This window comes from Paraburkholderia panacisoli (assembly GCF_008369935.1).
In the GTDB taxonomy this organism is placed as follows: Bacteria; Pseudomonadota; Gammaproteobacteria; order Burkholderiales; family Burkholderiaceae; genus Paraburkholderia; species Paraburkholderia panacisoli.
In genome coordinates, this window is the sequence record NZ_VTUZ01000042.1 from 1 (window position 1) to 57,671 (window position 57,671).

Genomic DNA, 57,671 nt, shown 5'->3' on the forward strand with positions numbered 1-57,671 from the left:
AAGTGAACCCGGCAGTTGCGGGGCTGACGCGATGACAACCGCGCCTCTGCTCGCCTGTCACGAGTGCGACCTGTTGCAGCGGGAGGCGCCGTTGCCGCACAACGGCGTGCTGCGCTGTTGCCGCTGGTCGATGCTCGACATCTACGTCATCACGATGCTCGTCGCGCTTGTCCAGTTCAAAGCGCTGGCGACGATCCAGGCCGGTCCGGCAGCGATTGCCTTTGGCTCGGTCGTCGTTCTTACCATGTTTGCCGCGATGTCGTTTGACCCGCGTCTGATCTGGGATCTGGCGGGAAAAAATCATGTCCAGGCCGCCCGGTAATATTCCGCCCGACATCCCCGAGGCCGTTGTCGCGCCGCGCAAGCGCTGGCGCGTCCAGCTGATCTGGCTGGTGCCGCTCATCGCCGTGCTGATCGGCGGGTGGCTTGCCGTCAAGGCGGTCCTTGACAAGGGGCCGACGATCACGATCACCTTTGCAACCGGCGAAGGGCTCGAGGCAGGCAAGACCAAGATCAAATTCAAGAACGTCGACATCGGTACTGTGACGAGCGTGGTGCTGTCGCCGGACCACAGCCACGTGATTGCGCGTGCAGATCTCGCCAAGGACGCTGCGAGCCTGCTGGTCGACGACACGCGTTTCTGGGTGGTGCGCCCGCGCATTTCCGGCGGCACCGTATCGGGCATTGGCACGCTGTTGTCCGGTTCCTTCATCGGCATGGATGTGGGCACCGGGAATGGGTCGCACCGTGACTATGTCGGGCTTGAGACGCCGCCTGTCATTGCCACCGGTGTGCCTGGGCGGGAATTCGTATTGAAGGGTGAGGACATGGGCTCACTCGATGTGGGCTCTCCCATCTTTTTCAGGCGTCTGCAGGTCGGACAGGTCACGTCGTATGCGCTGGATGGAGATGGCAAAGGGGTGACGATGGGCGTGTTCGTCAACGCGCCCTATGACAAGTATGTCAAGGATGATTCCCGCTTCTGGCAGGCTAGCGGCATTGACGTGTCGCTTGATACAAATGGCGTCAAGGTCAACACCCAGTCGCTCGTGGCCATTCTGATCGGCGGGCTCGCATTCCAGACGCCCGAGGAGAATGCGGAAAAGAGCGAGGCCGCCGCCGGTACTGTGTTCGCGCTATTCCGTGACCGCACGGAGGCCATGAAGCGCCATGACCGCATCGTCGATACCTATGTATTTAACTTTACCGAGTCAGTTCGCGGGCTGTCGGTCGGCGCGCCGGTCGACTTCCGCGGGATCACCGTGGGCGAGGTGACGGCGATCTATACCCGCTTCGATCCGGTCACGAAACAGTTCAGCATTCCGGTCGAGATCCACCTTTATCCGGAGCGCTTCACTTCGCGCTACGAGTCGGGCGCAGCAGGAGGCGGCAGACTCGCAAAGGACGTAAGCGACCGCCGGGCGCTCTCGACCCTGCTCGTCGACCGTGGACTGCGGGCGCAGTTGCGAACAGGAAGTCTGATTACCGGGCAGTTATACGTCGCGCTCGAATTTTTCCCCCACGCCGCGAAGGCCTCGATGAATTGGGACAAGACCCCGCCTGAATTTCCGACCACGCCGGGCAATCTGCAATCGCTGCAGGACTCGTTGACGAGTCTGATGACCAAAATGAACAAGATCCCGTTCGACGCGATCGGCAAGAACGCGCAACAGACGCTGGTCGAGGCGAACACATTGCTCAAACGGCTCGATACCGAGGTTACGCCACAGGCTCGCGAAACGCTCATCGCGGCGCATAAGGCGCTTGACTCGGCGAACAACGCGTTGCTGCCCAACTCGCCGTTGCAGCAGGGTGCAGGGGACGCATTGAGCGAGCTGGCGCGCACGGCGGCTGCCTTCCGGACGCTCGCGGACTACCTGGAGCGACATCCGGAAGCGCTGCTTCGAGGCAAACCGGAGGACCAGAAATGATGCGTCCGATTCTGTTCCTGCTTGCTGCGCTCGCGGTCGGGACGCTCGGGGCCTGCAGTTCGCCGAGGGCGGCCTTCTACACCCTAAGCTCCGATACCACGCTCGAGCGCAGCGGCCCCGCCGTGCCGATCAGCATCGTGGTCGGTCCGGTGACAGTGCCTGAACTCGTTGACCGTCCGCAGATGGTGACGCGAGTCTCAGACAATCAGGTCGCGCTGAACGAATTCGCGCGCTGGGGCGAATCGCTCAAGAGCAATATTCCGCAGGTGATCGCGGGCAATCTCGTGCAGTTGCTGGGTACCGGCAATGTGTCCGTTTTTCCGCAAGGGGGGGAGGTGGGGGGCTACCAGGTTAGCGTCGCCATCCTGCGCTTCGAGTCGGTACCCGGCGATTCGGTCACCATCGATGCGTTGTGGACCGTGCATGCTCCTAAACAAGCCTCGTCGGTAACCGGTCATACCGTCGCGCACGAACCGGTGACGGGACCGGGCTACATCGCCATCGCGGCGGCCCACAGCCGCGCACTGGCTGCGGTGAGCCGAGACATTGCCGCAGCCATACGCCAAACGCTACCGGGATGAATCTTAAGCGGCTCAGCGCACAAGCCGGGTCTCTGTCGGCCCCGATCACATCCACTCGCCGGTTCCGACTAGCACATTCGCGAACTGCCGAGATGGCTTCACCCACTTTGCTCAATGGTTGCAGGGTCGCCGTCGGCTGCCCGCATTGATGAGGCAGCCGTTTCGGAGTTCCTTGACGTTTGGTTCTTGATATCGTCAGACGACATGGCCGGGCAATGCGGGGCCGACCGCATCCGCCTGCGCGAACCGGTCTTCGGCAGGGGATCACCCTACGATGGTGTGCAGGTCCCGTACAGCACGAACACGTCGTCGCGGTTGACGAGGGTCATGGATATGCTGCCCGACTTCGTGTCGAGCGCTGCGACGACCCGACGATCGTCTTCTTCGCGAAGGTGGGTCGCGCCGCGACATCCCGCAGGTTGCGTGCTTCGACACCATGTGTCATAACATGTGGACGGACGCGTCGAAGGCGCTCTACCAAAGAAAGTCTGCCCGGTTTGCCGGGGATGTCGAGCGTCATGAGCGCGCACGCCGTTTCCTGCTGGTCTGCCGGGACCCGTTCTGCTGCGGGGCTGAAAGATTTTCGGGCTGATCTCCGGCCAAACGGTGCATCGCGCGCCGCTGCCCGAGCTGGTCGAAATCTTGGATGTGGGCTACACCTGCGCATTTCCGGCCATACCGTCCGCACGACGGTTTCCGGGTCCACGCGTTGCATAGCGACCGCAGGCAGAAGATCATCGCGTAGGCTGATAGTCGAGGAGCAATCATCATGGCTGAACTGCTGCTTGGAAACGTGGAAGAAAGCGTCACCGATGAAGAAATCGGCGAGTTCCTGATACGGTATGGATTTCCCCAGTTCAGCGAGATCCGGCGTGTGCCGGGCGCGGGCTCCCGGCCCGCGGCGCTGGTGATCTTCAACGACGTGACCGCGGACGGATTGCGCATACTGCAATCGCGCATCCATAACCTGTTCTGGAAGGACCGCACGATTAGCGCGCTGCTGCTTCCGACCCGCGATGAATCCTAGATCGCCAGGAGCCGCGTATGGGCCTGCTGTCGTGGTGGTTTGGGAAAAACCGCGCATCTGAAGAAGGCGATCTCCAGCAGGCGAAGGAAATCGTCGAGCGGATCGTCAGGCTCGGTCCGCAATTGCGTCTTGCGCGCGATTGCGAGGCGCGCATGGCGCCCGCCGTGCACCGGTCGATCGACTTTCTGCGTGAGCTCGTCGCGGACATGCAGGCGCCGCGGGAGGCCAGCGCGGCGGCGTGGGCAACGGACCCGTACATTCATGCTTTTTTTGCCACGCCGGACGATGTCTGTCCGGTCTTCAGCCACTCGGAGGCGTTACGCGCCTACTTCGACGATCATCCCGGCGCGGACGAAGCCGTCGCCGTACTGGGGATGAACATCAACGAGCGGAAGACTCTCGGTGCCGCGCAATTTGGTGCAACGACGCGTACCGATGTCGTGCAGACGACCGTCGGCTTCAGCGATCACCAGGTGCGCCTGTGCGCCGGGTCGGAAGCGGCGCTTCGGCAGGAAATCATTCTGCGAGTGGTCGATCAGCTTGCGCTCGAAGCACTCGGGAAAATTGCGGAGGACACGAAGCGGCGCGATTCGCTGGAGCACGAGCGGGCGCTGCTGAGGACGCGCTTGAGGATGCTCGAGCGGCAGGGGACAGGGGCACGGTCGCTACTGGGAAGCGACGCGTCGTGCAGCTTCGCGGAAGTGGCGCAATTGCAGACGCAAATCGATGAGAACGATCAGGCGCTGACGAATCTGGGCCTGAAAACCGAGGCGCTCGAACGGCACCTGGAGATGGTGTGCAGCGTGCTGTCGTCGCCGGATGCACATTTCCATGTGCAGAAAAAAAAGTTTCTGCTGGATCGGTTGAACGTCGTCGTCGACGATGGGGGCACCCGGCCGGCGCACGAATTGGAACTTCAATTGGCCCGTCTGCCAGCGAGTTCCGATGCGATGCGCGCCTTTGCAATGGTGCGCTTCAGGCGAGCCGATCTTCTGCCCGCGCGCGACATGCTGGCGGAAGCCCGGCGATTGCTGATTTGACGAAAGGCGATTCGCACTCTGGGGAGGACATGGCGTGAGCATCATCGTACGTGAGAATACGGTGGACACGACGCTCATTCGACTTGGCCGTCCGTTCTTCGACCGCGAAAACGCACTGTGCTTTTCCGCCTACGCGTTCGGTTGGGGATATTGCGCCTTTTCGCTGGATGCCGTCGTCGCCCATCAAGTGCTCGGCAGCATTGACGAGTCGCCCCGACAGATCCTGCTGGCATTCGCTATCGGACAAGCCAGAATCCGCAAGGCCGTGCACCGGGCCGCACGTCAACACGGAGAGCGCATCAGGCTCACGCCGGGCGATTTTCCGTGAGCCGCGAAGGTCGCTTCGTTGCTTCAGGAGAGCGCGTGTTCTCGAATCATTCACTCCGGTGCGAGTCGATGTCGGCCGGACCGGCGGAGTGGCCTTGCGCCGCCGACCCGTTCGGCTGGTCGATCCACGCCAGAAGCAGATGGTAAGTGACGGCCAGGATGACCGGGCCGATGAAAAGACCGACGGCTCCTATTGCGATCAAACCACCCAGCACGCCCGAGAGGATGAGCACCATCGGCAGCGCAACCGCCCGGCGGATGAGTACCGGCCGCAGGACGTTGTCGAGCGCCGAGACGCCGATGGCCCAGACTAGCAGCACGCTGGCCGTCAATCGCGCATCATGCATGAATAGCCAGATCACGCAGCCGAGCAGCGGCACTAGCGGCCCCAATTGCACGAGGCACATGACGAGCATCAATGCGCTGAGCACGCCTGCGAACGGAATGCCCGCGACCCAGACGCCGGCCGCGCCGAGCGACGCCTGGACAAGCGCCGTTACCACGACACCGAGTGCGATCGCGCGGATTGACTGACCCGTCAGGTGCACGATGTTGGCGCCGTTGCCCGGCGCCACGCGCAAGGCCAATGCCGTAACGAGACCGACCGCGCCTTCGCCGTGCCCATAGAGCAGTCCGCACACGATCAGCATCAGTATCAGATGCACGGCAAACGAGCCGACGAGACCCATCTGCACCAGAAGCCATTTCGCGACCACGGCGGCATAGGGTTCCACCTTGGCGAGGATGCCCCCTGGGCCCGCATCGGACAGTTTCTGCCACTCGTCGGTTGCATGGTCCATCAACGGCACGCTGCGCAGCCAGCCCGGGGGCGATGGAAGCGCATAGTCAGGCAGCTGTTCGACGAAGGTCATGATGTCGGCCGTATGGCCGGCAAGCGTGGACACCGCGGCGTAGGTCGGGATGCATATCACCACGATTTCCAGCAACAGCATGACGGTGACGGCGAGCCAGCGCCGTCCGCCGAGCCGCCGCTGGATTCCGAGCATGAGCGGCCATGTCGTGACGACGATCGTGCTGCCCCAGATCAACGCGGGCACGAACGGATGCACGATGTAGAGGCTGCCGCCGATGAGCAGGACAAGTGCGGCGACAGCCAGCACGATCCGGGCAAGATCGACGGTGGGACGAATGGTCTGGCGCTGCGGCTCCGGACTCGGGATGGGGTGGGCCATATCGTCCATCGTCTGTTCGGCTCCGGTTGGACTGCGCAACCAGCTCATGCGCATGGGCTTCGCCAGAACGAGTGTGCCGACCGCGAGGTTGGTCCGGACGGCCGCCCAACTCGATCGGACGCAACCACCGAAGAAGAACAGGGCGAGCGGCAGTCAACCGGTACATGCGCCGCCGGGAGCGATGATCGGCCGTGCGATCCGCACGGCACCTGCGCGGCTATTTGGCTTTGGCTTCGACGGAAATTGCGATGGCCTCGGTGTAGACGACTTCCAAATGATCTCCTTTCTTGATCAGCTTCAGCTGCTCGGGATCCTGCACGATAAGGTCCAGCGAATTGCCTTGCGGACCTTTCAAGGTCACAGCGCCGGTCTGATGGTTGACGGCGGTGACAGCGGCCATGACGGTCACTTCCCTGCTAGCCGTGCCGCCAGGTTTAGCGCCCATCGGCGCGCGTTCCAAAGTCGCATTTTCGCTGGCGCCAAGCGGCGCGCCTCCCTTTTTGAGCGTGATGGTCATGGCCTGCGAATACTCCGCCGCGACCACGTCGCCGATCTTGAGCTGGTCGAAGTTGCGGGCCTCCTCACCCACCACGACCTGCACGACCTTTCCCTTGGCGTCCTTCAGCCAGACGGTTCGCGTGGCCGGTTCGATACCGACGACAGTCGAGGTCGTCTTGACCGTGCCTGTCATGGATACTTTGCCGGGCGCGCTGTTGACCGCCACTTGCGGTTCCGTCTGCGCGTAAGCCGCAGTCGCCAGAGACACGAGCGCCGCCGCGATGATGAGTTTGCTGTTTCTCATGCTGCTCTCCTTGAACGCCTGCTCGCACGTTGTCGCGCGGCGAGGCTGGCGGCCGGTCTTGCAATATGGAAGTACGTTGCCGCGCTTACACGCTGCAGTTCATTTGATTGTGTAGCCTTTCCCTTCCATGCACGCGGCATAGGCACGATTGAAGGTGTCCATTGCGCCCTGCGTCTGTTGCTGCGACGATGCCGTGGCCGCGCGCCGGTTCTGCCGCGCGCGCGATCCGCCGACCATCGTTCCCGCCGTGGCGCCAACCGCCGCGCCTTTTCCCGCGTCACCCGTTATCGCTCCGATGACGGCTCCGCCGGCTGCGCCGCGCGCGGCGCCCTGAACGCGCTCACCACCGCCCACCGCAGGTCCCGAAGGCGGGGGCGGGGCATTGGCCAGCGCGGCGGGGTCCACGCCGGTATTGCTCTTGGCCCATGAATAACATGCGCCGTCATCCTGCTGCTGCTTTTGCTGGCTTTGTCCTTTCGCGGGGTAGGCAATGGGTTTGCTTTGCGCAATACCATCGAGTGACATCGAGCCTGCCAGGGCGGCGAGAAGGAAGTACTTTGTCAATGTAGTCACGACGACTCCTTGCGTGAGCCCACGCCAATGCGGACCGCCGGCTGCCTGTTCGGGCGGGCTTGAAATTGAAACCGGCATGGGTCGTCGCGGTCCTGTCGGGATCGGGCGCCTGGCGGTGTGCGTGCAGCAATGGCAGTTTCGCTTCCATCATTGCGCCGAGCCGCGCAGTGCGCAATCGGACCAAGGTCGTATTTGCAATACGGCACGTCCTCGGTCCAAACTGTATCTGTACGGCAGGTTTGCGTATCGTCTCATTGCTTCGGATAACTGTCTTTCAAAGATCGCAACCCGAGTCGCATGGTGAAGAGTGAGGGGACGCATCAATGGACCGCGTTACGCGTGCTTCGGAACGGATCATCCCGATTGAGTCGGCGCTCGACGGGTGCGGGCGAACGGTTGCCTTTCAGAAGCCCGGGCTTGCCCGCGTTGCGGTCCGTGCGCTCGTTGCCGCCATGCTGGCGGTTGGCGCGACGTCATCCGTCACGTTCTCGTTTGCGCAGGCTCCCGCCGCGGATACCGGCGCTGCGGCCCCCGTTCCTGCCGCGACCCTCGACAAACTCGTCGGGCCCATTGCGCTATATCCGGACGATCTCATCGCCATCATTCTTCCCGCCGCGACTTACCCGGTGGAGATCGTGCAGGCAGATCGCTTCCTCGATCAACGCAAGAGTGACAAGTCGCTCAAAGTCAACGAGAGCTGGCACGAACCCGTAAAGGCGTTGCTGAATTACCCTGACATCGTCAAGAGAATGAGTACCGATCTCGACTGGACAATCAGTATCGGCGAAGCCGTCGTCGCCGATCAGGGCGCGGTGCTCGAGGCCGTTCAGCGTTTCCGGCGTCAAACGCAGGCGGCGGGTCAACTCAAATCCGATGACAAGCAGGTCGTGGTGGTGGAAAAAGAGGTGATCAAGATTGCCCCAGCCGATCCGCAAGTGATTTACGTGCCGCAGTACAACCCGACGACCGTCGTGGTAGCCGGCGCACCTCCGACCTATGGCTACCTGCCTGCGCCTTATCCGGCCTACTACTATCCCTACGCGCCAGGAGCGGCGCTCGCGACGGGCCTGATCTGGGGGGCGGCGATGGGCGCGGCCTGGAGCGGCAACCACTACGAAGCTCATTACGGTGGCGGCGGCAATAACAACATCAACATCAACCGGGAAAGGAACGTCGAGCGAGGCGACAGGGAAAGGAACGTCGAGCGAGGCGATAGGAACGTCGAGCGAGGCAATATCAACACGGGCGATGTCAACCGCTCGCGAGGCCAGGGCGGGCAGTCGACCGCATGGCGATCCGAAAAGAAGCCCGGCCAGGTCAGCGGCACGACAGGCCGCACCGGTGGCATGCAACGGGTCGGCGACGCCCCGGCCCGCGGCGCCGCGGGAGGCGGCAACCTGGCTTCAGGCGGACGGCAGCAAGCGGCTCAACGTCCCGCTGCGCCGGCCACGAGGGACCAGGGCGCTCAGCGCTCCGCTTCGCCAGCCACAAGGGACCAGGGCGCGCGGGCCTCGCAGGGGCGCGGGGGCGATGCGTTTAGCGGCTACGGGTCGGCGCGCGACACGCAGGCGAACAGTTCAAGAGGCGCGGCGAGTCGTCAGTCCATGTCCGAGACGCGCGGCCGGTCTCCCCAGGCTTCCGCCCGCACCGGCGGCGGATTTTCATCGGGTGGCGGACGCAGCGGCGGCGGTGGCGGTGGCGGGTTCTCACGTAGCGGCGGCGGTGGCGGTCGCGGTGGTGGACGGCGATAGGGGGATGACAATGACTGACCGGAGCACGACCGGCAAGAACCCACGCGCGCACTCGCGGCCCCGACTCGCTTCATGGTGCGGGTTGTACGCCCTGGTTCTCGCCCTATTGGTTCCGTTCGGAGCCCTCGCCGCAGGGCAACGGACGTTCGCCACGCCGGAGGACGCGGTCAGCGCTTTGTCCGCGGCGTTGAAGTCCGGCGATGAAGCGACGCTGGTCGCCATTTTCGGCGAGGCGCACAAGAGCCTCGTGGTCTCGCCGGATCAGGCGGAGAACGAGGCGAATTGGGCCAAGGCTAGCTCGGAACTGGATGCCTTTCACGTCCTCGATGAAGCGGGACCGGATCGCCGGATTCTGCTGGTCGGCGACGAGGCATGGCCAATGCCTATCCCCATCGTGAAGGAGAACGGCAGCTGGCGGTTCGCCACGGAAATCGGCGAGGACGAAATGCTGAATCGCCGTATCGGCGCCAACGAACGCGAGGCGATCAACGTGCTGCGCGCCTATCTCGACGCGCAGCGGGAATACGCGTCACGTGATCGAGACAACGATGGTCTGCTGCAATACGCGCAAAAACTTGCCAGTACGCCGGGCAAGCATGATGGGCTTTACTGGCACACGGATGAGAGCAGCGGTGAAGAAGCCAGTCCGTTTGGACCGCTGATCGCCGTCAGCTCGGAGTATCTGAAGGGCCACAAGGCGGGCGACGCTTACCGGGGCTATCACTTCCGTATTTTGACGAGGCAAGGCAAGGACGCCGCTGGCGGCGCCTTTAGCTACATCATCAACGGGCATATGATCGCCGGTTTCGCGATGGTCGCCTATCCAGCCATCTATGGCACGAGCGGCGTGATGACTTTCGTGGTCAACAACAACGGCGTGATCTACCAGAAGAATCGTGGCGCGAACGCGCCGCCTGTCACCGAGTTCAACCCGGATCACACATGGCAGCGCGTTAAGGATCCGTTCTGAACCGATCGCCTGTTGCGGGCTGCTGGCCGGCGCTTGCGGTGCAGGCGTGTGCGCAAGCATCCAGGACCAAGGTCCGATGTGGATCGCGCGCGCCACTGGCTACACTTGAAAAACGGAACGGGCCGCTCGCGGGGCGTCATGCGCTGGATCATCGAAGCGGGTGCGCCCGTGTTTCTATCGAGTCTGCTTCCGTACGCGAGGCGCTACGTTGACCAACGAATCCAGTGCCACCGATCCGGTGGCCGCCGACCTGCCCGTGCGCGGGTGGCGCAGCGCGTTTCCCCCCGTGCAGTGGCTGCGAGTCTATAAGCCTCGATGGCTCGTGAACGACGCGATAGCGGGTGCGACGCTCGCGGCCTACGGGATTCCGGTTTCGCTCGCATACGCATCGCTTGCCGGCTTGCCGCCGCAATACGGCATCTACGGTTATCTCGTCGGGGGACTGTTCTACGCACTGTTCGGCTCGTCGCGCCAGCTTGCGATCGGTCCGACTTCGGCGATCTCGATGCTGGTGGGCGTCACGGTAGCGGCGATGGCCGAGGGCGATCCCGCGCGCTGGGCCTCGATAGCGGCGCTCACGGCCGTGCTGATCGCCGGCATGTGTGTCGTGGCCTGGCTGCTGCGCTTGAGTTCACTCGTCAATTTCATCAGCGAGACGATACTGCTCGGTTTCAAAGCGGGCGCCGCGCTGACTATCGCGATGACCCAACTGCCGAAACTCTTCGGGGTCAAGGGCGGCGGGGAGTTTTTCTTCGAACGGATTGCGGTGCTCGGCGGCCAGCTTGCGCAGACCAATCTCGCCGTGCTCGCTTTCGGTCTGGTCTGCATCGCCTTACTGCTACTCGGCGAGAAATTTCTGCCGGGGCGTCCCGTTGCGCTCGCCGTCGTGGTTGCTTCGATCGTCGTGTTGTCCGTCACACCGCTGGCCGGTTTGGGATTCAAGCTCGTAGGGGCGCTGCCGCGAGGCTTGCCCGACTTCCGCCTGCCGGGACTGCGCATACGTGATGTCGATGGAGTCATTCCGCTCGCCTTTGCGTGCCTGTTGCTGGCGTATGTCGAGAGCGTGTCGGCGGCGCGCGCACTCGCTCAGGCAAACGGATACGAGATCGACGCGCGTCAGGAACTGCTCGGTCTCGGCGCCGCGAATCTGGCTGCGGGATTGTTCCAGGCGTACCCGGTCGCAGGCGGCCTGTCTCAATCGTCGGTGAACGACAAAGCCGGCGCGAAGACCCCGCTTGCACTCGTGTTCGCGTCGATTGCCATCGGCCTGTGTCTGATGTTCCTGACGGGCTTGATCGCCAATTTGCCCAATGTCGTTCTGGCGGCCATTGTGCTGGTGGCCGTGAAAGGGCTGGTCGATATCGGTGAGTTACGGCATGTCTGGCGGGTAAGCCGCTTTGAATTCACCATCTCCATGGTCGCGTTTGCGGCGGTGCTGATGTTGGGCATTCTGAAAGGGGTGATTGTCGCGGTCCTGATTTCGATGCTCCTGCTGATCCGGCGTGCCGCGCATCCTCATGTGGCGATTCTTGCGCGCATCCCCGGCACGCGGATTTTTTCGGACATCGAGCGGCACGCCGAGAACGAGGCGATTCCACATGTGCTGGCAGTGCGCGTCGAGGCATCTCTGGTTTACTTCAATGTCGAGCACGTGCGCGAGACGATCTTGTGGAAGATCCGCTCGGCGTCCGAGCCGGTGGCATTGCTGATCTGCGACCTGTCCGCGTCGCCGGTTGTCGACCTGGCGGGCGCGCGGATGCTGAAGGCATTGCACGAAGCGCTTCAGGCCTGCGGCACGGCGATGAAAGTGGTGGCCGCACACGCGGACGTGCGGGACATGCTGCGCGCCGAAGGTCTCGAAGATCGTTTGGGCCACATCGGCCGGCGCGACTCGGTGGCCGACGTGGTGGACGAATTCCAGTCGCATCGGGGCGTCGTCGACGGCCCCGATGTGGCGCCACGGGCCACGACATAGCCTGTGGCCGAACCCGCTATCGATGGAGATGATCTATGCGAGCCCAATCCCATATGACCGTATACCTGTTGCCGCGCTGCATCGTGGGCGCTGCGCTGCTGGTCGGCGCGACGTTCGGCCATGCGACCAACCTGAATTTCCTGAAGGACACGCCGGTGAGCTACATGAGGGACGCTGACCGTAAGGCACTCAACAGTGCGGCACAAGTGGCGCTCGATACCAAGAAGGATGGCGAATCGCTGGAATGGAGCAATGCGGGCACCGGCAACTCCGTTTCTATCACAGGCACAGTGACGCCGCAGACTACAACGAAGGAAGGCGATAGAACCTGTCGGACCGCGACGCTCGTCGCGATGGCCAAAGGCCAGACTCAAAGCTGGACGCCGAAAGTCTGCAAACAGGGCAGCGGACCCTGGAAGATCATCAGGCAATGAGTGCTCGTGCGAGGCGCCTCGCGGCGGTTTGATCGCATTGGCATGCCTTGTCGACGGCAAAGCACTGCAATGAACTGTCTACTGCCGGAACGCGGTGGCGGCTTACCCTTTGCGCCCATACGTGAGACCAAGGTCGTATTGTCCATGACCGTGAGAAGAATCATTGTAGTAACGGCGACAGAACGGTTCGAGAGATTGGCAAATTTCTCGCTGGAGACGGCCGGTCATGATTCATTGAAAACACACCCATTCGCACATGTGTATCACAGGGTAAACCGCAGACGAGGGCTACGATGGCATGGCTAACCGGAACATTACAACGCTATCCCGAGATAGCTATATTCCTGTCACTTGCAATCGGTTATTGGGTCGGCGGAAAGAGTTTCAAAGGCTTCAGTCTGGGCGCCGTTACGGCAACGTTGTTGGCTGCGATTGCGATTGGGCAGCTTCATATCACCGTATCGCCCAACGTCAAGTCGGTGTTCTTCCTGATGTTCCTGTTTGCCGTGGGCTACGGGGTGGGGCCGCAGTTCGTGCGCGGCATCGCGAAGGACGGCTTGCCGCAGGCACTCTTTTCAGTCGTGCAATGCGTACTGTCTTTGGCCGCCGCGGTTGTTGCTGCGAAAGTGGCGGGTTACGACCTCGGTTCCGCGGCCGGACTCTTTGCCGGATCGCAGACCATCTCGGCTTCGATGGGACTGGCGACGGATGCCATCAACCGGCTGGGCTTGCCGCCCGATCAGACCAAAGTCATGCTCGACGCGATGCCGACCGCCTACGCCATCTCATACATTTTCGGCACGATCGGTTCCGCGGTGATTCTCGCGACGCTCGGGCCGAAGCTGCTGCGCATCGACCTCGTCGCGGCATGCAAGGAATATGAGGCGAGTCTCGGTGGAACCACGGAACTGGGTGGCGCCGGCCAGGCCTGGCACCGGTACGAGTTGCGTGCTTTTCGGGTCGTGCCGGACAGCGTCGTGTGCGGCAAAACGGTCAGTCAGGTTGAAGCGCTGCAGCCTGAAAATACGCGCTTGTTCATCGAACGCGTGAGGCGCGGGAGCACGGTCCAGGAGGCGACCCTCGATCTGGTTCTGCAGGCTGACGATGTCGTCGCGATAGCGGGTCCCCGCGACCAGCTGCTCTCTGTGCTCGGGGCCGCCGGCGCGACTGGACAGGACGCGGACGATCAGGCCGTTGCGGTTCGCAGAGCGCGGGCAGTGGAAGTGGACGATCCCGAACTGCTCGCAGTACCTGCCGAAGGCGTGGACGTCTACATCACGAGCAAGGCGGTGGATGGCAAGACCTTGCAGGAGCTGGCTGGCTTGCCGCTAGCGCGCGGCGTCTATCTCCGGAAGATTAAACGGGGCCCCACGGAAACGCAGATCCCGGTGCTGCCCAGCACCAAGCTGCATCGCGGCGACACGATAACGATCGTCGGACGGACCCAGGACACGAGTGCCGCCGCCAAAGTTCTCGGCGTGCTGGACCGGCCGACCAACATGACGGATGTGGCTTTCGTGACCCTCGCGATCACCGTCGGCGCGCTGGTGGGGGCGATCGTCATCAATGTCGCGGGCATTCCGATCACGCTGTCGACAGCGGGCGGGGCGCTGATCGCCGGTCTCGTGTTCGGCTGGCTGCGCGCGATCCACCCAACCTTCGGGCGGATTCCGGAACCCACGGTGTGGTTCATGAACTCGGTCGGTCTGAATGTGTTCATCGCCGTGATCGGTCTAACGGCGGGGCCGGGATTTGTCGCCGGGCTGCAGAACCTCGGCCTCGGTCTGTTCCTGTGGGGGATCATGGCCACCGCGGTTCCGCTGATTCTCGGCATGTTTATCGCGCGCTACGTCTTTCATTTTCATCCAGCCATCCTGCTCGGCGTGTGTGCCGGTGCAAGAACCACGACCGCGGCGCTGGGGATGATCTGTGACGCAGCGAAAAGCCAGATTCCGGGACTGGGCTACACCGTCACCTACGCGGTGGGCAACACGCTCCTGACGATCTGGGGGATGGTCATCGTGATGATTCTGTCTTGAGCCGGAGAGGGCGTCGCGACGGGCGACACCGATCGGGCAAACTTCGTTCTGGAGAGCGCAAATGAGCAAGCGGGAAAAGCAGGATGCCGGGAAGGCGGCGAGGCTGGCCGCACTCAGTCCGTTTGAACTGAAAGACGAATTGATCAAGGCGGCGGGAGGCGGTGCGGTCGAACGAGCCGCGAACCTTGCGATGCTCAACGCCGGGCGCGGCAATCCGAATTTTCTCGCGACAATCCCGCGCCACGGCTTCTGGCAACTCGGCCTCTTCGCGATGCGCGAGTCGGAGCGGTCGTTTGCGTACATGCCGGAGGGCATCGGTGGCTTTCCGAGGCGCGACGGACTCGTCGAGCGGTTCGAACTGTTCCTGCGCGGCAACAAGGGCGTGCCCGGCATCGACTTCCTCGCGAGTGCCGTGTCGTACGTTCGCGATCAACTCGGGCTGTCCGACGGCGACTTCCTGTACGAGATGTGCGAAGGCATTCTCGCGTCGAACTATCCGGTGCCCGACCGGATGCTGAGGCTGTCGGAGGTCATCGTCGGCCAGTATCTGCGCCGCGAGATGATCGGCGACCATCCGTTCATCGGCGAGTTCGATATCTTCGCGGTGGAAGGCGGCACGGCCGCGATGACCTACATCTTCAACACGATGCGCGAGAACCGGCTGATCAGACCCGGCGATACGATCGCACTCGGCATGCCTATTTTTACGCCCTACATCGAGATTCCGCATCTGAACGACTATCAGCTGAAGGTTGTCGATGTCAATGCAGATGTGGAAAAAAACTGGCAATACTCGAAGAAGGAACTCGACAAACTGCGCGACCCGAAGGTGAAGGCGTTCTTCCTCGTGAATCCGAGCAACCCGCCGTCGGTGCGGATCAGCGACGACAGTCTTCAGTACATTGCCGACATCGTCAAGGAACGGCCGGACCTGATCCTGTTGACCGACGATGTATACGGCACCTTCGCCGACGGCTTCGTTTCGCTGTTCGCGCTCGCGCCGAAGAACACCATCCTCGTGTATTCGTACTCCAAGTATTTCGGCGCGACCGGCTGGCGTCTCGGCACGATCGCGACGCATCGCGACAACGTGCTCGACAAACTGATCGCTGAACTGCCCGAGGACGCCAGGAAGGAACTGCACAAGCGCTACGAATCGATCACGACCGAGCCGGACAAGCTCAAGTTCATCGACCGCCTGGTCGCCGACAGCCGCACCGTCGCGCTGAATCACACCGCGGGTCTGTCGACGCCGCAGCAGGTGCAGATGGTGTTGTTCTCGCTGTTCTCGCTGATGGACACGCCCGACGCATACAAGAAAGCGCTGAAGCGCCTTATCCGCAGCCGCAAGCGCGCCCTTTACGAAGAGATCGGCATTTCATTCGACGACGACGACACCAACCAGGTCGACTATTACACGATTCTCGACATGGAGTTTCTCGGGGAACGGGCGTATGGACGCGATTTTGTCGAGTGGCTGATGAAGAATACCGAGCCGTCGGAACTGCTTTTCAGACTGGCCCGCGAAGCGCGCGTGGTGCTGCTGCCGGGACGGGGATTCGGCACGCCGCATCCGTCCGGCCGCGTATCGCTCGCGAACCTGAACGAGTCCGACTATCGGAAGATAGGCCGCGCCATTCGAACGTTGCTTGCCGATTATGTCGAGCGCTACAACGCCGCGACCGGCAACAAGCTCGACAAGAACAGGGTGCTGTAGATCCCGGCCTCGGACACCACTGGCGATCCAGCCGGTCACGGTGGCCTTCGCATCCAACCTTTCTCCATCGAGGAGTACCAGATGACTACGGACAGCGAAAAGATCACGCCCTATGACGAATTCAACTATCCGATTCCAGAGAACGAATTTCCGAAAGACGGGATGTCCGCGCGCGCGGCGGCCGCGGTCGTCATCAGCGCCGAGTGGACCGACGCGAACCCGATGCTGAACATGTCGTCGTTCGTCACCACCTGGGCCGAGCCGGAGGCTGCGGAGACGGCGAAGCGCAACATATTCAAGAACTACATCGACCATGACATGTATCCGCAGGTGTTCGCGATGGAAACGCGGATGGTCAGGTGGCTGCATCAGTTATGGAACGGCCCGAAAGGCGTGGAGCCGTACGGTACGGCGACGGTGGGCTCGTCGGAAGCTTGCATGCTTGCCGGTCTCGCGCACAAGTGGAACTGGCGCAAGAGAAGGGAAGCCGAAGGAAAGGACGCGACCAGACCGAACATGGTCACAGGCGGAAACGTGCAGATCGTGTGGAAAAAGTTTCTGCGCTACTTCGATGTCGAACCGCGCATCGTGCCGCTGAGGCCCGGCAACTACCGCCTGACGGCGGAAGAGCTCGACAAGTACGTCGACGAAAACACCATTGCAGTGGTCGCCATCGCAGGTCAAACATTCACCGGCGAGGATGACGATATCCAGGGCATTCACGACTGGCTCGACGACTATGAGAAGCGCACCGGCGTGTCGATTCCGATGCATATCGATGGCGCGTCGGGAGGATTCGTCAATCCGTTCCTTTACCCCGACTACAAATGGGACTTCCGGCTGCCGCGCGTGCAGTCCATCAATGCGTCGGGACACAAGTACGGTCTTGTTCCTCCGGGGCTTGGATGGGTCATTTTCCGCGAGCGCAAAGTATTTAACGAGGAGCTGGTTTTCTACGTCAATTACCTCGGCGGCGAAATGCCGACCGCGACGTTGAATTTCAGCCGCAACGCCTTTCAGGTGGCGGTGCAGTACTACATGTTCCTTCGCCAGGGGTTCGAAGGCTACAGAAGGGTCATGCAGCACACGTTGGACAATGCCGTCGCCCTGCGGGAAATCCTCGTGAATAGCGGCTACTTCACGGTCATGAACGAAGCGCAGCGGATACCCGTGGTAGCGGTGACGCTCGACAAGAAGGTAAAGAACTTCAACGAATTCGATGTCTCGAACAAGGTACGGGAAAAAGGCTGGGTGCTCGCGGCATACACGATGCCGCCCAATGCCGAGGAAGTAACAAGTCTGCGGGTCGTGGTGCGGCCGCATATCAATCGGAATGTGGCGGGACTGCTCGCCGATGATATCGTCAATGCCTGCAAATTTCTCGAGAGAAATGGCGGAAACGCGAAGCCTCCCGCGCTGCACGCGCATTCCGCGGAAAACACGACGCCGGCCAAATGCTGAGGATGCCGCTTGAGGAACTGCGGTAAATCAGGGCGGATCGGGATGAGCGGCTTGCGCGCGGGCAGCGGGGCAGGTCGTTCTGATGAACTCCGGCCCGATGGCCGATCGTGGCTTCGAAGGCACGAGGATCAGCAAGCTCGACATCTGACGCCGGCACCTCCACGCCAGACTATCGAGACCTGATCCCAGCATGTGCGCAGCCGTCCTGCCGGGAGACAAGTTATGCTGCTGACACCGATTACCCAGCGGGTGTTGTCCAGAGAATTGCTCGATGTACTGATCCGTGCTGGACTCGTTGCTGTTCTGGCCATCTTCTGTTTCCGGATATTCGTCCCGTTCCTGAACCTCATGGTCTGGGCTCTGATCCTCGCGATCACGCTGTATCCGCTTCACGTCAGGCTCCGGCGTATGCTCGGCAACAAGGATGGCGTGGCCGCCACGCTGATCATCCTCGTCGCGTTTGGCGTCATCCTCGTGCCGACCTATCTGCTGGGGGGCGCGGTGGCCGAATCGATCGACCATGCGATGATCATGTTCAAAAGCGGCAGCTTCAGCATTCCACCACCCGCCGACTCGGTGGCCAGCTGGCCGCTGATTGGCCAGCGCGTGCACGACTTCTGGCAGCAGGCCTCTATCGACCTCACGGGTCTTGTGCTGAAGTTCGCGCCACAACTCAAGGAAGCCGGTCTCGCTTTGCTTGGAATGGTGACCGGGCTCGGCGCAGGGCTGCTGCTATTCTTCGTCGCCCTGATTGTCGCTGGCATCCTGATGGCGCACGGCGAGAAAGGCCACACCAGCGCGGTGCAGATTGCCTCACGCATCTCCGGCCCTGAGAACGGCCCACAGATCACCGATCTTTGCACGGCCACCATTCGCGCGGTCGCTCAAGGCGTGGTCGGGATCGCGTTCATCCAGATGCTGTTGATCGGTATCGGGTTCGTGGTCATGGGTGTTCCCGGTGCGGGGCTGCTTGCGCTCGCGGTGCTGCTGATCGGCATCATGCAGTTGCCAGCCACGCTGATCACGGTGCCGGTGATCGTCTTCATCATGACCACCGAAGGGGTGAGCGCAATGACGATCATTTTCTCGGTGTACGTGTTCGTCGCGGGGCTTGCCGATAACGTGCTCAAGCCATTGCTGCTCGGGCGCGGCGTCGCTGTTCCCATGCCTGTGGTGCTGATCGGCGCACTCGGGGGTATGGTCACAGGGGGTGTCATTGGTCTGTTCATCGGTCCCGTGATGCTGGCAGTCGGTTACGAGCTGTTCTGGCGATGGGTCAAAGACCAGGCAAAGCCCGAGCGGTTAGACGAAGAACAACAGACCTGAGTATGCCGGGGCCAATCCGTGTCCGCCGTGGCCCACAACGCGCGCGCCCACTGGCTGCTGATCGCGGCCGGCTGTTTGAGCGGATGCATGCGTGTGGGCCCGGACTTTCAACCGCAGCATGAGTCCTGGAGCGAACACTGGAGCAGCGCGTCAATCGAGCAGGTCACACAGCAGGCAACACAGCCGGACTTCCGGCAATGGTGGCGGATCTTCGCGGACCAGAACCTCGAGAGTCTGATCGCGCAGGCCGACGCAAACAACGGCGATGTGAAGATTGCCGGCCTGCGCGTGCTCGAGGCGCGCGCCCAACTGGGCATCGCGGTCGCGGGCCGCTATCCGCAGGTGCAACAGGCCAATGCCGACGTCCTGTACTCTGCGCGCAAACGCTCGGATGGATTCAATCCGCGCTCGGGCGGCTACTGGCAGTACGGCGCGGCCTTCAGTGTCGGCTGGGAGCTGGATTTCTGGGGGCGCTTCAGCCGCGCAATCGAATCGGCCAATGCCGCGTTTTTCGCGGCGCAAGCCAACCGGGATGACGCGTTGGTCCTGCTGCACGCACAGGTCGCCGATACGTATTTCACCCTTCGCACGGCCGAGGCGCGCCTGCGCATTGCGCGCGAGAACGCCCAGTTGCAAAAGCGCAGCTACGAGATCACACAAAAGCTCTTCAAAAGCGGTGAGACCGATGAACTCGATCTCCAGCAGGCGAAGACGCAGTATCTCAGCACGGTAAGCAGCATTCCCGACTTCGAGAGCCAGATCGTGCTCGCGCATCACGCTTTATCCGTGCTGCTTGGACGGCCACCTGGCCCGTTGCCGGAACTGAATGTGCAACCGGGCAAAGAGGAGGTAGTGCCGCTCGTGGACCGGGCCGTACTGCAGGATGTTCCGGCAGATCTTTTGCTGCGCCGCCCGGATGTGCGCGCGGCCGAATTGCAGATGGCCGCGCAGTCCGCGCTCATCGGCGTGGCCGAGGCCGATTTTTACCCGTCCGTGTCGTTGCTGGGCTCCCTTGTCTGGAGCGCCAGTTCGCTCACCGGCGCTCCGAGCACGCTGGCCCTGGTCGGCGGCCCGAGCGCCACGTGGAACCTGTTCGATCACGGCAAGATCACCAACAACGTGCGCGTGCAGGACGCCCGGCTGCAGGAGCTGACGGTGGCCTACCAGAATACCGTGCGCGAAGCGGCCCGTGAGGCCGACGACGCCGCCACGGCAATCATCGCCGCATGGCAGCGCGACTCGATCCTGAACGACGCGCAAGGGGCCGCGCAGCGCTCGCTCAAGCTCGCCAATACGATCTACCGGGAAGGGTACTCGGACTTCCAGCGGGTCCTCGACGCGCAGCGTGCCCTGTTCGCGCAACAGGACGCGTACATCGTCAACCGCGGCAACGCGGTGGGCAGTCTGATTGCGCTCTACAAGGCGCTCGGAGGAGGCTGGTACTCGGAACAGCCGCTCGTCGATCCCGCGACGCGCAAGCAGATGCAGCAGCGCACCGACTGGGGCGACTTGCTCAACGAGTCGAATGCGCCATCCGCCGCCGCCAGCTCGTCTGGAGGTTCGTCCCGATGAGCGACAAGCCCGAGCCCACCGCCGTCACGCCGCCGAAGCCGCCGGCGCCAGCCGCCGACCCATCGGGCAAAGCGGTGAAGTGGGTTGTCTGCGTGATCGTCGTCAGCCTGATCTGGTATCTGTTCGCCGATCGCTTCACGCCTTATACGCAACAGGCGCGCGTTCAGGCTTACGTCGTATCCGTCGCCGCGGAAGCATCGGGGCGAGTGACCCGCGTCCTCGTGCATAACAACCAGGAAGTCAAAGCGGGCGACGTGCTCTTCGAGGTCGATAGCGTGCCATACCGGATCGCCGTCGATCGCGCGCGGGCCGACCTCGAGTCGACGCGCCGGCAGATCGGTGCGAGCACGGCCGGGATCGATGCGGCGCTCGCCTCGTTGCGCGCGGCTATCGCGAATGAAGTCAAGGCACGCCAGGACAGCGAGCGGCTCGATAGGCTGTATCGCGAGGATGAGGGCACCGTCTCGCTGCGGCGCCTCGAAGTGGCGCGAGCGACGCACGAGCAGGCCCAGAGCCAGGTCGCCGCAGCGCGGGCCGAAGTGGAGCGGGCTCGCGAGCAGCAGGGTGGCAATGAGGCGGAAAACGCACAGTTGCGCAGCGCGGGCGCCGCGCTGGAAAAGGCCGAACTCGATCTTGCCAATACACAAATCAGGGCGCGCTCAGGTGGCGTCATCACGGATCTGCGCACGGAGGTCGGCCAGTTCGCAGCGGCGGGCAATCCGGTCATGACGCTGATTGCAATCCGCGACGTGTGGGTCAGTGCGGATATGACCGAAAACAATCTGGGGCATCTGCGACCCGGCACGCCCGTAGCGATTGCGCTGGACGCGCTACCCGGCGAAGTTTTCGCGGGACGGCTTCGCAGTATCGGCTATGGCGTGAGCGTGGGGCAGAGCACGCCGCCCGGCAGTCTGCCCACCGTACAGAACAGCCGCGACTGGCTGCGCCCCGCGCAACGCTTTCCGGTCATCGTCGAGTTCGAACCGGGTGAGAGGGCGCGCCTTCGCAACGTTCGTGTCGGCGGGCAGGCAGAGGTGATGGCGTTTCCAGATCCGGGTAATCCGCTCAATCCGCTGGGTCGCCTGTTTCTGCGCGTGATGAGCTGGGTCTCGTACCTTTACTGAATGGCTAACCACTGCATCTATGGAACACAGGCATCAGCTTCTCGGTCGACGTACGCTACGCGTTGCCACAGGGACGGCACTTTGTCTGACGATCAGCTTCGCGCTGGACCTGTCGGTCCCCGTCATCGCGCCGGTGTTCGCCGTCTTTCTTCTCGCGACGCAAAACCGCCCACTGTCGTTCAAGGCCGGCGTAGCGTTCGCGCTGATCGTGGCTTTGACCACGGGCAGCGGCCTGCTGCTTGTTCCGTTGCTTCGCCATTACGCGTTCGCTGGCGTGATGCTTGTAGGCCTCATGCTCTTCCTCTCGTTTCGCTATGGTTTGCGCGGCGGGAATAATCTGGTCTCGACCTTTCTGGTGGCCGGCCTGACGATGATCTCCGCTGCCGGAACCGCTGACTTCCAGTTGGCCGTGACGGTTGTTGGGGCGCTGGTGAAGGGCCTCGTGCTAGCCGTGCTGGTGGCGGCATTGACTCACATGCTGTTTCCCGAGCCCGTGAGCACGGGGCCGCAACCTGCCGCTCAGGTCATGCCCGACGGGCAGGCTGCGCGCATCGCGCTGCGCGCCGCGCTCGTGGTTATGCCAGCGTATCTGCTCGCCATCGCCGATCCAGCAAGCTACATGCCGATCATCATGAAGTCCGTCAGTCTCGGCCGACAAAGCTGTACCACGACGGCCCGTAGCGCAGCGCGCGACCTGATCGGCTCCACGTTGCTAGGTGGCTTGCTGGCGATCGTGTTCTGGTTTGCCCTCAGGCTCTTTGTGGACCTGTGGATGTTCTACCTGTGGATGCTGCTGTTTGGCCTGCTGGTGGGACGCAAGCTCTATCGCATCAGCCCAACGCGCTACTCACCGGGTTTCTGGCTGAACAGCCTCGTCACCATGATCATTCTGCTGGGCCAATCGGTGCAGGACAGCGTGGCGGGAAAGGACGTCTACACGGCGTTCGCGGTCCGTATGGGACTCTTTGTGGCCGTCACGGTCTACGCCTGTCTGATGTTGCTGATTTTCGAGCAACGCCGTCCCGCGTGATGACGCTGCGCGCACCAAAGCCTCTGCCCGGCGCACACATTGGCGTCCGTGCGAGCACGATCGAGGAGGTACCTTGCAATGGGCAATGCGACAAGCGACGTGGTCGTCCGCGTCCGAGCACGTGAGATATTGCGGGAGTCGGGCAGAACGCTTTGGTACCTGCGAATGATCCTTGCGGGCCTACTGGTGCTGTTTCTGCTGCTGACATTCGCCATGTATTACATGGGCGACCCGGTGGAGACGGTGAAGCGAACGCCTTCGCCGATGGGGGAAACTATGTACTTCTGCGCGATCACGGCGCTGACCATCGGGTACGGCGACGTGGTCCCTACGTCGACGTTTGGCCGGATCGATGCCATATTGCTTGGGCTGACCGGCATGGTGTTCACCGGGCTGATCGTTGCGGCAGCCGTCCGGGGCGTGCAGGAAGCTGCGCACCGGGCTAGCGTTCAGGATTAGGCTGGTTGCGCGGGACTGGTCCAGCGGCTTTCAGGGTGCCGAGCCAACCCGCGTTCCGGCATTTCTCAGGATAGCCTCGTTCAACTTGCTCACGGGTCAGCTCGCGCTGCGTGCGGGTACCGACCTTGCGTTGCTTCGGCCTCGGCGCTTCGTTAGCCCTGGGCGTCGCCCATGGCGCCACGCCATGGGTCAGGGGGAGAGGTCATACAGTGCACGGAAACATCGTCACGTGGGGGCCGGGCTCACGTCAAGCGTACATTACAGAAAGCGATGCGCCTTCGGCTCTCTCGCGCAAAGGCTTTCATCAGGGATCGCCATGACCGCATTTTTGCAGTGTGAATCCAGCCATGCCAGGGTCGTCGTCGGACTGCCGGCACGCGCTGTTTTACATGCAGGCGTGTGGCGCGCCATTGGGTGCGTTAGCTTCCGGTTGACCATGGCCTGCTTCCTCGTTCTGTTGACGGCGGGCAATCCGGCGGCAGCCGCATTGCCCGCCGGGCTGCAAAACCTCATCAACAATGCGACGGGCGGTTCTGCACCGCCAGCCTCGGCTGTGCAGGCCGCATCGGCACCAACGCCCGCCAGTCAGGCCGAACTGGCGCGCTCGCTGGACGGCCTGATCGGCACGCTCGAGAGCGATCCACAACGCAAAGCGCTGGTTGCCCAGTTGAAGGGGCTGCGTGCAGGGACCGAAAGTGCCGCACTCGCGGTGCCGGCATCGTCCGCACAGGGCAACGGCGATCTGCTCGGCGCAATTGCGTCAAGCATTGCGTCCGTCGAGATGGATCTGAGCGAGGGCCGCACACCGTTGCACTATTGGGCGGCCCGTTCGAGCGCGGCGGCCAGTGATCTCTGGACCATTATCAAAGGCGGGAGCGGGGAGTCGTTCGGCCACGTCCTGCTCGGCATGATCGCGACGCTTGCGGGCTGGGGCGCGTGCGCTGGCCTGTTGATCTATCTGCGCCAGCGCATCAGTGCGCGTTATGGCTGGAAGGTCGCGCTGGAACCGAATCCAACGTCGTTCGAGCTCTTGAGTTTCGTATTCTGGCGGACGGCGCCCTGGATCGTCGCATTCGTGGCGGTGGCGCTGTTCATGCGGGGAATGCCTGACGCGCTCGGCAGCACGCTGGGGCTTGTGATCGTCTATGCGATAGTCGCGGGCTCGCTCTTCTCGGCGATCTGCCTGATCGTGTTCTCGGCGTTCAACACGGCACACCGGCGTGTCGCAGTACATCAGTTGCTCGCGCAAAGCCGCTGGCCGCTTTTCGCGATTGGTGCCTGTGGCGCGCTAGGCGACGCGACGGCCAACCCGAACGTCACAGGCCTGCTCGGCGTGAATCTCGCCGGGCTCGTGTCGGCATCCGCAAATGTGGCGGCTGCCGTCATGATCGGATATTTCGCACTGGCTTACCGCCGACCCGTCACCCATCTGATACGCAATCGCCCGTATGCGCGAAGGCGTGATCACAAACTCGCCACCGAAGCGCTCGATATCCTCGCATCGCTCTGGCACATCCCGATCCTTTTAATCGCGATCGCCTCGGTCGTTGCAATCATCGATGCGCGCGGTTCGGAAGAGAACGTATTGCAGCCGTCGCTTGTCAGTGCGCTGTTACTCGTGCTCACGCTGTTTGTGTCGGCGCTGCTGCTGCACGTGACGCGTCGAAGGGACACGCGCGCACACCGCCGCGCGCCGCATCTGATGCGACTCTTGCGCTTCGCCAGCACGCTGGTCGTCCTCCTGATGTGGCTGGCGTTCATTCAATTCGAACTGGATCTGTGGAGCGGTCCGATCGCACGGATGATCAAGCACAGTGCGATGACACCCAGTTTCAAGCATGCGCTGGTTACAGTCATCGCGACGGTCTTCGGCGCCTGGTTCATCTGGATACTTTGCGATACCGCAATTCTCAACGCGTTGGGACCGAGCAGTTCGCGCAACAAGGCACTCGATCCCAGCGTGCGCGCACGCACGATGTTGCCACTCGTGCGCAACGCAGTTTTCGTGACGGTTGCGACCCTCGCCGCCATCGTCGCCGCCGCCAGTCTGGGCGTCAATCTGACACCTCTCCTTGCGGGTGCGGGCGTGATCGGTCTTGCAGTCGGCTTCGGTGCGAAGGCGCTCGTCACCGACCTGATCACGGGGCTCTTCATCATTGTCGAGGAGACGATCTCTGTCGGTGACTGGATCGAGATTGACGGCAGCCATGCCGGCACCGTCATGGACCTGACGATCCGCACGGTCCGGTTACGTGACGGACAAGGCGCGGTTCACACCATTCCCTTCTCGCAGATCAAGATCGTGAAGAACCTGTCGCGCGACTTTGCCAACGCGGTGTTCGAGGTACGGGTGCCGTTCGCCGTCGAACTCGATGACGTCACACGCATGATTGTGGAAGTGGGCGCCGATCTGCAGGAAGATTATCGCCTGCACAAGGAAATACTTGCGCCCGTCGAAGTGTGGGGGCTCGACCGTTTTGAGGCTAACTGGATGGTTGTGAAAGGGCAGATCAAGACGCGGCCGCTGCAGCAATGGAGCGTGGCGCGCGCTTTTAACGCGCGGCTCAAGCGCAAGATGGATGAGGCGGGGATTGAGATTCCGGTACCGCATATGCGGCTTCACACCTCGGCGAACGAGCCCAACGCAGGGTCGCAGTCTGACGATGGCGACCAGGACGAGAGCCGACAAGCGAACGACGCGAACAGTGAGCCTCGCCGCGGGGCGGCACCCACCGTGCCGTTGGAACTGCGCGCGCGCAAGGAGCCACCAGCGAGAGAGCCACCGGTGGGCTAGACGGTTTCGAAATCGTCGACCAGGTTCCCCGGCTGCGATCGAGACGGTCTCCAAGAAACGCGTTGCGTTTTCGGCGACCTGTCGTGCCGGGAGCGGGGCTTCGCGCGTATTGAGGTACGGACCAAGCAAGCACGATCGTATTCCTGGGCGCGTGCTTCGAGCTATTTATAATGGTTGCAGTGTCATTCAAGGTGGTTGAGGTGCCCACCGTATCAGGCGACTGCTGGCTTCAGGTGTGACGGACGGGCGCGCCTGGCCCGCACGTTAAGCTCGCTTCAAGTAGCGCGGCTCGGGCCCGATGACGCCCGACGCCACCCAGCACCCGCCCAGGCGACGGCCCGAGCGCCATTGAATGGCGCACAGCGTCAGGGGCGAGTCCAATGGGCTCGCCCCTTGGAGCATGTCATCTGCCGGCTCATGTGCTGCCGGACCTAGGCCGCCCGGGCGACGAACCTGTTACTGCTTCTTCGCTGCATCGACATTCGCATCGGCGGCCTTCTTGTTCGCATCACTTTGGGCCTCGACCTTTTCCTTGTCAGCTTTCGCTTGGGCCACGTTAGCATCCTTGGCAGCCTCCCGCTTTTTCTCGTTAGCCTTGGCCTGGGCATCGTGCTTCTTCCTATTCGCCTTGGCCTGCGCCTTGGTGGCGTCAGCGCGCGCATCGGACGCTTCGGCTACGGTAGTCGCCTTCTCAACTTTCGCTGCTTTCTTGTCGGCGGTGGCTTGGGCCGATGCCTTATCTTCATTTGCAGACGCCTGCGCCTTTTCGGCATCGCTTTGTGCTTCCGCCTTCTTCTTGTTCGCTGTAGCTTGCGCTTCACTCTTTTCGCTATTTGCCTTCGCCTGTGCCTTGTCAGCAGGCGCGGCGGTTTGCGCAAACGCCGACGTGATAAGCAGCGCGGATGCGAGCGCGGTGAGGATCTTCTTCATGACGTTACACTCCCTTGAATGTGCACGGCGTTGGCCCGTGCTGTCTGTATCAACGTCGAAAGATGAGCAGACGTTGACCCTCCTTTTGTGACAAGCAGTAACCAGTCGACACCAGTTGCAACACCCCGGTGCCAATGCGCCCGCTCCGATCGACTAGCGGTTGTCGCGAATGCGCAAGTCTCCTGATCGCTCTGCGACTGCTATACGATCGGGAAAGAACCATCTTCGATGTGCAAGATGTGGCCTCTCGTGGATCAGTCCTCTCGTCTCAAAGGGCAGCTACTGCTGCGCAATTTGCGGGCCTGACAGCGAACGTTTGTCGTGCCATGGCCAGGTCAATCCAGAAAGTCTGCTGCGCGGGCATTCCCAGCATATCGGGCGAACCGCGAAGAGAGGGCGATGTGGAATACAGGGATATTGCTCGGTTGCACTAGCAGCAAAAACGGTCCACATTTCTATTGCGCAATGCTGAAGGAAGCCTTAAGCGGGTAGGGGTGGTCGAATCCACTGCGGGACCCATGACTCAAATCTATCGGCGAGAAGAAAAGCCGGCGCGAGGCCGGCGTTAAAGGTCTAGCATCCGAGGCAAGCTAGATCCTGAGAGGAGGTGAGACGCAGGCCCGCATTGACAGTCCTGTGCCGGTGTGGAGATATGTGCGACTCGATCGGAAGATTGTGACGTGAAATTGCTCGCAGAATCTTAAGGTTTTGTTAAGGAGGGGCGCAGCGTCTGTGCTGATGATCGGCAACCCATCGGACGGGATGACGCGCCGCAGTTCCTTCATTTTCTCCACTACCGCATCCTTCAGTGCGGGTATGATGCCCACCCTGGAGCGCGATGAACCTGCTGTGGGCAATCGCGTGTTCGATTGCAAAATGTGAGTTCCAAGTCATCATGAGTTAGCTTACTCTGCACCTTTCAATAAATAGACCTGATGGCGATTTATCGGCCAGCCCATTCCAAGCAAAAGTGCAAGGCTCGCGCTGCTGCACCCAACGTCATAGCTACCGCGAAATGAACAACATCGATGCGGTCTTCGAGAGTTATCTCGCAAGACTGAATTTTTGCCCATTGTGTAACCACGCGATAAACGCCGTATCGAATTTATACACATTCAAGGGGCTGGTGCTCATTCCCGTCTTGTGGTGGCTATGGTGCCGCGCGGACGAGCGCAGGGAATGGACACGCCAAATCGTTATCGCGACAATCCTGAGCGGCATTTTGGCTCTTTTCATTGGAAGGGTCCTCGCGGATTTTTTGCCATTCCGCGCGCGACCGATCAACACCCCGGAGTTGCATCAGCACTTCGCATCTATCTTGCACCAGGAGAGCGTGCTGCCGACATGGAGTTCCTTTCCGAGCGATCACGCAATGCTATGGATGTCGGTGGCAGTGGGTATCTTCATCATCTCCCGCAGAGTCGGGGTCCTTGCGCTCCTCTATACCGCGATTTTCATTTGCGTTCCGCGCGCTTACCTCGGTATTCATTACCCGACCGACTTGCTCGCGGGAGCCCTGATCGGGATTGTCATTACCTACGGTATGACCCGGGACTCCATCCGAAACCTTTATGCGCCGACTGTGTTGCGATGGATGGAACGCTACCCGGGACTGTCGGCGATGCTTGCATTTGTGCTCTGCCTGGAATTGGTTACCCAGTTTGACGAATTAAGGCAATTCGCAAGTTCCGTTTATAAGATTCTGTGAGACGTCTCAGGCAATTTGCCTTTTTATGACCCGGTTCGAAGGCCGCAATCCTTCGAATCCTTTCCTCGTTGCATAAGCTTCTCTTAAGGAGCGGTTGCTAAATTGATGCCGAAGGAGCGGGTACTGGATTCCTTTTCAGACGATCAAGACGCCCGCATGTCGTGCGGCTTCCTTTAGTTCAACAAGCAGCTGATTGGCACCGCTGGCGAAGTTCGGTTCAGCCAGATTTTGTGCCGAGAGAACTATGCCATGACTACCCTTGTCGGGCCCGGAAGCGATTCTGGGCCTTCTTTTTCATGTGGGACGCGTACGCGTGAGGTATGTCGAAACGCAGACACAGGCGGATGCGTTTCATAAGGGGATACTTCGAGTGCCATAGAGAATCTATATTCTAAAGCCATGTATCCGTAAGCATCGCTCATCGTTGGTTGCAGGTCGAGGGGAGCGGCTTTTTTAATCGAATGCTGCGCCGGGCTCTATCGCCTACAGTCTGGTAGACAGGAATAAGATGGCGGACAAACATACTTCGAGCAAGTTTGATGGCGACCTCGAACAGCTCTCAACCCGGTTATTCGGAATGGGCGGTCTCGTCGAGTCGCAGATTTCACGCGTGATGGAGGCAATGATTTCGTTCGACCTGGAACTTGTTGAGCAAGTCCTCGACGGCGAACGTCGACTCAATCAGATGGAAACTGAAATCGACGAAGAAATTAGCAACATCATTGCACGTCGGCAGCCGGCCGCCCGGGACCTGCGCCTACTGATGGCCACTTCAAAGTGTGTCACCAACCTCGAACGGGCGGGAGACGAGGCTCGGAAGATTGCGAAGCAGACACGCCGTATCGCCATGGATACAGCGGCCCGAAGAATCAACATTTCTGAAATCATGGCCTCCGGCGAAATGGCTTTAGACATTCTTCGCAGAGCGCTGGATGCATTTGCGCGGATGGATACCGTTGCAGCAGCACAGATCATCAAGGATGACGAGGCCATCGACAATGAGTTCCGAGCCTTCGTGCGCAAGCTCGTGACGTACATGATGGAAGACACTCGGGCAATTTCGACTGGACTGGATCACCTGTTCATTGCGAAGGCCATCGAGCGTATTGGGGACCACGCGACCAATATCGCCGAGACCGTTGTGTATGTGGTTAGTGGCACCGACGTTCGTCATGTACCCCGAGACCAGCTTGGATGAGACGCCTCTGGCAACTGAGACCGTGACAAGGAGAGGCGACGGGCGCCTCTTTGTGGTTGTCGAGGTATTTGGAGCCTATACAACGTTGCTCGACCGGCGCAACGTTCGCTTCTACATTCCTCCAGAAAGCGCTCTTTCGGCGTAGTCGTCCGCCGATAGCCAGAGCACGCAGAGGTAGCAAAACTAAACGCGTTTGCTTGTCAACATCACGCGCCGCACGACAGACGGAGTCGAAGCAAACGTCTATGTGTAACTTGGGAAACCAGCGGTTACCGTCGTTGCTATAGGCAATGCTTCTGTGCACCATATGCGTCATATCCGAAAAACTCAATCTGAATTTGGAGTCGTTAAGCTTGCATTCAGCTGTTCCGGCTAGACTTCACTGATGTTGAAGAGGCCCTACGGTTCGATCGGCAGTATGGTTACCTGGCGTAAGCGCATGCAGAGGCGGCTGCCAAGTGATCAAGTGAGGGGCAAACGGCTTGCAGAGCTCAATATATTGCCAGCCGAACCGGCGCGACATCCTGCGCTTTTCTAGTGTCCTGAATGACGGAATAGAGAAGGGGGGGCGAGCGATGCCGCTCATTGCGAGTAGTACACACAAATGTGGCGGAGTGCTCTACTCGATTCATGGAGGTACAAGACAGTGAGGAGCCCAGCTTGGCTTCGAATCCTGCTGATTCCGAGCGCCGATGACAGCCCATTTTTCAGTGACGAGTTCCAGGCCAACCTACGGGCATTTTTCCAGACGCTGGATGCCGCGGACATCCAGGTCAGTTCTGTCGCCTTGAACATGGACATTGTCGACGCTCGCAGGCCCCTAATGGGCGAATTCGTTTTTTCTCTGGCCCAAGTAGGGCCGGCACTAAGCGCCGCTCTCGGGGCGTGGTTAGAGGCGAATGCCGGCCGGAAACTACGTCTGAAAATAATTGGTGTTGAATTCGAAGCCAACACGATGACGCAGCTAGTCCAGGTGCTGGATAAGGCAATCGCGCTGAGAGAACAACGGGTGAAGCCAGCAGGCTGCGACAAATGAACCGCAATGCCGTTCGGGCTCGGGCACGCCGGCTCGGCTTCGTCACATCGGCAAGCACACGCGAGTCTGCGTTTGAAGGCGATCCGCAACCCGTACAAGTCGACACGAGCGTCTGCACAAAATCGACAGACGTCTCCACTGCCAGCGGGTGTCCGTTGGGCAAGACGAGCGTGAGGTTGTCAAAGCGGTACGTCCAAGTGGAGAGTTCGGCCGTTGGTGTACGGTCGCGGCAATTCCTATGTCTGCAAAGCCGTCCTGCACGTCTCGCGCGATCTCGGCACTAATACGTGCTTCTACGTCAACGTGGACGGCCGGATTTTCCTTCAGGAACCAGGACAGCGCCTTGGGAAGAAATTCAATCATTGAAGAGACATTCGCAAGCACACGCACGTGCCCGCGCGCGCCGGTTGAGTACTCGCTCGATTCCGCCTGTCGGCCTTCGTGACCTTTCACGATCAGGCGTGCGTGCTTGACCAGAGCATCGGTTGCAATTGAAATTCATCAGGTACCCCCGAGCGGGCGACGAATCCTTCGAGCGCTCGTTGTCCGAATGTTCGGTTCAATACCGTCCGGCAGCCCATCAGTTTGCGCAGATCGATCCCGGTCCGATAGCCCATGCTCTCCAGCATGAAGACCAGGTCCTCTGTCACGACATTGCCCGACGCGCTCTTCGGGCCGTCCGCGCCACCGAGTCCCGCGAGGGAAGAGTCGAATGAGTGGATACCACATTGCAACGCCGCCACGACGTTGGCGAGGCCGAGGCCACATGTGTTGTGAAAATGGGCTGTCTTCAGTTTGTCGCTGCAAAATGGCCGAAGGATCTCGATCAGGTCGACGACTTTGTCCGGTGTGGCCAGCCCAGTCGTGTCGGCGAGGGCCAGTTCGTCACACCCGGCGTCGACCGCCTGGAGCGCGACATCACAGACTTCGACGTGCGGTACCGCGCCCTTGTACGCGCAGCCCAGTGCGGTCGCTAACGCGGCGACGACTTTCGTCGAACGGGTTCCATCTGTCCTGTCGCGCAGTTCACGGATCTTGCGAAACTCTTCGATCATCTCGCGGGGCGTGCGTCGAACATTGCTGAGACTGTGCAGCGCACTGGCGGAGATTGGAGCGACAATCCGGTGTACTCCGCAGGCCAATGCGGCTCGCGCCCCCGCCTCATCTGTCGCGACCGCTGTGATGACAAGGCCATCATGGCGGCGGGCGTGGGCTACGAGTTCTGCGCCATCAATGAGTTGCGGCAGCGTGGCCAGTACCCCGAACGACGCGAGCTCCATATGACGCACCCCCGCCGCGTATGCGGTGTCGATCCAATGCTTTTTGTCGCCTGTTGGCATGATGCTGGACAATCGTTGCAAGCCATCCCGCAGACCGACTTCCTGAACCACGACCTCATCATGTTCGTTTCCCATGATTGGGCTCCTACGTTGCAGATTCTCACGGTAAGGCGCGCAGTGCGCCGCTGCACTGCGCGCGATGCCCGCCGGTGCCAATATCGGTTAGACAGAAACCCGGTGCGCAGCGAGCGGCATCGGCACAGGCACAACAAAGGCAGTAAGCACGCGGTTCAGCCCCATGCCGAGCCCCGCAAATGCGGCCATTTCCTCACTGACCTGAAAGGCCCTGGCCGAGCCGATGCCGTGCGACGCGACGTCAGGAGCGAATCCGCGAACGGCCGGCTCTTCGGTGCGAAGCATGGTCAGAATCGATCGCGCGAAGACGGCCCTGAAGATCCCCGTGGAAATGACAAGGACCGCGGTCAAATGCAGTGACAAAGCGATGTCGGCCTCACTGCGGCAGCGCACCAGGCAACGCCTCCGATTCGAAACTGTTGCCGAAGCCCGATTGATGAGTGGTCGTCGCCAGATCCTTCGATACTGGAAGCGTTCAGTGGTTGATTTCTTCAAGCCGTAGCCCGTTGGTCTTGGGACCGAACGCACCGATCGAGATCATCACCACCACCATGCACGCGGTAATGCCGGCGAACACCCCAGTCACGCCGAAGTCGCGCAACAGGAAGGCGATAAGAAAACCTGACATCATTGCGCCGACCCGGCTCGCCGAATACACGATGCCGTTGGCGCGGCAGCGCACAGCGGTGGGGAACAACTCCGACTGGTACGCGTGGTAGCACACGGAGATCGTTTGCCCGGCGAGGCTGATCAATACGCCTAGCACGATGAGTGGCACGACTGATCTCAACTGTCCAAAGAGCAGCCCGAACACCACGACTGCGAACGCGGCGCCGACAATCAGCCATTTGCGCTGCACCTTGTCCGCATACAGCATGGCAATCATCGGGCCAACAGGCAGCGCGATCGCAATCACGAACGAATACAGCAGGCTCTTCGTGACGGTGATACCTTGCCCGATCAACAGCGTCGGCACCCAGTTGGCAAAGCCGTAGTAGCCAATCGCCTGACAGAAATTGAACACGACGAGCATGATCAACCGGCTGCGATAGGGCGGCTGCAAAAGCTCGGCGAGCGAAGCACGACGATGGGCCGGCTGCTCGACAGCAGGTGCAGGCGGGGGCAGAGGACGACCCGACTGCTGTACGGCTTTCGCCTCCATTTTCTCGACAATGCGTTCGGCTTTCTCCTCGCGGCCATGCGACGCGAGCCACCGCGGGCTTTCCGGCACGGCACGGCGAATGAACCAGACGAACACGGCGCCGATCGAACCGATGAGCACCACGCAACGCCAGCCGTCGAGGCCGAACACGGTCGTCGGCACCAGCCAGAACGAGAGGATCGCGGCCACCGGCGCAGCGGCGAACATGATCATCTGGTTGAAGGCCATCGCCCGGCCTCGCATATGCTGGGGGACAAGCTCGGTGACGTAGCTGTCGATCGTCACGATCTCGATGCCCACACCGATGCCGGTGATGAAGCGCCACAGAACCACACCTTCGGCCGTGGTCTGAAATGCCATGATGGCCGAGCCGATGGAATACCAGAGCAGGGAGAACGTGAACACGGCGCGGCGCCCGTAGCGATCAGGCAGCCAACCGAACCCGAACGTCCCGACGAAGAGGCCCGCGAACGTGGCCGCGATGAAGCCGGCGATCCCCTGAAAGCCGAAAAATGCTTGGGTGGTCGTCTGCAGCAGGCCGCTTTTAGCCATGCCCGGCGCGATATAACCCGTGAATATAAGGTCGTAGACTTCGAAGAATCCGCCGAGCGATATGAGGAACACCAGCATCCAGATATAGCCTGTAGCGGGTAGGCGGTCCATCCGCGCCGAAAGCACCGCAGCGGTACGTGCCTGCGTTCGGGCATCGGATGCCGCGACCGGCGGAATTTCCGTAGTGATGACGCGTTGCATGAGTGTCTCCTTGATATGTCCCGTGGCCGTGTTGTTTTTAGAAAGCCTGATGGGAATTGCGTCGCCGGATTCCGCTTAAGAAGTACCGGCGAATTCACGAACTATTCCCGCGCAAGCACTCCACGGCGAACCTGATCGCGTTCGATCGACTGGAACAGCGCTTTGAAATTGCCTTCGCCAAATCCGTCGTCGCCCTTGCGTTGAATGAATTCGAAGAACACCGGACCGAGCAGCGTGTCCGAGAAAATCTGCAACAGCAGCCGAGGTTGGTCTCCCGAGGTATTGCCGTCGAGCAGGATGCCGCGAGTCTGCAGTTCCGCCACCGGCTGGCCGTGCCCAGGAAGCCGCTCTTCGAGCATCTCGTAGTAGGTTTCACCCGGCGCCGTCATGAGCGGCACACCGGCCATGACGAGGCTGTCGATCGTCGCCAGCAGGTCGTCGCTCAGCAGCGCGACGTGCTGGATGCCTTCGCCGTTGAACTTCATCAGGAACTCTTCGATCTGCCCGGCGCCCTTCGACGATTCTTCGTTCAGCGGGATGCGGATCTTGCCGTCGGGCGCCGTCATCGCTTTCGAGGTCAGGCCGGTGTATTCACCGGAGATGTCGAAGTAGCGGATTTCACGGAAGTTGAACAGGCGCTCGTAAAAGCTCGCCCAGAACGACATACGGCCGCGATAGACGTTGTGTGTCAGATGATCGACAAGCTTCAGTCCGTGCCCGACCGGATGGCGATCCACCCCTTCGACAAACTCGAAGTCGATGTCGTAGATGGATTTGCCGTCTTCGAAACGGTCGATCAGATAGAGCGGTGCGCCGCCGATACCCTTGATTGCGGGCAGGCGCAATTCCATCGGACCGGTGGCCATCTCCACGGGCTGTGCGCCGAGTTCCAGCGCGCGGTTGTAGGCCTTGTGGGAATCCTTCACCCGGAACGCAAGACCGCAAGCCGACGGGCCATGTTCAGCGGCAAAATAGGCCGCCGGGCTCTTCGGCTCCCTGTTGACGATGAAGTTGATATCACCCTGCCGATACAGCACCACGTCCTTCGACCGGTGACGCGCGACCAGCGTAAAGCCAAGCTTCTCGAACACGGGTTCCAGCGTATTGGGGGTGGGCGAAGCGAATTCGACGAATTCGAATCCCATCAGGCCCATTGGGTTCTCAAACAGATCAGCCATGACAAGCTCCACGATTCAGGAAAACATTGATCTCAGGTCTACGCTCAGCCGATGTGGCGAAGTTCGCCGCGATACAGTTCGGCACGCCGTGCATAGTCGGCAGCGCTTTCGTCAAGACGCGCCACGTCTTCATCGCTCAGTTCGCGCGCCACGTTCGCGGGCGCGCCGAGAATCAGCGACCGGTCGGGGAAGCTCTTGCCCTCGGTGACGATCGCACCTGCTGCCACCAGACAGTTCTTGCCGATGACCGCGCAATTCAGCACCACTGCCTGGATGCCGATCAGCGATCCTTCGCCGACCGTGCAACCGTGCAGCATCGCCTGATGGCCGATCGTCACATTGCCGGCGATATCGAGCGGAAAGCCCGGGTCGGTGTGCAGTACCGCGCCTTCCTGAACATTGCTGCCAGCGCCGATCTTCACGGGTTCGTTGTCGGCGCGGATCACGGCGCCGAACCAGACGCTCGTGCGTTCGCCGAGTTCGACGCGGCCGACCAGCGTGGCTTGAGAAGCAACCCAGGCGCTGCCTGCGATTTGCGGCGCGTTGCCGCTAATGCTGTAGATAGTCATGAACTCAGGTTGCAAAAAGTGACTCAAGCCGCTGCCCGGCCGGTCAGGCGGGCGAGAATTTCCTGCGTATGCTCGCCGACACGGGCCAGCGCCTGACGCACACCCGGCCGGCGTCCGCCCATCAGCAAGGGCAGGAGCACGACGTCGGTCATACCGTCCTCGGTTTCCATCGGCACGAGGCCACCGCTTGCTTTCAGATGCGGGTCGTCGAGCAACTGGTCAGGGCGCACGATCGGCGCATAGGGAATGCCGGCGGCTTCGAGCTTCGGGGAGAGCTCATCGGCGCGGTGATGCTTGAGAATTTCGCCGAGGCGAATCAGCAGTTCGGGCCGAACCGCCACGCGCAGAGCGTTGTTGGCGAACTGCGGCTCTGCGGCGAGATCGGGCCGCTCCAGTACGTCGCACAACGTGATGAACTGCTTGTCGCTCACGGCGCCGATGAAGAGCTGTTCGTCGTCGGCTAGCGTGAAGACGTCGTAGACGCTCCAGGCCGAAACGCGTGAGGGCATCGGTGGCGGCGGTTCTTTCGTCATCGCGTATTGCTGCATGTGCTGGCTACTCAGGAACACGCAGTTCTCGAACAGCGCACTCTGGATTTCCTGGCCTCGGCCAGTCGTGTCGCGCTCACGCAGTGCTGCCAGCACGCCGATCGCGCCAAACATGCCGCCCATGATGTCGTTGACCGAGGTGCCGGCGCGCAGCGGCCGGCCAACCGGTCCCGTCATATAGGAAAGGCCGCCCATCATCTGCACGACCTCGTCGAGTGCGAGGCGCTTTTCATACGGGCCGGGCAGGAAGCCTTTGTGCGAGACATAGATCAGCTTCGGATAGATCTTCGACAGCGTTTCGTAGTCGAGACCCAGCTTCGTCATCAGGCCCGGCCGGAAGTTTTCCAGCATGACGTCGCACTGACCGATCAACTCCAGAGCGGCGGCGTGGCCGTCAGGGGTATTGATGTCGAGCACCACGCTCTTCTTGTTGCGGTTGAACGTGCGGAAGAAGCCGATACCGAGGCCGGGCAGCTTGCGCGTCTTGTCGCCTCCCGGCGGCTCGATCTTGATGACTTCGGCGCCAAGGTCGGCGAGGATCATGCCGCAGGTCGGGCCCATGACCATGTGCGTGAACTCGATGACGCGCACACCGGCGAGAGGAAGCGGATTCGGGGTATTCATGATGACCTCAGGCGTTGAGTGTTGCGGTCGACGAGTGCGCGAAGGTTTTCGGCAAACCCGAAAGCCACAACGCGCCGTGAAGCGTTTCGCTGGATAGCCACTGCGCGACCTTTTCCCGCAGAAGAAGCAGGCGGGGAATATCGATGCCGGTGGAGATGCCCATGTCGGCAAGCATGAATGCAAGGTCTTCGCTCGACGCGTTGCCGCTCGCACCCGGCGCATGCGGGCAGCCGCCGATACCGGCGAGCGTGGCGTCGAAGCGGGCCACGCCGGTTTCGAGCGCGGCGTAGACGTTGGCGAGAGCCAGACCGCGCGTGTCGTGGAAGTGACCGCACCAGAACTTGTCGCCGGCGATCGCGCGGGCCTTGCCGAACAGTTCGCGCACGGCGGCAGGGCCGCCATAGCCGACCGTATCGGCGATGCTCACGCGATCGGCGCCCGCGTCGAGCAGGCCCTGCATGCAGCGCAGCACTTCGGTCTGATCGACAGCGCCCTGGATCGTGCAGCCGAAGGCGGTACCGATGCCGCCTTCGATCAGCGTCTTGGAGCCGGCGGCGTCGCGTGCGGCACGAATGCGGGCGACTTCGGCGATCACTTCGTCGGGCGTCTTGCGCAGGTTGGCGAGGCTATGGGCATGGCTGGCCGACAGCGGCACCAGCATCAGATCCGCCTGCGACTCGATGGCGCGCTCCGCGCCCTTGAGATTGGGGACCAGGACCGAGACGAGCAGCCCAGGCAGGGTTTTCGCGTAGGCGACCAGCTCGGCGGTGTCCGCGAGCTGCGGCAGGAGTTTGGCGGGAACGTACGAACCCACTTCGATTTCGCGCTGCCCCGCGGCGTAGGCGTCGGCGATCCACTCGATCTTGCGTTCCGTCGGAAGAATGGTCTGGATGCTTTGGAGGCCGTCACGCAGACCTACTTCGCGGATGACGACGTTCGGGGGGAACGAGGACATGTGTGTCTCCTGGATACCTGCCAGTCATGTGTGCTGGCGATGTGTGCACTTTAGGCTTTCCACGTCCGACATAAAGAGGTATTTTGGAACCGGAGAGATTCCGATATGGAAAGTAAAGGGCGGTGAGGAGACAGAAATGCGAGACATCGATCTCAAGACGTTGCGGCTGTTCGTGGCCGTCTGCGAGCACCGCAACATGGGCCGCGCGGCGGAGGAAGAGCACATCGAACCATCTGCGATCAGCAAGCGCATCGCTCAACTGGAGACCGACCTCGGCGTCCCGTTGCTGACGCGCTCGCGTCGCGGCGTTCAGCCGACACCTGCGGGGCTGACTCTGGTCGAACACGCGCGCAATGTCCTGTTCACGATGGACCGGATCGCGAGCGATGTCGCAGCCTTTGGCAGCGGTCTGAGAGGCAGCGTCAGCATATGCGCGACGGCTTCTGCGATCGCCGAGGCACTGCTGGACGACATCGCATCCTTCATGCGCGCACCGGACAACCAGAACATCCGGGTGGACGTGGAGGAACGTCTGTCCGTCGACCTTGTTCGCCAGCTCAGGGAAGGGGCGGCTTCGGTCGGTGTCTGCTGGGACAGTGCGGACCTCGAGGGCTTGCAACACGTGCCCTATCGTCAGGACCGGCTTGCGCTCGCCGTCTATCCCGGACATCCATTGGCCGGATTGAAGTCAGCCCATTTCGAGCAGACGCTCGAGCATGATCACGTCGGCATGCCGCCCGCAACCGCCGTCCACGCGATGTTGCAACGCGCGGCCGCCAAAGCGGGGCGGACGGTGTCATACCGCGTGATCGTGTCCAATTTCGACGCCGCGTTCCGCGTGGTCGCCGCCAAGCTCGGCATCAGCGTTGTGCCGCTCGAAGTGGGGGAGACCTACAAGCGCATCTTCGACGTCGAAACGATTCCGCTGACCGACTCGTGGGCTCTGCGCCGGTTCGTGGTGTGTTTTCGTGAGCTGGAAGCGTTGCAGCCGGCCGCCCGGCGCATGGTCGATTATCTTGCGAGCAAGGCTATGGCAGCGGCTGCCTGATCGATGCCGCGGCTGCCGGTGACGACGCCGAAGAAGCGACTGCATGAGTGGCACTGCCTCGACACTACGGGCAGCCATATAGCATTCGACGCGCAACAATCCGGCCAACAGCCGGCTAAAAGAGAAATAATAATCGTTATCATTGCGCCCGTGATCCAGTCGATGTAGCATGCCAACTTTCGCGCTTGTGCGGTTTCATAGTGGCTGCCGCGCGAAATGTACCGCTATTGGGTTTTGTCATTCGCGTCGGTAGTCATTGCTACTAACGCGCCCTCGAATCTGAGTTGCACCGCATGCGACCTGCCCGGTCGGTTGTGCCGGAGCTGGCGACTGCGTCTGGACGAGCCGCGGTTGAATAGTCGCCTCAAGGTTCGTAACGCGTCGGCACAGAAATTCACTAGATGCTTGGTACTTCCTTAATCAGCGACCCCTGGTTCTACGTTGCGAGCATACCGGCACTTCTGCTGACCAGCATCTCAAAGGGTAGTCTCGGGCTTGGCCTCGGCGTCGTGGCCGTGCCACTTATCGCACTGCACTTGCCAGTGCCCGTTGTGGTGACACTTCTTTTGCCCATCCTTTGCCTGACTGATCTGGTCACGCTCTGGCAATATCGCGGCGAATGGAGTTGGCCATTGCTGCGTATCGTGATCCCTGCCGCACTCGTTGGCACTGGACTCGGTGCACTGGCGATACACCATCTTTCGGAAGCATGGCTAAGACTCGGCGTCGGTGTGATCTCAATCGACTTTGCCCGGCGTCGCTGGTTGCAGTCGCGTGGCCCTGCACGGGAAGAGCGTCATCGTTTGCACCCGGCCTCGAGCATCTTCTGGGGCGCCACCTCTGGCTTCACAAGTTTCATGGCTAACGCGGGCGAACCGGCGCTGGCCATCTATCTGTTGCCGTATAAACTCACCAAGCGCTGCTTTGCCGGCACCACGGCGGCATTTTTCGCGGTCGTCAATCTGGCGAAACTGGTCAGCTTTTCCATGCTTGGGCTGTTCACCCGCACGACTTTACTCGCCAGCCTCGTTCTCACGCCTATTGCGGTGTTTGGGATCTGTGCAGGTGTTTGGCTGAACCGCCGGCTAAACGTCACGCATTTCTATAAATTTGCGTACATCATCCTGGTTGTAATCGGCGTTCGACTCGTTTACACAAGCCTCAAGGTCATTGTCTAGCGCAGTCCATGGGTGCTTTCGTGGCCTGGCTTCCAGTTCTGACGACCGTTTTCCCGGCAGCAGAGCGGCCGTGGGTGGACCGGGATATCCATTCGTCACACTGATCGCCACGATGTGCTTCGGAATCTTGTACCCGAGCGTGGTCAGCATGCGTAGCTTCATCGGGAAGCCGAACTCAGACGGCAGCACCCGGCCGTCGTAGGTCAGCGTGAGCCGCGCCTGCGTATGCAGGGCAGTGGGCATGTCGATGCTGGTCCAATAGCTGTCCGCGCAGTGCAGCGACACGTACTTCGCAGTGAGGTCCGCGCCCGAATGCTTCAGGAAACTGGAGAAGCGCACAACGCCCCTACCGACAAAATTGTCGTCGAGCCGTTAATCCAGAGATAAGCCGGAAGCGCACCCCTACGCTGACCGGATACCCCCAAGGCGGGGCGCCGCTATATATCCCGGGAGTACGTTGCCAATGTCCAAAACGCCGCTCAGATCGCCACCTCAACTGCTGACGGCGTCGTCGTCCGCTGCCTTGCTATAAAGGTTGGCCGTCTTGCCGGCCGCGATCCGTTCGGCCATCTGCTGCAGGTCCACGGAAGCGTCTTTCGCAAGCAGCACATAAGCCATCCGGTTCGCGCGCCAGGTCACCGTCTTCATATCGCCGACCTGTTGCGCGTGAATCGGCTCATCAGCGTTCGCGTCTTCAATCACGCAGAGCGCAACCGGACCGCCGCGTTCGGGTAGATAAACCATCTGGATCAGCGGTCGGTCGTGGTAGTCCAGTCGCTGCACGCGCTTGAACTTCAACCCCGCTTGACGCAGATCCGGCACGCGAACCGGCATGCCGTCGCGCTGCCGGATGTCGGCAAGTACCTGCTCGGTCGTGGCAGGGTCCTCCTTGATGCCGGCGACCGTCTCGCGTCCATATAGCACCTGATAGTCGGCCACGCTTTGCACCCAGGGCGAGACCTTCGAGTGGAACGGCGTCAGGGCGCCGAGGTATCCGGTCAACACGCCCGAGCAGATTGCGCCCGCGACGAATGCAGCCGCCAGCCATTGCATCGGCGCGCGCCGCCCATCGCGCCTGCTGCGCTGCGACGGCGTGCTGACACTGACCAGTTCGTCGATCCGGCGCTTCAGGCTCTCCGGCACGGGCGGCACCGGTTGACGCTCGTAGGCGGCGCGGTACGGTAAGACCGATGCACGCAACGCGGCCACCCGCGCGGACAGATCGTCCGAGTGGGCAATTGCCGCTTCGACTTCCGCGCGCTGTTCCGGCGGAAGCTCCCCGTCGACATACGACATCAGCAGCGAGTCATCGACGTTCATCATATTGATTCTCCCTTGCGAGCTGCAGACGACGATTGCACGCCAAATTGTTGGCCAATTGTCAGCCTTGCCCGCGACAGACGGCTCATGACCGTGCCGATCGGCACGTCGAGCACTTCCGCGGCCTCCCTGTAACTCAATCCTTCGATTGCCACCAGCACCATCACGACGCGCTGCGCGTCCGGCAGGGCCTCCACTGCGTTGATCACCTGGCGATGCATCAGGTCGATCTCCGGATTGTGCGCTGAGGGGTCGGCGAAGGCTTCGATCTCTTCGTCCTGCCAGTCCATACTGCCGCGCCCCCGGATCGAACGGGCCCGTAGCTCGTTCATCCACGTCGAGTGCACGATCGAAAACAGCCAGCTCAGCGTCGAAGTGCCGGGCTGCAGTTGACTGCGCCGCTCCAGCGCCCGGACGCAGGCGCGCTGGACGAGGTCCTCCGCGTCGTGCTGGTTCTGCGTCAGGCGCAGCGCGAAGCGCCACAACCGGGGCAGCAGCGTCGGCAGGACGGCCGGCAGATCATCGTCGTTCATCGGCGGCGCTCCTCTACATATCGCGCGTGTACCTACATAACAGTTGAGTCCGATCTTTATTCCAAGGTTTTTTTGGGTTTTTTTCGCGATTTTTCCGGAATAACCAGGTGAGCCCGGCTGTTTTCGGGTCACTAGATGCGCAGATGCACCGCTCGATAGCAACCATCTTTCATGGGATGGGAGTAAGCGCTGAAGCGCTAACTCCCATCGACATACAACATGCATGGGATGGGAGTAAGCGCTGAAGCGCTAACTCCCATCGACATAGGAGACAGACCATGGAAAACGTCCTTGACAAGGCCCGGGAAGCCGGCATGACGGTATTGCTCGATGCCTGCATCGGCCACCAGCGCTTTCATAGCGTAGTGGGGTCGGAAGGCACGCTCGAGCGTTTTGCCCGCTTGTGCGAGACCCCGCTGGCGGATCGCGAGACCCTTAGCGAATGGGCGGAACTGTGCGAAGGCGGCGCGGGCGCAGCGGTGGCGGCGGCAATCCGGAGCGCCATCGGTTCGCGTAGTCCAGGCAATGCGTCCACGCAGGGAGCGCAGTGAACGCAGGCAATGAAGTGAACGTAGTGAACGCATGATTGCAGGGTGAAGCAGGTTTTGGATTGAACAGCGATCCAGCCACAATGATTAGGTATCCGAATCAAAAAGCATCGCTTGCTGCGCGCCGCTTTTCTTTCGCGAACCCATGACACGATTTTTTCTGGTGCGACGAAGCGCACTCTTTTTTTGGAGACTGACATGGCCGTAGATATGTTCCTCAAACTGGGCGACATCAAAGGTGAATCGCAGGCAACCGACCACGTGGATGAGATGGAGCTGCTGAGCTGGTCGTGGGGCTGCGCGCAGACCGGCAGCACGCATAGCGGCACAGGGGGCGGCACGGGCTGCGTGCAGGTGCAGGATCTGACCATCTGCAAGTACGTCGACAAAAGCAGCCCGACGGTGATTCAGGCTTGCTGCGCGGGCACCCATATGCCCGAGGCGCTGCTGACGCTGCGCAAGGCGGGTGGCACCTCGCCGGTCGAGTACCTGAAGATCAAGCTCAACGAGGTGCTGGTAAGCAGCCATACGTTCGGTTCGAGCGGCGGCGACGAAGTGATGGAGACGATCACACTGAACTTTGCGCAATTCAACATGGAGTACCAGCCGCAGGACAACACCGGCGCGAAAAAAGGCGGCGCCGTCACCGGCAAGTGGCATATCCCGAAGAACGCCTCGGCTTGAACGCGTAGCACGCGGCCCGCCAATCCCGTACCTGAACCGAACCGGAACCGTGATTGCCCGCGCGCGCTTCGCTGCGCGCGGGCAGCCCACACCCCCAACGCATGGACATCGAGATGAATCAAGCTGACAGCGCCGCCTGGTTGACCGACTTGACGACCGACCTGCCGTGCGGCGAAGACGAGGAGTACAGCGCGGAGTTCCGGGCGCTCGAGCAGGCGGTGACCGGCAAGCCCGACGCGCAGTACGGCGACACGGTGATTCCGGCGACGCCGCCGGATTGGGCCGAAGCGCTGTCGCTCGCCAGCGCGCTGCTCGCCCGCAGCCGCGATTTGCGGGTAGCCGTGCACTACACGCGGGCGGCCTTGATGCGCGAGGGTTTCAGCGGGCTGGAGAGGGGGCTCGGGCTGATCGAGGGCTTGCTCGAAACGCGTTGGGACACGGTTCATCCGCAGCTCGATCCGAACGATCAGAACGATCCCACCGCGCGAGTCAACGCGATGTCGGGATTGATTGATGGCGCGGCGCTGCCGGCTGATTTGCGCGATGTGCCGTTTATCGTGCCGCGCGGCCAGCATGGCATCACGCTGCGCCATGTCGAGCTGGCCACGGGAGAGCAGCAGCAAGACGGCGCTGACGTGCCGAGTCAGGAAGCGATCGACGCGGCGTTTGCGCTGACCGGTCTGCCGCAAGTGGAGGCGGCGCTGGCCGCGGTGCGTGGGTCGCTTGCGTCGGTTTCGCGGATCGAAGCGTTGCTGACGGAACGCGTTGGACCTGCCCGCGCGCTCGACTTCACGCCGCTCGCCAGGGTGCTGGCGCGGATCGCTGAAGTCGTCACGGCGCACGTGCCGGCAAAAGACGTGCAGGGGGATGTTGCAGCGGACGAATACGCGGGCACCGCCGCCGCAATCACGGCATCAACCCCGGGGCACCCGGCAGCAGCATTTCGTAGCACCCAGATCGCCAGCGGACAGGACGTGATCGACGCGCTCGACAGGATCTGCACGTACTACGCGCAGCACGAACCGTCGAGCCCACTGCCGGTGTTGTTGCAACGGGCCCGGCGGCTGGTCGGCAAGAGTTTCATCGAAATCGTCGAAGACGTGGCACCGGACGGCGTCGGTCAATTCAGGCATCTGGGCGGCGTCGCGTGAAGATGCGCAGCGCCTTGAGCAGGCAGGTTTGAATTCACAGCAACCATCTTTCATGGGACCGGAGTAAGTGCTTTGCATGGGTCCGGAGTAAGTGCTGAAGCACTAACTCCGGCCGACAGCTAAAGCGCCAACTCCGGTCGACATACACCTTGCATGGGACCGGAGTAAGCGCTAAAGCGCTAACTCCGGTCGACACAGGAGAGCAATCGTGGCAAAGGAAAGCAGTCAGAAGTTCATCGCGCGCAATAGGGCGCCCCGTGTGCAGATCGAGTACGACGTCGAAGTCTACGGCTCGGAGAAGAAGGTCAACCTGCCGTTCGTCATGGGCGTGCTGGCGGACCTGTCCGGACAACCGGCCGAGCCGCTCGTCCCCGCCAGCGAGCGCAAGTTTCTGGAGATCGACGTCGACAACTTCGACGAGCGCCTGAAGTCGATCAAGCCGCGCGTCGCGGTGCAGGTGCCGAACACGCTGACCGGCGAAGGCAACGTGGCGGTCGACCTGACCTTCGAGAGCATGGACGACTTCGCGCCGGCCGCAATCGCCCGCAAAGTCGAGCCGCTGCGCCGTCTGCTCGAAGCCCGCACTCAACTTGCCAATCTGCTGACCTACATGGACGGCAAGAGCGGCGCTGAAGCGCTGATCGCGAAGCTGCTCGAAGAGCCCGCGCTGATGCAGGCCCTGTCCGCCACACCGCGAGCGCATGAGGCGCAGGCCGACGACGGCGGTCACGCTGGGCAAGACCCGCAAGCCCCTTCTTCCGGAGCATGACGCCATGAACGATCTCAGCACCCAGCGCGAGTTGGCGTCCGCCGCGAGCGACGCAGCCACAGCCGACGGCGCGGCCGGCCTCGACGACTTCTCGGCCTTGCTGCAAAAAGAATTCAAGCCGAAGTCCGAACGCGCCCGCGAAGCTGTCGAAAGCGCCGTCCGCACGCTGGCCGAGCAGGCTTTGCGCGACACCGGCGTGATCAGCGGCGACGCGCTCGCGACCATCGAAGCCTTGATCGCACAGATCGATCACACGCTCACGCAGCAGATCAATCTGATCCTGCATAGCGAGCCGTTCCAGAAGGTCGAGAGCGCCTGGCGCGGTCTGCACTACCTCGTCAACAACACCGAAACCGACGAGTCATTGAAGATCCGCGTGATGAACATGTCGAAGACGGAACTGCACAAGACGCTGAAGAAGTACAAGGGTGTCGCGTGGGATCAGAGTCCACTGTTCAAGAAGCTTTATGAAGAAGAGTATGGCCAGTTCGGCGGCGAGCCGTACGGCGCGCTGGTGGCGGACTATTACTTCGATCACGGCGGCCCGGACACGGATCTGCTGACGCAGATCAGCAAGATCGCCGCGGCCGCGCACGCGCCGTTCATCGCCGGTGCCGATCCGGCCGCGCTGCTGATGGATTCGTGGCAGGAACTGGCCAATCCGCGCGACCTCACCAAGATCTTCCAGACGCCCGAGCACGCCGCGTGGCGCTCGCTGCGCGAGTCGGAGGATTCGCGCTATATCGGCCTCGCGATGCCGCGTTTTCTGGCCCGCGCGCCCTACGGCGCGAAGACCGACCCGGTCGAGGAATTCGACTTCGAGGAAGACACGGCTGGCGCTGACAGCAGCAAATACGCGTGGGCCAACGCCGCGTATGCGATGGCGACCAACATCACCCGCTCGTTCAAGATGTTCGGCTGGTGTTCGCGGATTCGCGGCGTCGAATCGGGTGGCGCCGTCGAAGGTCTGCCGGTGCACGCCTTCCCGACCGATGACGGCGGCGTCGATATGAAATGCCCGACGGAAATCGCCATCAGCGACCGGCGCGAAGCGGAACTGGCCAAAAGCGGCTTCATGCCGCTCGTGCACAAGAAGAACTCGGATTTCGCGGCGTTCATCGGTGCGCAATCGCTGCACAAACCCGCTGAATACGAAGATCCGGCCGCGACCGCCAACGCCAATCTCGCCGCACGTCTGCCGTATCTTTTCGCGTGCTGCCGGTTTGCGCACTACCTGAAGTGCATCGTGCGCGACAAGCTGGGCTCGTTCAAGGAACGCGACGATATGCAGCGCTGGCTGCAGAACTGGATTCTGCAATACGTCGACGGCGATCCGACCCATTCGTCGGATGACACCAAGGCCCGCAAGCCGCTCGCGGATGCTCAGGTGGTGGTCGAGGAAGTGGAGGGCAATCCGGGCTACTACACGTCGAAGTTCTTCCTGCGTCCGCACTACCAGCTCGAAGGCCTGACCGTGTCGTTGCGCCTCGTCTCCAGGCTGCCGACGGCTGCCGCCGCCTGAGTTCCACGGGCCTGCGGGCCCGCTATCGCCACGGAGCGTTTCCGATGACCGAACTGACCGCGCGTGACCGCCTGCAGCCTTCGCTGCTCGACCGGCTCACCGATTTCGAACCCGATGTGCGGCACGAGCCGCGCGAGCGCCGCGTATTGTCGCAACGGGCGTTGCGCGATAGCGTCCAGCGCGATATCGGCTGGCTGCTGAATGCGAGCGGACTGGATGGGGTGCAGGAGGTCGCGGCTTATCCGCATGTCGCCACCTCGGTGCTCAACTATGGTTTGCCGGACCTCGCGGGGCGGCATGTCGCGGGGCTCACCACGGCGGCGCTGGAGCGGCGTATCCGCGATGCGTTGTGGGCCTTCGAGCCGCGCCTCATCCGCGAGACCGTGCGTGTCGCCGCGCTGGAGGACATGCAGGGCGCCCGCCACGAGCACGTGCTGCGTTTCGAGATCGAGGCCGATATGTGGTCGCAGCCGTATCCCGAGCGCCTGTATCTGCGTACTGAACTGGATCTCGAAGCAGGCGAGGTGCGGATTCTCGACTCCGCTGCCGCCGTGCCTGCGTCTGTTCCTGCGCCTGCGCCGGCCAGCGGCGCTGCAGTGCGTACCGGGCAGCCGTCATGAATCCGTCCCTGCTCAAGTACTACAGCCAGGAACTGCAGCATCTGCGCGAAATGGGCGGAGAGTTCGCCGCTGCGTTTCCGAAGATCGCGGGGCGGCTAGGGCTCGATGGCATCGACTGCGCCGATCCTTACGTGGAGCGTCTGCTCGAAGGCTTCAGCTTTCTCGCCGCGCGTGTGCACATGAAGCTCGATGCCGAGTTTCCGCGCTTCACGCAGCATCTGACCGAGCTGACGTATCCGCATTATCTGGCGCCTACGCCGTCGATGGCGGTGGTGCAATTGCAGGCGGATCACACCAATCCGCAGCTCGCGTCAGCGGCGGATGGCGTGGCGGTGCCGCGTCATACCGTACTGCGCAGCCTGCTCGACAAAGCGGGGTCGACCCGCTGCGAGTACCGGACCGGACATGCCGTGACGCTGTGGCCGATCGAGATCACCCAGGCGAAGTTCTTCACCCACACCGGTTCGTCGAGCACGAGCGGCGTGCCGCTGCCCGCCGGCGTCAAAGCTGGACTGCGGCTGCGTTTGCGTGCGACGGGTACGTTGCCGTTCGAGCGGATGAACCTGGACAGCGTGGCGATCTACCTGCGCGGCGCCGACGCGCTGCCTGCGCGGATCCACGAGTGTCTGCTCGCCGGATGCGTCGGCGTTGCGGTGGTGCCCGGCGCGTCCGGAGCGGTTCCCGCTGCGCTGCTGCCGAAAAGCGCATTGCAGCCGCTCGGTTTTGGCGAAAGCGAAGCATTGCTGCCCGTCGCCAAGCGGTCATTCGACGGCTACCGCCTGCTGCAGGAGTATTTCGCGTTCGCGCCGCGCTTCCTGTTCGTGCGGATCGAGGGACTGCGCGACGCACTGCGCGCCTGCGCCGGACGCGAGGTCGAACTGGTCGTGCTGCTCGATCGCGAGGATCCGCTGCTCGAACGCTCGGTCGACGCGTCGCACTTTGCGTTGCATTGCACGCCGGCCATCAACCTGTTTCTGCGCCGCACCGACCGTATCGCACTGAGCGACACGGCGTTCGAATATCACGTGGTCGTGGACCGCACCCGGCCGATGGACTACGAGATCCACCAGATCGACGCGGTCACCGGCTACCGCGCCGGCGCGCTGGCCGAGCAGCCGTTCCGGCCGTTCTACTGCGCGAAGGATCTCGATGCGCAGCAACAGGGCGGCGCGTTTTACCAGATGCGGCGCGAAGCACGCCGCCCTTCGGTACGGCAGCAGCAACAGGGTGCTCGCAGCAGCTATCTGGGCAGCGAAACGTTCGTGGCGCTGGTCGACGCCGCCAGCGCGCCGCTGCACGGTGACCTGCGCCAGCTAGGCGTGAGCGCATGGTGCACCAACCGGGATCTGCCGCTGTCGATGCCGGTCGGCGTCGGCTCGACCGATTTCACCGTCGACGCCGAAGTGCCGGTCGCGGCGGTGCGCTGCGTGGCGGGTCCGAGCCGGCCGCTGCCGTCGTTCGCCGAAGGGCCGGCGGCGTGGCGTCTATTGAACCATCTGTCGCTGAACTACGCGTCGCTGCTCGACAGCGATCCGCAGCAGGGCGCGCACGCGTTGCGCGAATTGCTCGCGCTGTACTGCCCGGCGGGCGACAGCCCCACGCAGCGTCAGATCGACGGTCTGCGTTCGATCGACTCCACGCCGGTCGTGCGGCGTCTGCCGTCGCCGGGGCCGATCGTGTTCGGGCGCGGGCTGCAAATCACGCTGCAGTTCGACGATGCCGCGTTCGAAGGCGCCAGTGCCTTTCTGCTTGGCGCCGTGCTAGCGCAGTTTTTTGCGCAATACGTATCGATCAATTCGTTTGCCGAGACCGTTGCGTCGACCTCGACGCGCGGCGAGATCATGCGCTGGCCAGCGAGGGCAGGACGATGCGCGACGCTCTAGAACTAGACCGCCAGTTGCAGCAAGACGCGCGTCACTTCGACTTTTTCCAGGCGCTGCGGCTGATCGACTGCGCGCATCCACAGCGCCCGCGTCTGGGTACGTCGCCCAGCGCACGCGACGACGCCGTGCGCGTTGCGCAGGATGCCGAACTGATTTTCCATCCGAGCACGCTGAGCGGCTATACGCCAGGTGTGGACGGCAGGCCTGGACGCCTGGCGGTGAATTTCCTCGGACTGCTCGGCCCGAACGGCCCGCTGCCCACGCATTTGACCGCGTATGTGCGCGAGCGTGAGCGCCATGCGAACGACAGAACGCTCGCGCGCTTTCTCGACATGTTCCATCACCGGATGCTGACGCTGTTCTACCGCGCGTGGGCAGCGGCGCAGCCGGTCGTGAGCGCAGACCGCGCGGACGAGGACCGCTTCTCGGCGTATGTCGGCAGCCTGTTCGGGCTGGGTACTCCGGCGCTGCGCGAGCGCGACACGGTGCCCGATCACGCGAAGCTGCATTTTGCGGGCTTGCTGGCGGCGCCGACGCGGCATGCGGGCGGGCTGCGGCTGATCCTCGAGCAGTTCTTCGGCGTGCCGGTCGAGCTCGAGTCGTGGAGCGGTCACTGGCTGAGCTTGCCGGCCGATCAGCACACCCGGCTGGGCGGCGCGCGGCTCGGCGTGTCGAGCGTCGTCGGCACCCAGGTCTGGGACTGTCAGCACAAGTTCCGGATCGTGATCGGGCCGCTCGGCTACGAAGGCTTTCAACGCTTTTTGCCTGGCGGCGCCAGTCTGCGCAAGCTGGTGGATTGGGTGCGCAACTATCTGCGCGATCCGCTCGACTGGGACGTCACGCTGCATCTGCGACGTGACGAGGTGCCCGCACTGCGGCTGTGCGGCGACATGGCCGCTTCGTCTGAAGCATCTGTACCCGGCAACTGCGGCGCGCGGCTTGGCTGGACCACGTGGCTGTCGAGCGGCGCACCTGTCCATGACAAACATCGGGTCGTGATCGCGCCGAACGCGCCTACCCACACGCCTCGTCAACCGGAGACTCTTCATGGCTGAGATCAGTCGGGTCGCGCTGTTCAGCAAACTCAATCCGCTGGCATACCGTGCAATCGAAAGTGGCACTGTATTCTGCAAGCTGCGCGGCAATCCCTATGTCGAGCTCGTACACTGGCTACATCAGATTCTGCTTGCTCAGGACTCCGACCTGCAGCGCGTCATCACGCACTTCGAGCTCGATCAAGGTGCGCTGGCTCGCGATATCGCGCTCGCGCTGGATCGCTTGCCGCGTGGTTCGACGTCGATCTCGGATATCTCCGCGCAGGTGGATGAAGCCGTCGAGCGGGGCTGGGTATTCGGCTCGCTGATGTTCGGCTCGACCCAGGTTCGTACCGGGCATTTGCTGGTCGGTATGTTGCGCACATCGAATCTGCGCAACGCCTTGTTCGCGATCTCGCGTCAGGTCGAAAAAATCAGGCTCGACACGCTGACGGAACGCTTTGCCGTGCTGCTCGACGGATCGCCGGAAGCGGGGATGGCGGCAACGGCGCCGGGTGTCGGCACGCGTCATGACGGCGCCGCCACAACGGCGGAAGGTTCAGGCAGCGGCGCCTTGCCCGCCGCCGCGCTCGGCCGCCAGGAAGCGCTGCGCCGTTACACCGTCGACCTGACCGAACAGGCGCGCAGTGGCAAGCTGGACCCGGTCGTGGGCCGCGACGACGAGATCCGCCAGGTGATCGACATCCTGATGCGCCGGCGGCAGAACAACCCGATCCTGACAGGGGAAGCGGGGGTTGGCAAAACCGCCGTCGTCGAAGGTTTCGCGCAGCGCATCGTCGCGGGCGACGTGCCGCCCGCGCTGCGCGACGCGATGGTCTGCACGCTCGATGTCGGCTTGCTGCAAGCCGGCGCCAGCATGAAGGGCGAGTTCGAAAACCGCCTGCGCCAGGTGATCGAAGAAGTACAGGCGTCGGCGCGGCCGGTGATCCTGTTCATCGATGAAGCGCACACGCTGGTCGGCGCGGGCGGCGCGGCGGGCACCGGCGATGCGGCCAACCTGTTGAAGCCTGCGCTCGCGCGCGGCACGCTGCGCACGATTGCTGCGACGACGTGGAGCGAATACAAGAAGCACATCGAGAAAGACCCCGCGCTGACGCGGCGCTTCCAGGTCGTGCAGGTGCCGGAGCCGTCCGAGGAATGCGCGATCCGGATGATGCGCGGCATCGTACGCCAGATGCAACAGCATCACGGCGTGCTGGTCCTCGACGAAGCGCTGGAAGCGGCGGTCACGCTGTCGCACCGCTATATTCCAGCCCGCCAGTTGCCCGACAAGGCAGTGAGTCTGCTCGATACCGCTTGCGCGCGAGTCGCTGTGAGCCAGCACGCGGTGCCACCGGCGGTCGAGGACGCGCGCCGCCGCATCGACGCGTGGCAGACCGAGGCCGGGATCATCGCGCGTGAGAGCGCACTCGGCATGGACACCGCCGGACGTGCCGCGGATATCGCCGCGAAGCTCGATGCCGAGCGCACACGCCTCGCGCAGCTGATCGCGAATTGGGAAGGCGAGCGCGAACTGGTCACACGCATCCTCGCGTTGCGGTGCGAACTCGAAGAAGATGCCAGCACGGATACCGCCGGCGATCACCGCGTCGCCGAACTGCAGGCTCTGCAACGCGAACTCGCACGGCGCCAGGGCGATCAGCCCTTAATTCTGCCCGGCGTGGACCGGCATGCAGTGGCCGCCGTGGTGCAGGACTGGACGGGTATCCCGGTCGGCCGCATGGTGCGCGACGACCTCGCGAATGTGCTGAAGCTGGCGGATACGCTCAATCAGCGGATCGTCGGCCAGGCGCACGCAATGGAGATGATCGCGCGGCGCGTGCAAACCTCGCGTGCCGGTCTCGACAATCCGCACAAACCGATCGGCGTGTTCATGCTGGCCGGCACCTCGGGGGTTGGCAAGACGGAGACCGCGCTCGCACTCGCGGAAGCGCTGTATGGCGGCGAGCAGAACGTCATTACCGTCAACATGAGCGAGTACCAGGAAGCGCATACCGTGTCCTCGCTCAAGGGCGCGCCGCCGGGATATGTCGGCTATGGCGAAGGCGGCGTGTTGACCGAAGCGGTGCGGCGCCGTCCGTATAGCGTGGTGTTGCTCGACGAGTTCGAGAAGGCCCATCCCGATGTCCATGAGCTGTTTTTCCAGGTGTTCGACAAGGGCCGCATGGAAGACGGCGAGGGCAGGCAGATCGATTTCCGCAACACGCTGATCCTGCTGACCACCAATGTCGGTACTGAACTGATTACCCGACTGTGCGGCAACCCGGACAGCACGCCGAGCCCGGAGCAGATCGCACGCGCACTGCGCGCGCCGCTCGTCGAGGTGTTCCCGCCGGCGTTGCTGGGGCGCGTCGCCGTGATTCCGTATTACCCGCTCGACGACGCGATGCTCGACGCCATCATCCGGCTGCAACTCTCGCGCATCGAACGACGCATTGTCGAACAGCACGGTGTGTCCTTCAACTACGACGACGCGATGGTCCGGCAGATCGCCGCGCGCTGCACCGAGTTCGAGAGCGGTGGACGAATGATCGACGCGATTCTCACGAACACGCTTTTGCCGCGCATCAGCGCCGAATTCCTGACGCGGCTGATCGACGGGCGGACGGTCGCGAAGGTCGAGGTTGGTGCGAGCGACGGCGAATTCACCTACGCGTTTGATTGAACGAGAGCCAAAGGAGAACCTCATGCCACAACAGGTCACCATGGGCGCGATGCTGCAATGTTCGTTCGGCGTCGCGCCGTCGACACTGGTCGTGCTGCCGCTTAACCGCGTGCTGTGCGAAGGACCGCCGGCGGCCAACATCATGGACCACATCCCGCTCGTCAACATCATGCCGTTCGGCATGTGCAGTTCGCCGGCCAACCCCGAGGTGGCTGCGGCGACCGCCGCCGCGCTCGGTGTGCCTACGCCGATGCCCTGCGTGCCGGCAACCGTCACGCCGTGGGCGCCCGGTGCGGTGAACGTGCTGCTCGGCAATCAGCCGTCGCTCGACAACGTGTCCACCTGCAGCTGCATGTGGGGCGGCGCGGTCACGATCGTCGATCCCGCCACAGTCAAAACGCAGGTGCCCTGAAATGGAAACCGTGATGATGCTGACCGACGCCAACCGTGCGATCCGGCTCAAATGCGCGCTTCAAGCCGATGGACTCGTGCTGTTCCGGATGCGCGGCCACGAAGAACTAGGGCGTCTCGCACAGTGGGACCTCGAACTGCTTGCCGAGCGCTCGGATCTGGCGGTCGCGCCGATGCTGGGCAGCGACCTGTCCGTCAGCCTCGAACTGCCGGGCGGGGGCGAGCGCGAATTCAACGGCATCGTCACCGCTTTCGAACTGGTGCGGCCGGCGAGCGCCAATCCGAACCGGCCGGCCGCTTATCGCGCCACGGTGCGGCCGCGTCTGTGGCTGCTGACGCGCGCATCGCACTGGCGCTTTTTCTACGAGATGACGGTGCCTGCGATCGTGAGCCAGGTGCTGTCCGGTTACCAGATCGACTTCGACAACCGCTGCACGGCGAGCTATACGAGCCGCGAGCATTGCGCGCAGTACCGCGAGAGCGACTTCGATTTTGTCAGCCGTCTGCTTGAGCACGAAGGCATCTACTACTACTTCGAGCATCACGGCGGCAAGCACAAGCTGATCCTCGCCGATTCGCCGCAGGTGCATACGGCGACACCGCATTACTCGCAGATTCCGTATCGCGCACAGCTTGCTGCGCCATCTGAATTCGAATGCATCTATGCATGGTCGTGTGGCGGCGAGGTGCAGGCCGGCATCAACGAGGTCAACGACTACGATTTCGAAAAGCCGGTGCAAAGCGCCCAACAGGGCTTGCTGAGCCGCGCGCTGCGCACGCAGCCGCTCGATCCGGTGCTCTACGCGATGCAGGAACACGGCGTCGGCTATACGCAGCATGCCGATGCCGACCGCTACGCGCAGGCGCACGTCCAGGCGCATCAGGCCGCGAACGAGCGCTTGAGCGGCCGCACCACCGCGCGCGGCATCTGGCCCGGCGGTTTGTTTACGCTCAGTGGGCATCCGCGTGGCGACCAGAACGGCGAGTACCTGGTCGTGTCGGCCCGGTACGAACTGCAAGTGGACACGTACCTGTCCGCGCGAGAAACCGGTGCGCCGCGCTTCGTGTTCGACAGTTCGTTCACGGCGCTGCGTCGCGACAGCGCGTTTCGCACTGCCAGGATGACGCCCCGTCCGCGCGTGTGTGGCCCGCAGACGGCCGTGGTGGTGGGTCCGAGCGGTGAGGAAATCCATACCGACAAGTACGGCCGCATCAAGGTGCAATTCCACTGGGAGCAGTTTGCGCCACCCGCGGGCGATCAGGCGTTGCAGCGCTGCTGGGTGCGGGTCGCCCAGGCGTGGGCGGGGCAGCAGTGGGGCGCGTTTTTCTTGCCGCGTATCGGCCAGGAAGTGCTGGTGGAGTTTATCGAGGGCGATCCGGATCGGCCCATCGTCACGGGCAGCGTCTATAACGCTGCGCAAATGCCGCCCTATGCGCTGCCCGAGCATGCCGCACGCGCGACCTTCAGGAGCAACTCCACGAAGGGCGGCGACGGCTTCAACGAAATGCGCTTCGACGACAGTAAAGGAAACGAACAACTGTTCTTCCATGCGGAGCGCAACCTCGATACGTATGTGAAGCACGACGCGCTGTACTGGATTGGCCACCAGCGGCATGTGATCGTCAAAGGCGATGATCTGGCGCAGTGCAGCGGCAATCGCAGCGATGCGCTCACCGGCAATCACAACGGGAAGATCGACGGCAAGCTGTCTCTGGACGTGGGGCAGGACACCCAGCACAAGTCCGGCATGAACCTCGCGCTCAGTGCGGGCGAAAACGTCGACATCAAGGGCGGCATGAACGTCACGATCGAAGCGGGGATGATGCTCACGCTCAAGGCCGGCGGCAACACGATCGTGCTCGGTCCTGAAGGGATCGCCATCAGCGGCGCGGGGCCGGTGACGATCGATGGACCGATGGTGCAGATCAACTGCGGCGGCGGTGGCGGCGGTGCGGGGGCGCAGAGCGCCTCGCCCGATGCGCCGACCGACCCGCAACTCGCTGACGACGGTTCGCGATGAACACGCTCGCACACCCCTTCGCGCCTCACGCAGACGCACACGACAACGCGTGGCCTGGATCGCGCATGACGCTCGAAGTCAGATCGTACCAGGGCGCGCTACCTGCGACGCCGCTTGCCCACTGCTTCGATGCGGCGGGGGGCGCCATCGGCCGGGGGCCCGATAACGCGATGGTCCTGCCGGACGCGCTAAAAACCGTGTCGCGTGTGCAAGCGCGGCTCGATTGCGCGGACGGTGCATGGTGGCTGACCGATCTCGGCAGCAACCCGAGCCGGCTGAATGGCCGGCCGGTGACGGCTGACGCGCGCACGCAGCTCGCCGATCGGGACCGGCTGGAGATCGGCGCCTATGTGCTCGACGTGACGATCGAAGCGCTGGCCGTCGCGCCGGCAAGCAATGCGAGCCACGACGCAGAAGGTGTGTTTGGTCTGACTGACCCGGATCACGCCGCGGATCTGCTGGGCGGCGTGCCGCCGTTCGCAACCGATGCGCTGCTGGGCGATCCACTCGCGCATGCGGCCGTCCTGGCGGGCGCGCGCTTGCCCGGCGCGCCGTTCGATCCGCTGGGCGCGCCGCTGCGGCAGTCCATGCGGGCCGCGGATGGCCGCGTTGCATTCGCCGGGTCGGAGCACGATCACGTGTCGCCGGAGCAATTCGCTTTTGTGCCGCCGGAAATGGCGCATGGGGTTCAGCCGGCGATGAGCATTCCTGACGACTATGATCCATTGAGCGATGCGGCGCTCGGGCGGCATGCGCGTAGCCACGGCGAAGGTGGCGCCGATGCTGTCGTGCCGCGAACAGTCGCTTCGACAGTCGTGGCGCAATCCGCTGCGTCTGCCTCGTCCGATCTCACCCTCGCGGCGCTGCTCGACGGCCTCGGCCTCGACCGGTCCGCCGTGCGCGAGCGCAGTGGTGCCGATCTGGCTCGTCTGGCGGGCCGCATGCTGCGCACGGCAGTCAGCGGCGCTGTGAACGTCCTAATGTCGCGTTCGGTGCTCAAGCGCGAAGTGCGTCTGGACACCACCTTGCTTTTGCAGCGTGACAACAACCCGCTGAAGTTCTTCCCCGACGGCGACAGCGCGTTGCAGCAGATGCTGAGCGGCCGCGGCAGCGGCTACCTGCCCGCGGAAGCGGCGCTGCAACGCGCGTTCGACGACATCCGCGGACACGAACTGGCGGTGCTCGCCGGCATGCGGGCCGCGTTGCAGCACGTGCTGGGCCGTTTCGATCCGCACGCGCTGAGCGCCGCGTCCGACGCGCAAGACGCGCGCGGCTGGCTCGGCAAACTGCCTGGACGCCGCAAAGCCCAACTGTGGGACCAGTTCACCGCGCTCTACAGCGAGCTTGCGCGCGCGAGCGACGACGACCTGCAGGCGCTGTGCGGCAGCGCCTTCAACGATGCCTACGAACGGCAAGCCGGCCTGTTGCGCGATGGCCTGCCGCTGACCTCTACTCATTCGCAGCGAGACGACAATGTCCATGAATAACAAGGTGATCTGGTCCGAAGGCATGCTGTTGCAGCCGCAGCACCTGCAGCAGCACGACCGCTATCTGCACGCGTTGATCGACACGCGTTGTGCCGCGCTGCGCCCGTACGCCTTTGGCTTCTCGTCGCTCTCCATCGACACCGAGCAACTCAAGCTCGGCCGGATCGCGTTGACCGAGTGTTCCGGCGTGCTGCCGGACGGCACGCCGTTTCGCCTGCCCGCGGATGACGAACTGCCGCTGCCGCTCGCCGTGCCGGAAGGCGCGCGCAATCTGAAGGTGGTACTGGCGTTGCCGGTGTCGCGGCCGGGTGTGCCGGAGGCCGCGTATGCCGGCAGCGGCGACGCGCACGACAGTTTCGCGCGGCACCGGATCGCCGAAACGGAAGTGCGTGACAGCAACGACGGCGCCACTGGCGCCGCCTTGATGCAGGTCGGCAACCTGCGCCTGCGGCTCGCGTTCGAAGCGGACGTCGCCCATGCCTATGCATCGCTGGGCGTGGTGCATGTGGTCGAACGGCGCGCCGATAACCGCGTCGTTCTCGATCCCGGCTACGCGCCGCCGTGCGTCGACTAT

Annotated in this window: 51 protein-coding genes and 2 pseudogenes (1 of these 53 running past the window's edge); 38 read left to right on the forward strand and 15 right to left on the reverse strand. The window is 62.5% G+C overall.

Going from position 1 to position 57,671, the window contains the following annotated elements; all coding sequences use genetic code 11:
• The 6 genes from FVF58_RS53425 to FVF58_RS39265 form a co-directional block, all read left to right on the forward strand.
• On the forward strand, positions 1–322 hold a 322-nt coding region (locus tag FVF58_RS53425; RefSeq protein ID WP_246217394.1), incomplete at its 5' end, for a paraquat-inducible protein A.
• Positions 303–1,931, forward strand: coding sequence for a PqiB family protein (locus FVF58_RS39235; protein WP_149675047.1), 1,629 nt, complete (start codon positions 303–305; stop codon positions 1,929–1,931). The genes FVF58_RS53425 and FVF58_RS39235, both read left to right, overlap by 20 nt.
• On the forward strand, positions 1,928–2,512 hold the full coding sequence (locus tag FVF58_RS39240; RefSeq protein ID WP_342802433.1) for a PqiC family protein: 585 nt from the start codon (positions 1,928–1,930) through the stop codon (positions 2,510–2,512). Before FVF58_RS39235 ends, FVF58_RS39240 begins: the two co-directional genes overlap by 4 nt.
• Positions 2,513–3,281: 769 nt before the next feature.
• Entirely contained in the window at positions 3,282–3,539 is a 258-nt protein-coding gene (locus tag FVF58_RS39255; RefSeq protein WP_149675049.1) for an RNA recognition motif domain-containing protein, read from the forward strand.
• 17 nt (positions 3,540–3,556) lie between these two features.
• Positions 3,557–4,579: a hypothetical protein gene (locus FVF58_RS39260; RefSeq protein ID WP_149675050.1), complete on the forward strand. Its 1,023-nt coding sequence runs from the start codon at positions 3,557–3,559 to the stop codon at positions 4,577–4,579.
• Between the two features lie 61 nt (positions 4,580–4,640).
• Positions 4,641–4,907, forward strand: coding sequence for a hypothetical protein (locus FVF58_RS39265; RefSeq protein ID WP_246217395.1), 267 nt, complete (start codon positions 4,641–4,643; stop codon positions 4,905–4,907).
• A 46-nt stretch (positions 4,908–4,953) separates the two neighbouring features.
• Here the strand turns inward: FVF58_RS39265 and ydiK are convergent, their stop codons facing one another.
• From ydiK to FVF58_RS39280, 3 genes are all read right to left on the reverse strand, one after another.
• Positions 4,954–6,099, reverse strand: coding sequence for an AI-2E family transporter YdiK (gene ydiK / locus FVF58_RS39270; RefSeq protein ID WP_149675051.1), 1,146 nt, complete (start codon positions 6,097–6,099; stop codon positions 4,954–4,956).
• 217 nt (positions 6,100–6,316) lie between these two features.
• Positions 6,317–6,901: a hypothetical protein gene (locus FVF58_RS39275; protein WP_149675052.1), complete on the reverse strand. Its 585-nt coding sequence runs from the start codon at positions 6,899–6,901 to the stop codon at positions 6,317–6,319.
• 99 nt (positions 6,902–7,000) lie between these two features.
• A complete protein-coding gene (locus tag FVF58_RS39280; protein WP_246217404.1) occupies positions 7,001–7,426 on the reverse strand; it encodes a glycine zipper family protein in 426 nt (141 codons plus the stop codon).
• A gap of 371 nt (positions 7,427–7,797) precedes the next feature.
• Here FVF58_RS39280 and FVF58_RS39285 point away from each other — a divergent pair, with 371 nt between their 5' ends.
• The 13 genes from FVF58_RS39285 to FVF58_RS39345 all read left to right on the forward strand — a co-directional run bounded on the left by FVF58_RS39285 (position 7,798) and on the right by FVF58_RS39345 (position 26,126).
• Positions 7,798–9,225, forward strand: coding sequence for a DUF3300 domain-containing protein (locus FVF58_RS39285; protein WP_149675054.1), 1,428 nt, complete (start codon positions 7,798–7,800; stop codon positions 9,223–9,225).
• On the forward strand, positions 9,197–10,195 hold the full coding sequence (locus FVF58_RS39290; protein WP_246217396.1) for a DUF2950 domain-containing protein: 999 nt from the start codon (positions 9,197–9,199) through the stop codon (positions 10,193–10,195). The genes FVF58_RS39285 and FVF58_RS39290 overlap by 29 nt, the downstream gene beginning before the upstream one ends.
• A 208-nt stretch (positions 10,196–10,403) precedes the next feature.
• Entirely contained in the window at positions 10,404–12,170 is a 1,767-nt protein-coding gene (locus tag FVF58_RS39295) for a SulP family inorganic anion transporter (protein ID WP_149675055.1), read from the forward strand.
• Positions 12,171–12,205: 35 nt separating this feature from the next.
• Positions 12,206–12,604 (forward strand): RT0821/Lpp0805 family surface protein, encoded by a 399-nt coding sequence (locus FVF58_RS39300; RefSeq protein WP_246217397.1) that lies wholly within the window; start codon positions 12,206–12,208, stop codon positions 12,602–12,604.
• A gap of 293 nt (positions 12,605–12,897) precedes the next feature.
• Positions 12,898–14,643 (forward strand): aspartate-alanine antiporter, encoded by a 1,746-nt coding sequence (gene aspT, locus FVF58_RS39305; RefSeq protein WP_149675056.1) that lies wholly within the window; start codon positions 12,898–12,900, stop codon positions 14,641–14,643.
• Positions 14,644–14,704: 61 nt separating this feature from the next.
• Complete coding sequence (locus FVF58_RS39310; RefSeq protein WP_149675057.1) at positions 14,705–16,360, forward strand: bifunctional aspartate transaminase/aspartate 4-decarboxylase; 1,656 nt, start codon at positions 14,705–14,707, stop codon at positions 16,358–16,360.
• Between the two features lie 81 nt (positions 16,361–16,441).
• Complete coding sequence (gad, locus tag FVF58_RS39315) at positions 16,442–17,821, forward strand: glutamate decarboxylase (RefSeq protein ID WP_149675058.1); 1,380 nt, start codon at positions 16,442–16,444, stop codon at positions 17,819–17,821.
• Between the two features lie 222 nt (positions 17,822–18,043).
• Positions 18,044–19,147 carry an AI-2E family transporter gene (locus FVF58_RS39320; RefSeq protein ID WP_149675059.1) on the forward strand — a complete coding sequence of 368 codons (1,104 nt, stop codon included), beginning with the start codon at positions 18,044–18,046 and terminating at the stop codon, positions 19,145–19,147.
• Positions 19,148–19,234: 87 nt separating this feature from the next.
• Positions 19,235–20,719: a TolC family protein gene (locus tag FVF58_RS39325; protein WP_246217405.1), complete on the forward strand. Its 1,485-nt coding sequence runs from the start codon at positions 19,235–19,237 to the stop codon at positions 20,717–20,719.
• Complete coding sequence (locus tag FVF58_RS39330) at positions 20,716–21,843, forward strand: HlyD family secretion protein (protein ID WP_149675060.1); 1,128 nt, start codon at positions 20,716–20,718, stop codon at positions 21,841–21,843. Before FVF58_RS39325 ends, FVF58_RS39330 begins: the two co-directional genes overlap by 4 nt.
• 19 nt (positions 21,844–21,862) lie before the next feature.
• Positions 21,863–22,873, forward strand: coding sequence for a DUF2955 domain-containing protein (locus tag FVF58_RS39335; RefSeq protein WP_149675061.1), 1,011 nt, complete (start codon positions 21,863–21,865; stop codon positions 22,871–22,873).
• 78 nt (positions 22,874–22,951) lie between these two features.
• Entirely contained in the window at positions 22,952–23,332 is a 381-nt protein-coding gene (locus FVF58_RS39340; RefSeq protein WP_149675062.1) for a potassium channel family protein, read from the forward strand.
• Between the two features lie 436 nt (positions 23,333–23,768).
• A complete protein-coding gene (locus FVF58_RS39345; RefSeq protein ID WP_246217398.1) occupies positions 23,769–26,126 on the forward strand; it encodes a mechanosensitive ion channel family protein in 2,358 nt (785 codons plus the stop codon).
• Between the two features lie 456 nt (positions 26,127–26,582).
• Here FVF58_RS39345 and FVF58_RS39350 read toward each other — a convergent pair whose 3' ends face one another.
• A complete protein-coding gene (locus FVF58_RS39350) occupies positions 26,583–27,056 on the reverse strand; it encodes a cell envelope integrity TolA family protein (protein ID WP_149675064.1) in 474 nt (157 codons plus the stop codon).
• A gap of 732 nt (positions 27,057–27,788) precedes the next feature.
• Between FVF58_RS39350 and FVF58_RS51860 the strand changes: the two genes are divergently transcribed.
• The 4 genes from FVF58_RS51860 (at position 27,789) to FVF58_RS53435 (ending at position 30,998) form a co-directional block, all read left to right on the forward strand.
• Positions 27,789–27,938, forward strand: a complete 150-nt coding sequence (locus FVF58_RS51860) for a hypothetical protein (RefSeq protein WP_188131077.1) — start codon at positions 27,789–27,791, stop codon at positions 27,936–27,938.
• A gap of 133 nt (positions 27,939–28,071) precedes the next feature.
• A complete protein-coding gene (locus FVF58_RS39355) occupies positions 28,072–28,764 on the forward strand; it encodes a phosphatase PAP2 family protein (RefSeq protein WP_149675065.1) in 693 nt (230 codons plus the stop codon).
• A 508-nt stretch (positions 28,765–29,272) separates the two neighbouring features.
• Complete coding sequence (gene phoU, locus FVF58_RS39360; RefSeq protein ID WP_149675066.1) at positions 29,273–29,962, forward strand: phosphate signaling complex protein PhoU; 690 nt, start codon at positions 29,273–29,275, stop codon at positions 29,960–29,962.
• 646 nt (positions 29,963–30,608) lie between these two features.
• Positions 30,609–30,998, forward strand: a complete 390-nt coding sequence (locus FVF58_RS53435) for a hypothetical protein (protein ID WP_246217399.1) — start codon at positions 30,609–30,611, stop codon at positions 30,996–30,998.
• Between the two features lie 42 nt (positions 30,999–31,040).
• Here FVF58_RS53435 and FVF58_RS53440 read toward each other — a convergent pair whose 3' ends face one another.
• The 8 genes and pseudogenes from FVF58_RS53440 to FVF58_RS39400 form a co-directional block, all read right to left on the reverse strand.
• Positions 31,041–31,451: a LysR substrate-binding domain-containing protein gene (locus tag FVF58_RS53440; RefSeq protein ID WP_425469009.1), complete on the reverse strand. Its 411-nt coding sequence runs from the start codon at positions 31,449–31,451 to the stop codon at positions 31,041–31,043.
• Between the two features lie 2 nt (positions 31,452–31,453).
• Complete coding sequence (locus FVF58_RS39370) at positions 31,454–32,413, reverse strand: beta/alpha barrel domain-containing protein (RefSeq protein WP_149675067.1); 960 nt, start codon at positions 32,411–32,413, stop codon at positions 31,454–31,456.
• Positions 32,414–32,500: 87 nt separating this feature from the next.
• Positions 32,501–32,764: pseudogene (locus FVF58_RS39375) on the reverse strand (LrgB family protein); the annotation flags it as partial.
• A gap of 124 nt (positions 32,765–32,888) precedes the next feature.
• Positions 32,889–34,328 carry an MFS transporter gene (locus tag FVF58_RS39380; RefSeq protein ID WP_149675068.1) on the reverse strand — a complete coding sequence of 480 codons (1,440 nt, stop codon included), beginning with the start codon at positions 34,326–34,328 and terminating at the stop codon, positions 32,889–32,891.
• A 101-nt stretch (positions 34,329–34,429) separates the two neighbouring features.
• Entirely contained in the window at positions 34,430–35,506 is a 1,077-nt protein-coding gene (gene hppD, locus FVF58_RS39385) for a 4-hydroxyphenylpyruvate dioxygenase (protein ID WP_149675069.1), read from the reverse strand.
• 44 nt (positions 35,507–35,550) lie between these two features.
• Positions 35,551–36,075, reverse strand: a complete 525-nt coding sequence (locus FVF58_RS39390) for a gamma carbonic anhydrase family protein (RefSeq protein ID WP_149675070.1) — start codon at positions 36,073–36,075, stop codon at positions 35,551–35,553.
• Positions 36,076–36,098: 23 nt separating this feature from the next.
• Complete coding sequence (locus tag FVF58_RS39395; RefSeq protein WP_149675071.1) at positions 36,099–37,247, reverse strand: CaiB/BaiF CoA transferase family protein; 1,149 nt, start codon at positions 37,245–37,247, stop codon at positions 36,099–36,101.
• A gap of 7 nt (positions 37,248–37,254) precedes the next feature.
• Positions 37,255–38,202, reverse strand: a complete 948-nt coding sequence (locus FVF58_RS39400; RefSeq protein ID WP_149675072.1) for a hydroxymethylglutaryl-CoA lyase — start codon at positions 38,200–38,202, stop codon at positions 37,255–37,257.
• A 136-nt stretch (positions 38,203–38,338) separates the two neighbouring features.
• Here FVF58_RS39400 and FVF58_RS39405 point away from each other — a divergent pair, with 136 nt between their 5' ends.
• Positions 38,339–39,250, forward strand: a complete 912-nt coding sequence (locus tag FVF58_RS39405) for a LysR family transcriptional regulator (RefSeq protein WP_149675073.1) — start codon at positions 38,339–38,341, stop codon at positions 39,248–39,250.
• A 401-nt stretch (positions 39,251–39,651) separates the two neighbouring features.
• A complete protein-coding gene (locus tag FVF58_RS39410; RefSeq protein WP_149675074.1) occupies positions 39,652–40,428 on the forward strand; it encodes a sulfite exporter TauE/SafE family protein in 777 nt (258 codons plus the stop codon).
• Positions 40,429–40,506: 78 nt separating this feature from the next.
• On the opposite strand, the pseudogene FVF58_RS53445 reads toward FVF58_RS39410, so the two are convergent.
• The 3 genes and pseudogenes from FVF58_RS53445 to FVF58_RS39425 all read right to left on the reverse strand — a co-directional run.
• Positions 40,507–40,773: pseudogene (locus tag FVF58_RS53445) on the reverse strand (molybdopterin-dependent oxidoreductase); the annotation flags it as partial.
• A 147-nt stretch (positions 40,774–40,920) separates the two neighbouring features.
• Positions 40,921–41,751, reverse strand: coding sequence for an anti-sigma factor family protein (locus FVF58_RS39420; RefSeq protein WP_246217400.1), 831 nt, complete (start codon positions 41,749–41,751; stop codon positions 40,921–40,923).
• Positions 41,748–42,281: an RNA polymerase sigma factor gene (locus tag FVF58_RS39425; RefSeq protein ID WP_149675076.1), complete on the reverse strand. Its 534-nt coding sequence runs from the start codon at positions 42,279–42,281 to the stop codon at positions 41,748–41,750. The genes FVF58_RS39420 and FVF58_RS39425 overlap by 4 nt, the downstream gene beginning before the upstream one ends.
• A gap of 278 nt (positions 42,282–42,559) precedes the next feature.
• On the opposite strand from FVF58_RS39425, the gene FVF58_RS51865 reads away from it, so the two are divergent.
• The 13 genes from FVF58_RS51865 to tssK all read left to right on the forward strand — a co-directional run.
• Complete coding sequence (locus FVF58_RS51865) at positions 42,560–42,832, forward strand: hypothetical protein (protein WP_188131078.1); 273 nt, start codon at positions 42,560–42,562, stop codon at positions 42,830–42,832.
• Positions 42,833–42,943: 111 nt separating this feature from the next.
• Positions 42,944–43,513, forward strand: a complete 570-nt coding sequence (locus tag FVF58_RS39435; protein WP_281291340.1) for an Hcp family type VI secretion system effector — start codon at positions 42,944–42,946, stop codon at positions 43,511–43,513.
• A 113-nt stretch (positions 43,514–43,626) separates the two neighbouring features.
• On the forward strand, positions 43,627–44,664 hold the full coding sequence (tssA, locus tag FVF58_RS39440; protein WP_149675077.1) for a type VI secretion system protein TssA: 1,038 nt from the start codon (positions 43,627–43,629) through the stop codon (positions 44,662–44,664).
• A 208-nt stretch (positions 44,665–44,872) separates the two neighbouring features.
• Positions 44,873–45,433 carry a type VI secretion system contractile sheath small subunit gene (tssB, locus tag FVF58_RS39445; protein ID WP_149675078.1) on the forward strand — a complete coding sequence of 187 codons (561 nt, stop codon included), beginning with the start codon at positions 44,873–44,875 and terminating at the stop codon, positions 45,431–45,433.
• Positions 45,434–45,437: 4 nt separating this feature from the next.
• Positions 45,438–46,955 (forward strand): type VI secretion system contractile sheath large subunit, encoded by a 1,518-nt coding sequence (tssC, locus tag FVF58_RS39450; protein ID WP_246217401.1) that lies wholly within the window; start codon positions 45,438–45,440, stop codon positions 46,953–46,955.
• Between the two features lie 44 nt (positions 46,956–46,999).
• On the forward strand, positions 47,000–47,575 hold the full coding sequence (tssE, locus tag FVF58_RS39455) for a type VI secretion system baseplate subunit TssE (RefSeq protein ID WP_149675079.1): 576 nt from the start codon (positions 47,000–47,002) through the stop codon (positions 47,573–47,575).
• Positions 47,572–49,458, forward strand: coding sequence for a type VI secretion system baseplate subunit TssF (gene tssF / locus FVF58_RS39460; RefSeq protein WP_149675080.1), 1,887 nt, complete (start codon positions 47,572–47,574; stop codon positions 49,456–49,458). Before tssE ends, tssF begins: the two co-directional genes overlap by 4 nt.
• On the forward strand, positions 49,443–50,513 hold the full coding sequence (gene tssG, locus FVF58_RS39465; RefSeq protein ID WP_149675081.1) for a type VI secretion system baseplate subunit TssG: 1,071 nt from the start codon (positions 49,443–49,445) through the stop codon (positions 50,511–50,513). The genes tssF and tssG overlap by 16 nt, the downstream gene beginning before the upstream one ends.
• The gene (gene tssH, locus FVF58_RS39470) at positions 50,506–53,178 is read left to right on the forward strand and encodes a type VI secretion system ATPase TssH (protein WP_149675082.1); all 2,673 of its coding nucleotides are present in this window, start codon (positions 50,506–50,508) and stop codon (positions 53,176–53,178) included. Before tssG ends, tssH begins: the two co-directional genes overlap by 8 nt.
• Positions 53,179–53,200: 22 nt before the next feature.
• On the forward strand, positions 53,201–53,590 hold the full coding sequence (locus tag FVF58_RS39475; protein WP_149675083.1) for a DUF4280 domain-containing protein: 390 nt from the start codon (positions 53,201–53,203) through the stop codon (positions 53,588–53,590).
• 1 nt (position 53,591) lies between these two features.
• Positions 53,592–55,610 carry a type VI secretion system Vgr family protein gene (locus FVF58_RS39480; RefSeq protein WP_246217402.1) on the forward strand — a complete coding sequence of 673 codons (2,019 nt, stop codon included), beginning with the start codon at positions 53,592–53,594 and terminating at the stop codon, positions 55,608–55,610.
• Between the two features lie 65 nt (positions 55,611–55,675).
• On the forward strand, positions 55,676–57,097 hold the full coding sequence (gene tagH, locus FVF58_RS39485) for a type VI secretion system-associated FHA domain protein TagH (RefSeq protein WP_149675084.1): 1,422 nt from the start codon (positions 55,676–55,678) through the stop codon (positions 57,095–57,097).
• On the forward strand, positions 57,084–57,671 hold the 5' portion of the coding sequence (tssK, locus tag FVF58_RS39490) for a type VI secretion system baseplate subunit TssK (protein WP_149675085.1). It continues 756 nt past the right edge of the window; only the first 588 of its 1,344 coding nucleotides appear in the window; the start codon lies at positions 57,084–57,086; the stop codon falls past the right edge of the window. The genes tagH and tssK overlap by 14 nt, the downstream gene beginning before the upstream one ends.

Bases quoted from the DNA above. Each gene is read 5' to 3' on its own strand.
- FVF58_RS39235 (WP_149675047.1), top strand. From the start codon at position 303: ATGTCCAGGCCGCCCGGTAATATTCCGCCCGACATCCCCGAGGCCGTT.
- FVF58_RS39240 (WP_342802433.1), top strand. From the start codon at position 1,928: ATGATGCGTCCGATTCTGTTCCTGCTTGCTGCGCTCGCGGTCGGGACG.
- FVF58_RS39255 (WP_149675049.1), top strand. From the start codon at position 3,282: ATGGCTGAACTGCTGCTTGGAAACGTGGAAGAAAGCGTCACCGATGAA.
- FVF58_RS39260 (WP_149675050.1), top strand. From the start codon at position 3,557: ATGGGCCTGCTGTCGTGGTGGTTTGGGAAAAACCGCGCATCTGAAGAA.
- ydiK (WP_149675051.1), bottom strand. From the start codon at position 6,099: ATGGCCCACCCCATCCCGAGTCCGGAGCCGCAGCGCCAGACCATTCGT.
- FVF58_RS39275 (WP_149675052.1), bottom strand. From the start codon at position 6,901: ATGAGAAACAGCAAACTCATCATCGCGGCGGCGCTCGTGTCTCTGGCG.
- FVF58_RS39280 (WP_246217404.1), bottom strand. From the start codon at position 7,426: ATGTCACTCGATGGTATTGCGCAAAGCAAACCCATTGCCTACCCCGCG.
- FVF58_RS39285 (WP_149675054.1), top strand. From the start codon at position 7,798: ATGGACCGCGTTACGCGTGCTTCGGAACGGATCATCCCGATTGAGTCG.
- FVF58_RS39300 (WP_246217397.1), top strand. From the start codon at position 12,206: ATGCGAGCCCAATCCCATATGACCGTATACCTGTTGCCGCGCTGCATC.
- aspT (WP_149675056.1), top strand. From the start codon at position 12,898: ATGGCATGGCTAACCGGAACATTACAACGCTATCCCGAGATAGCTATA.
- FVF58_RS39310 (WP_149675057.1), top strand. From the start codon at position 14,705: ATGAGCAAGCGGGAAAAGCAGGATGCCGGGAAGGCGGCGAGGCTGGCC.
- gad (WP_149675058.1), top strand. From the start codon at position 16,442: ATGACTACGGACAGCGAAAAGATCACGCCCTATGACGAATTCAACTAT.
- FVF58_RS39320 (WP_149675059.1), top strand. From the start codon at position 18,044: ATGCTGCTGACACCGATTACCCAGCGGGTGTTGTCCAGAGAATTGCTC.
- FVF58_RS39325 (WP_246217405.1), top strand. From the start codon at position 19,235: ATGCGTGTGGGCCCGGACTTTCAACCGCAGCATGAGTCCTGGAGCGAA.
- FVF58_RS39330 (WP_149675060.1), top strand. From the start codon at position 20,716: ATGAGCGACAAGCCCGAGCCCACCGCCGTCACGCCGCCGAAGCCGCCG.
- FVF58_RS39335 (WP_149675061.1), top strand. From the start codon at position 21,863: ATGGAACACAGGCATCAGCTTCTCGGTCGACGTACGCTACGCGTTGCC.
- FVF58_RS39340 (WP_149675062.1), top strand. From the start codon at position 22,952: ATGGGCAATGCGACAAGCGACGTGGTCGTCCGCGTCCGAGCACGTGAG.
- FVF58_RS39345 (WP_246217398.1), top strand. From the start codon at position 23,769: ATGGCCTGCTTCCTCGTTCTGTTGACGGCGGGCAATCCGGCGGCAGCC.
- FVF58_RS39350 (WP_149675064.1), bottom strand. From the start codon at position 27,056: ATGAAGAAGATCCTCACCGCGCTCGCATCCGCGCTGCTTATCACGTCG.
- FVF58_RS39355 (WP_149675065.1), top strand. From the start codon at position 28,072: ATGAACAACATCGATGCGGTCTTCGAGAGTTATCTCGCAAGACTGAAT.
- phoU (WP_149675066.1), top strand. From the start codon at position 29,273: ATGGCGGACAAACATACTTCGAGCAAGTTTGATGGCGACCTCGAACAG.
- FVF58_RS39370 (WP_149675067.1), bottom strand. From the start codon at position 32,413: ATGGGAAACGAACATGATGAGGTCGTGGTTCAGGAAGTCGGTCTGCGG.
- FVF58_RS39380 (WP_149675068.1), bottom strand. From the start codon at position 34,328: ATGCAACGCGTCATCACTACGGAAATTCCGCCGGTCGCGGCATCCGAT.
- hppD (WP_149675069.1), bottom strand. From the start codon at position 35,506: ATGGCTGATCTGTTTGAGAACCCAATGGGCCTGATGGGATTCGAATTC.
- FVF58_RS39390 (WP_149675070.1), bottom strand. From the start codon at position 36,075: ATGACTATCTACAGCATTAGCGGCAACGCGCCGCAAATCGCAGGCAGC.
- FVF58_RS39395 (WP_149675071.1), bottom strand. From the start codon at position 37,247: ATGAATACCCCGAATCCGCTTCCTCTCGCCGGTGTGCGCGTCATCGAG.
- FVF58_RS39400 (WP_149675072.1), bottom strand. From the start codon at position 38,202: ATGTCCTCGTTCCCCCCGAACGTCGTCATCCGCGAAGTAGGTCTGCGT.
- FVF58_RS39405 (WP_149675073.1), top strand. From the start codon at position 38,339: ATGCGAGACATCGATCTCAAGACGTTGCGGCTGTTCGTGGCCGTCTGC.
- FVF58_RS39410 (WP_149675074.1), top strand. From the start codon at position 39,652: ATGCTTGGTACTTCCTTAATCAGCGACCCCTGGTTCTACGTTGCGAGC.
- FVF58_RS39420 (WP_246217400.1), bottom strand. From the start codon at position 41,751: ATGATGAACGTCGATGACTCGCTGCTGATGTCGTATGTCGACGGGGAG.
- FVF58_RS39425 (WP_149675076.1), bottom strand. From the start codon at position 42,281: ATGAACGACGATGATCTGCCGGCCGTCCTGCCGACGCTGCTGCCCCGG.
- FVF58_RS51865 (WP_188131078.1), top strand. From the start codon at position 42,560: ATGGAAAACGTCCTTGACAAGGCCCGGGAAGCCGGCATGACGGTATTG.
- tssA (WP_149675077.1), top strand. From the start codon at position 43,627: ATGAATCAAGCTGACAGCGCCGCCTGGTTGACCGACTTGACGACCGAC.
- tssC (WP_246217401.1), top strand. From the start codon at position 45,438: ATGAACGATCTCAGCACCCAGCGCGAGTTGGCGTCCGCCGCGAGCGAC.
- tssE (WP_149675079.1), top strand. From the start codon at position 47,000: ATGACCGAACTGACCGCGCGTGACCGCCTGCAGCCTTCGCTGCTCGAC.
- tssF (WP_149675080.1), top strand. From the start codon at position 47,572: ATGAATCCGTCCCTGCTCAAGTACTACAGCCAGGAACTGCAGCATCTG.
- tssG (WP_149675081.1), top strand. From the start codon at position 49,443: ATGCGCGACGCTCTAGAACTAGACCGCCAGTTGCAGCAAGACGCGCGT.
- tssH (WP_149675082.1), top strand. From the start codon at position 50,506: ATGGCTGAGATCAGTCGGGTCGCGCTGTTCAGCAAACTCAATCCGCTG.
- FVF58_RS39475 (WP_149675083.1), top strand. From the start codon at position 53,201: ATGCCACAACAGGTCACCATGGGCGCGATGCTGCAATGTTCGTTCGGC.
- FVF58_RS39480 (WP_246217402.1), top strand. From the start codon at position 53,592: ATGGAAACCGTGATGATGCTGACCGACGCCAACCGTGCGATCCGGCTC.
- tagH (WP_149675084.1), top strand. From the start codon at position 55,676: ATGACGCTCGAAGTCAGATCGTACCAGGGCGCGCTACCTGCGACGCCG.